Source organism: Kribbella sp. NPDC004536 (genome assembly GCF_042873835.1).
Lineage (GTDB): Bacteria > Actinomycetota > Actinomycetes > Propionibacteriales > Kribbellaceae > Kribbella.
In genome coordinates this window covers 1-57028 of record NZ_JBIALY010000003.1, presented here as the reverse complement: position 1 = coordinate 57028, position 57028 = coordinate 1, and the positions used below count along the sequence as shown (strand labels likewise).

General features: G+C 68.0%; 49 protein-coding genes (1 of these 49 cut by a window edge). 25 read left to right on the top strand and 24 right to left on the bottom strand.

Translation table 11 applies throughout. From position 1 onward, the window contains the following. Nucleotides 1-897 carry the 3' portion of an ABC transporter ATP-binding protein gene (locus ACFYRU_RS25415; protein ID WP_387663043.1) on the top strand. It extends 183 nt beyond the left edge of the window, so the window shows 897 of its 1080 coding nt (coding positions 184-1080); the start codon falls outside the window, past its left edge; it ends in the stop codon at nucleotides 895-897. 16 nt (nucleotides 898-913) lie between these two features. Here ACFYRU_RS25415 and ACFYRU_RS25410 read toward each other — a convergent pair whose 3' ends face one another. Continuing rightward, a complete protein-coding gene (locus ACFYRU_RS25410) occupies nucleotides 914-1894 on the bottom strand; it encodes a glycosyltransferase family 2 protein (protein WP_387663042.1) in 981 nt (326 codons plus the stop codon). Nucleotides 1895-1999: 105 nt separating this feature from the next. Between ACFYRU_RS25410 and ACFYRU_RS25405 the strand changes: the two genes are divergently transcribed. Next, on the top strand, nucleotides 2000-4504 hold the full coding sequence (locus ACFYRU_RS25405; RefSeq protein ID WP_387663040.1) for a YfhO family protein: 2505 nt from the start codon (nucleotides 2000-2002) through the stop codon (nucleotides 4502-4504). Here the strand turns inward: ACFYRU_RS25405 and ACFYRU_RS25400 are convergent. Together ACFYRU_RS25400 and ACFYRU_RS25395 are read right to left on the bottom strand one after the other, a co-directional pair. Then, nucleotides 4494-5483 carry an ABC transporter permease subunit gene (locus tag ACFYRU_RS25400; protein ID WP_387663038.1) on the bottom strand — a complete coding sequence of 330 codons (990 nt, stop codon included), beginning with the start codon at nucleotides 5481-5483 and terminating at the stop codon, nucleotides 4494-4496. The genes ACFYRU_RS25405 and ACFYRU_RS25400 overlap by 11 nt on opposite strands. After that, nucleotides 5480-6400 carry an ABC transporter ATP-binding protein gene (locus ACFYRU_RS25395; RefSeq protein WP_387663036.1) on the bottom strand — a complete coding sequence of 307 codons (921 nt, stop codon included), beginning with the start codon at nucleotides 6398-6400 and terminating at the stop codon, nucleotides 5480-5482. The genes ACFYRU_RS25400 and ACFYRU_RS25395 overlap by 4 nt, the downstream gene beginning before the upstream one ends. A gap of 240 nt (nucleotides 6401-6640) precedes the next feature. Here ACFYRU_RS25395 and ACFYRU_RS25390 point away from each other — a divergent pair, with 240 nt between their 5' ends. The 4 genes from ACFYRU_RS25390 to ACFYRU_RS25375 are packed head-to-tail and all read left to right on the top strand — an operon-like array spanning nucleotide 6641 to nucleotide 10371. Continuing rightward, a complete protein-coding gene (locus ACFYRU_RS25390) occupies nucleotides 6641-6937 on the top strand; it encodes a metal-sensitive transcriptional regulator (RefSeq protein ID WP_387663034.1) in 297 nt (98 codons plus the stop codon). Between the two features lie 41 nt (nucleotides 6938-6978). Beyond that, on the top strand, nucleotides 6979-7200 hold the full coding sequence (locus ACFYRU_RS25385; RefSeq protein ID WP_387663032.1) for a heavy-metal-associated domain-containing protein: 222 nt from the start codon (nucleotides 6979-6981) through the stop codon (nucleotides 7198-7200). Beyond that, nucleotides 7197-8174, top strand: a complete 978-nt coding sequence (locus ACFYRU_RS25380) for a hypothetical protein (RefSeq protein ID WP_387663030.1) — start codon at nucleotides 7197-7199, stop codon at nucleotides 8172-8174. Before ACFYRU_RS25385 ends, ACFYRU_RS25380 begins: the two co-directional genes overlap by 4 nt. Next, nucleotides 8158-10371, top strand: coding sequence for a heavy metal translocating P-type ATPase (locus tag ACFYRU_RS25375; RefSeq protein WP_387663029.1), 2214 nt, complete (start codon nucleotides 8158-8160; stop codon nucleotides 10369-10371). Before ACFYRU_RS25380 ends, ACFYRU_RS25375 begins: the two co-directional genes overlap by 17 nt. Here ACFYRU_RS25375 and ACFYRU_RS25370 read toward each other — a convergent pair. The 5 genes from ACFYRU_RS25370 to ACFYRU_RS25350 form a co-directional block, all read right to left on the bottom strand. Continuing rightward, complete coding sequence (locus ACFYRU_RS25370; protein ID WP_387663027.1) at nucleotides 10364-11905, bottom strand: glycoside hydrolase family 13 protein; 1542 nt, start codon at nucleotides 11903-11905, stop codon at nucleotides 10364-10366. The two genes, ACFYRU_RS25375 and ACFYRU_RS25370, sit on opposite strands and share 8 nt — an antisense overlap. A 9-nt stretch (nucleotides 11906-11914) precedes the next feature. Further along, nucleotides 11915-12784, bottom strand: coding sequence for a carbohydrate ABC transporter permease (locus ACFYRU_RS25365; RefSeq protein ID WP_387663025.1), 870 nt, complete (start codon nucleotides 12782-12784; stop codon nucleotides 11915-11917). Continuing rightward, the gene (locus tag ACFYRU_RS25360; RefSeq protein ID WP_387663024.1) at nucleotides 12781-13566 is read right to left on the bottom strand and encodes a carbohydrate ABC transporter permease; all 786 of its coding nucleotides are present in this window, start codon (nucleotides 13564-13566) and stop codon (nucleotides 12781-12783) included. Before ACFYRU_RS25360 ends, ACFYRU_RS25365 begins: the two co-directional genes overlap by 4 nt. 167 nt (nucleotides 13567-13733) lie before the next feature. Beyond that, complete coding sequence (locus ACFYRU_RS25355) at nucleotides 13734-15098, bottom strand: ABC transporter substrate-binding protein (RefSeq protein WP_387663022.1); 1365 nt, start codon at nucleotides 15096-15098, stop codon at nucleotides 13734-13736. A gap of 167 nt (nucleotides 15099-15265) precedes the next feature. Then, nucleotides 15266-16258 carry a LacI family DNA-binding transcriptional regulator gene (locus tag ACFYRU_RS25350; RefSeq protein ID WP_387663020.1) on the bottom strand — a complete coding sequence of 331 codons (993 nt, stop codon included), beginning with the start codon at nucleotides 16256-16258 and terminating at the stop codon, nucleotides 15266-15268. Nucleotides 16259-16326: 68 nt separating this feature from the next. Here ACFYRU_RS25350 and ACFYRU_RS25345 point away from each other — a divergent pair, with 68 nt between their 5' ends. The 3 genes from ACFYRU_RS25345 to ACFYRU_RS25335 are packed head-to-tail and all read left to right on the top strand — an operon-like array spanning nucleotide 16327 to nucleotide 19102. Next, entirely contained in the window at nucleotides 16327-17595 is a 1269-nt protein-coding gene (locus tag ACFYRU_RS25345) for a DUF4032 domain-containing protein (RefSeq protein ID WP_387666019.1), read from the top strand. 38 nt (nucleotides 17596-17633) lie between these two features. Next, entirely contained in the window at nucleotides 17634-18128 is a 495-nt protein-coding gene (locus tag ACFYRU_RS25340; protein ID WP_387663018.1) for a SigE family RNA polymerase sigma factor, read from the top strand. After that, a complete protein-coding gene (locus ACFYRU_RS25335) occupies nucleotides 18128-19102 on the top strand; it encodes a hypothetical protein (protein WP_387663017.1) in 975 nt (324 codons plus the stop codon). Before ACFYRU_RS25340 ends, ACFYRU_RS25335 begins: the two co-directional genes overlap by 1 nt. Here ACFYRU_RS25335 and ACFYRU_RS25330 read toward each other — a convergent pair. From ACFYRU_RS25330 to ACFYRU_RS25310, 5 genes are read right to left on the bottom strand one after another with little or no spacing between them, the layout of a single operon-like run. Then, nucleotides 19091-19930 (bottom strand): family 16 glycosylhydrolase, encoded by an 840-nt coding sequence (locus ACFYRU_RS25330; RefSeq protein ID WP_387663016.1) that lies wholly within the window; start codon nucleotides 19928-19930, stop codon nucleotides 19091-19093. The genes ACFYRU_RS25335 and ACFYRU_RS25330 overlap by 12 nt on opposite strands. Next, nucleotides 19930-20751 carry a carbohydrate ABC transporter permease gene (locus ACFYRU_RS25325; RefSeq protein WP_387663014.1) on the bottom strand — a complete coding sequence of 274 codons (822 nt, stop codon included), beginning with the start codon at nucleotides 20749-20751 and terminating at the stop codon, nucleotides 19930-19932. Before ACFYRU_RS25325 ends, ACFYRU_RS25330 begins: the two co-directional genes overlap by 1 nt. Then, entirely contained in the window at nucleotides 20748-21728 is a 981-nt protein-coding gene (locus ACFYRU_RS25320; protein ID WP_387663012.1) for a carbohydrate ABC transporter permease, read from the bottom strand. The genes ACFYRU_RS25325 and ACFYRU_RS25320 overlap by 4 nt, the downstream gene beginning before the upstream one ends. Beyond that, nucleotides 21725-23098, bottom strand: coding sequence for an extracellular solute-binding protein (locus ACFYRU_RS25315; RefSeq protein WP_387663011.1), 1374 nt, complete (start codon nucleotides 23096-23098; stop codon nucleotides 21725-21727). The genes ACFYRU_RS25320 and ACFYRU_RS25315 overlap by 4 nt, the downstream gene beginning before the upstream one ends. 10 nt (nucleotides 23099-23108) lie before the next feature. Continuing rightward, on the bottom strand, nucleotides 23109-23900 hold the full coding sequence (locus ACFYRU_RS25310) for an NAD-dependent epimerase/dehydratase family protein (protein ID WP_387663010.1): 792 nt from the start codon (nucleotides 23898-23900) through the stop codon (nucleotides 23109-23111). A 136-nt stretch (nucleotides 23901-24036) separates the two neighbouring features. On the opposite strand from ACFYRU_RS25310, the gene ACFYRU_RS25305 reads away from it, so the two are divergent. Genes ACFYRU_RS25305 through ACFYRU_RS25295 form a run of 3 tightly spaced genes read left to right on the top strand, consistent with a single transcriptional unit; the run spans nucleotide 24037 to nucleotide 27658 of the window. Beyond that, complete coding sequence (locus ACFYRU_RS25305; protein WP_387663008.1) at nucleotides 24037-25284, top strand: ROK family protein; 1248 nt, start codon at nucleotides 24037-24039, stop codon at nucleotides 25282-25284. Further along, entirely contained in the window at nucleotides 25281-26426 is a 1146-nt protein-coding gene (dgoD, locus tag ACFYRU_RS25300; RefSeq protein WP_387663007.1) for a galactonate dehydratase, read from the top strand. The genes ACFYRU_RS25305 and dgoD overlap by 4 nt, the downstream gene beginning before the upstream one ends. Continuing rightward, on the top strand, nucleotides 26420-27658 hold the full coding sequence (locus ACFYRU_RS25295) for a glycoside hydrolase family 27 protein (protein WP_387663005.1): 1239 nt from the start codon (nucleotides 26420-26422) through the stop codon (nucleotides 27656-27658). Before dgoD ends, ACFYRU_RS25295 begins: the two co-directional genes overlap by 7 nt. Nucleotide 27659: 1 nt before the next feature. Here the strand turns inward: ACFYRU_RS25295 and ACFYRU_RS25290 are convergent, their stop codons facing one another. Genes ACFYRU_RS25290 through ACFYRU_RS25280 form a run of 3 tightly spaced genes read right to left on the bottom strand, consistent with a single transcriptional unit; the run spans nucleotide 27660 to nucleotide 30027 of the window. Continuing rightward, nucleotides 27660-28112 (bottom strand): NUDIX domain-containing protein, encoded by a 453-nt coding sequence (locus tag ACFYRU_RS25290; RefSeq protein ID WP_387663004.1) that lies wholly within the window; start codon nucleotides 28110-28112, stop codon nucleotides 27660-27662. Beyond that, the gene (locus ACFYRU_RS25285) at nucleotides 28112-28879 is read right to left on the bottom strand and encodes an SDR family NAD(P)-dependent oxidoreductase (RefSeq protein WP_387663002.1); all 768 of its coding nucleotides are present in this window, start codon (nucleotides 28877-28879) and stop codon (nucleotides 28112-28114) included. Before ACFYRU_RS25285 ends, ACFYRU_RS25290 begins: the two co-directional genes overlap by 1 nt. Continuing rightward, nucleotides 28879-30027: an acyl-CoA dehydrogenase family protein gene (locus tag ACFYRU_RS25280; protein ID WP_387663001.1), complete on the bottom strand. Its 1149-nt coding sequence runs from the start codon at nucleotides 30025-30027 to the stop codon at nucleotides 28879-28881. The genes ACFYRU_RS25285 and ACFYRU_RS25280 overlap by 1 nt, the downstream gene beginning before the upstream one ends. Before the next feature lie 86 nt (nucleotides 30028-30113). On the opposite strand from ACFYRU_RS25280, the gene ACFYRU_RS25275 reads away from it, so the two are divergent. From ACFYRU_RS25275 to ACFYRU_RS25260, 4 genes are all read left to right on the top strand, one after another. Beyond that, on the top strand, nucleotides 30114-30698 hold the full coding sequence (locus ACFYRU_RS25275) for a TetR/AcrR family transcriptional regulator (protein WP_209697595.1): 585 nt from the start codon (nucleotides 30114-30116) through the stop codon (nucleotides 30696-30698). Nucleotides 30699-30786: 88 nt separating this feature from the next. Continuing rightward, entirely contained in the window at nucleotides 30787-31185 is a 399-nt protein-coding gene (locus ACFYRU_RS25270; RefSeq protein ID WP_387663000.1) for a hypothetical protein, read from the top strand. A gap of 184 nt (nucleotides 31186-31369) precedes the next feature. Then, nucleotides 31370-32248 carry a S1 family peptidase gene (locus tag ACFYRU_RS25265; protein ID WP_387662998.1) on the top strand — a complete coding sequence of 293 codons (879 nt, stop codon included), beginning with the start codon at nucleotides 31370-31372 and terminating at the stop codon, nucleotides 32246-32248. A gap of 136 nt (nucleotides 32249-32384) precedes the next feature. After that, complete coding sequence (locus ACFYRU_RS25260; protein WP_387662996.1) at nucleotides 32385-33269, top strand: S1 family peptidase; 885 nt, start codon at nucleotides 32385-32387, stop codon at nucleotides 33267-33269. A gap of 49 nt (nucleotides 33270-33318) precedes the next feature. On the opposite strand, the gene ACFYRU_RS25255 is transcribed toward ACFYRU_RS25260, so the two are convergent. The 5 genes from ACFYRU_RS25255 to cysS are packed head-to-tail and all read right to left on the bottom strand — an operon-like array spanning nucleotide 33319 to nucleotide 37227. Beyond that, nucleotides 33319-33723 carry a type II toxin-antitoxin system VapC family toxin gene (locus ACFYRU_RS25255; RefSeq protein ID WP_387662994.1) on the bottom strand — a complete coding sequence of 135 codons (405 nt, stop codon included), beginning with the start codon at nucleotides 33721-33723 and terminating at the stop codon, nucleotides 33319-33321. Beyond that, nucleotides 33720-34001 (bottom strand): type II toxin-antitoxin system Phd/YefM family antitoxin, encoded by a 282-nt coding sequence (locus tag ACFYRU_RS25250; RefSeq protein WP_387662992.1) that lies wholly within the window; start codon nucleotides 33999-34001, stop codon nucleotides 33720-33722. The genes ACFYRU_RS25255 and ACFYRU_RS25250 overlap by 4 nt, the downstream gene beginning before the upstream one ends. Nucleotides 34002-34032: 31 nt before the next feature. After that, entirely contained in the window at nucleotides 34033-34791 is a 759-nt protein-coding gene (locus tag ACFYRU_RS25245) for a DinB family protein (RefSeq protein WP_387662990.1), read from the bottom strand. A 47-nt stretch (nucleotides 34792-34838) separates the two neighbouring features. Further along, entirely contained in the window at nucleotides 34839-35801 is a 963-nt protein-coding gene (gene rlmB, locus ACFYRU_RS25240) for a 23S rRNA (guanosine(2251)-2'-O)-methyltransferase RlmB (protein ID WP_387662988.1), read from the bottom strand. A gap of 1 nt (nucleotide 35802) precedes the next feature. Beyond that, on the bottom strand, nucleotides 35803-37227 hold the full coding sequence (gene cysS / locus ACFYRU_RS25235) for a cysteine--tRNA ligase (protein ID WP_387662986.1): 1425 nt from the start codon (nucleotides 37225-37227) through the stop codon (nucleotides 35803-35805). Between the two features lie 74 nt (nucleotides 37228-37301). Between cysS and ACFYRU_RS25230 the strand changes: the two genes are divergently transcribed. The 4 genes from ACFYRU_RS25230 (at nucleotide 37302) to ACFYRU_RS25215 (ending at nucleotide 41391) form a co-directional block, all read left to right on the top strand. After that, the gene (locus tag ACFYRU_RS25230; RefSeq protein ID WP_387662984.1) at nucleotides 37302-38519 is read left to right on the top strand and encodes a neutral zinc metallopeptidase; all 1218 of its coding nucleotides are present in this window, start codon (nucleotides 37302-37304) and stop codon (nucleotides 38517-38519) included. A gap of 103 nt (nucleotides 38520-38622) precedes the next feature. Further along, nucleotides 38623-39447 (top strand): lysozyme, encoded by an 825-nt coding sequence (locus tag ACFYRU_RS25225; RefSeq protein WP_387662983.1) that lies wholly within the window; start codon nucleotides 38623-38625, stop codon nucleotides 39445-39447. Nucleotides 39448-39478: 31 nt separating this feature from the next. Then, entirely contained in the window at nucleotides 39479-40036 is a 558-nt protein-coding gene (locus ACFYRU_RS25220) for a GNAT family N-acetyltransferase (protein ID WP_387662981.1), read from the top strand. A gap of 62 nt (nucleotides 40037-40098) precedes the next feature. Continuing rightward, nucleotides 40099-41391, top strand: coding sequence for a peptidase C39 family protein (locus ACFYRU_RS25215; protein ID WP_387662980.1), 1293 nt, complete (start codon nucleotides 40099-40101; stop codon nucleotides 41389-41391). Between the two features lie 64 nt (nucleotides 41392-41455). On the opposite strand, the gene ACFYRU_RS25210 is transcribed toward ACFYRU_RS25215, so the two are convergent. Continuing rightward, a complete protein-coding gene (locus ACFYRU_RS25210) occupies nucleotides 41456-43141 on the bottom strand; it encodes a DUF2207 domain-containing protein (RefSeq protein WP_387662978.1) in 1686 nt (561 codons plus the stop codon). A 119-nt stretch (nucleotides 43142-43260) separates the two neighbouring features. Here ACFYRU_RS25210 and ACFYRU_RS25205 point away from each other — a divergent pair, with 119 nt between their 5' ends. Together ACFYRU_RS25205 and ACFYRU_RS25200 are read left to right on the top strand one after the other, a co-directional pair. Then, a complete protein-coding gene (locus tag ACFYRU_RS25205) occupies nucleotides 43261-44529 on the top strand; it encodes a neutral zinc metallopeptidase (protein WP_387662976.1) in 1269 nt (422 codons plus the stop codon). Nucleotides 44530-46035: 1506 nt separating this feature from the next. Further along, on the top strand, nucleotides 46036-47034 hold the full coding sequence (locus ACFYRU_RS25200; RefSeq protein ID WP_387662974.1) for a neutral zinc metallopeptidase: 999 nt from the start codon (nucleotides 46036-46038) through the stop codon (nucleotides 47032-47034). 49 nt (nucleotides 47035-47083) lie between these two features. Here the strand turns inward: ACFYRU_RS25200 and ACFYRU_RS25195 are convergent, their stop codons facing one another. Continuing rightward, nucleotides 47084-48793, bottom strand: coding sequence for a DUF2207 domain-containing protein (locus ACFYRU_RS25195; protein ID WP_387662973.1), 1710 nt, complete (start codon nucleotides 48791-48793; stop codon nucleotides 47084-47086). 66 nt (nucleotides 48794-48859) lie between these two features. Between ACFYRU_RS25195 and ACFYRU_RS25190 the strand changes: the two genes are divergently transcribed. From ACFYRU_RS25190 to ACFYRU_RS25180, 3 genes are read left to right on the top strand one after another with little or no spacing between them, the layout of a single operon-like run. After that, the gene (locus ACFYRU_RS25190; RefSeq protein WP_387662971.1) at nucleotides 48860-49954 is read left to right on the top strand and encodes a neutral zinc metallopeptidase; all 1095 of its coding nucleotides are present in this window, start codon (nucleotides 48860-48862) and stop codon (nucleotides 49952-49954) included. Then, nucleotides 49951-51729 carry a protein kinase gene (locus ACFYRU_RS25185; RefSeq protein ID WP_387662969.1) on the top strand — a complete coding sequence of 593 codons (1779 nt, stop codon included), beginning with the start codon at nucleotides 49951-49953 and terminating at the stop codon, nucleotides 51727-51729. The genes ACFYRU_RS25190 and ACFYRU_RS25185 overlap by 4 nt, the downstream gene beginning before the upstream one ends. Before the next feature lies 1 nt (nucleotide 51730). Continuing rightward, a complete protein-coding gene (locus tag ACFYRU_RS25180) occupies nucleotides 51731-52495 on the top strand; it encodes a hypothetical protein (RefSeq protein ID WP_387662967.1) in 765 nt (254 codons plus the stop codon). A 198-nt stretch (nucleotides 52496-52693) separates the two neighbouring features. Here the strand turns inward: ACFYRU_RS25180 and ACFYRU_RS25175 are convergent, their stop codons facing one another. Beyond that, nucleotides 52694-56905 carry an RHS repeat domain-containing protein gene (locus tag ACFYRU_RS25175; RefSeq protein WP_387662965.1) on the bottom strand — a complete coding sequence of 1404 codons (4212 nt, stop codon included), beginning with the start codon at nucleotides 56903-56905 and terminating at the stop codon, nucleotides 52694-52696. Nucleotides 56906-57028: the final 123 nt, after the last annotated feature.

Below are 57028 nucleotides of genomic sequence, written 5' to 3'. Positions count from 1 at the left end.
ATCTACATCGGCGACCGCGACGTCACGCACCGTCCGCCGAAGGAGCGGGACATCGCGATGGTGTTCCAGAACTACGCGCTCTACCCGCACATGTCGGTCGCCGACAACATGGGCTTCGCGCTGAAGATGCAGGGCGTCTCCAAGGAGGACCGGGCGAAGCGGGTCGGCGAAGCCGCCAAGCTGCTCGGCCTGGAGGAGTACCTGGACCGCAAGCCGAAGGCGCTGTCCGGTGGTCAGCGGCAGCGGGTCGCCATGGGCCGCGCGATCGTCCGTAACCCGCAGGTCTTCCTGATGGACGAGCCGCTGTCGAACCTCGACGCCAAGCTGCGGGTGCAGACCCGTACGCAGATCGCCGAACTGCAGCAGCGCCTCGGTGTCACGACCGTGTACGTCACGCACGACCAGGTCGAGGCCATGACGATGGGTGACCGGGTCGCGGTCCTCAAGGACGGTCTGCTCCAGCAGGTCGACACCCCGCTGAACCTGTACGACAACCCGAAGAACAAGTTCGTCGCGGGCTTCATCGGCTCGCCGGCGATGAACCTGCTGACCGCCGACATCGCCGAAGGCGGCGCCAAGTTCGGCGACTACGTGATCCCGATCGGCCGCGACATTCTCGCCAAGGCCGGCAGCGACAAGACCCTGACCGTGGGCGTTCGTCCGGAGGCCTTCAAGGTCGCCGACGAAGGCGTGCCGGTGAAGGTCGCCGTGGTCGAGGAGCTCGGCGCGGACGCGTACCTGTACGGCACCGCCGACCACGACGGCGAGTCGCAGCAGATCGTCGCCCGCATCGACGCCCGCATGCAGGTCGAGAAGGGCTCCACGGTCCGCCTGGCGGCGGTGCCGGAGAAGCTGCACCTGTTCTCGACCTCCACCGAGGAGCGGCTCACCGCCTGATCCTCAGCAGTACTCCCTACCGGCCTCGGGTGGCTTGTCCATCCGGGGCCGGTGGCTTGTGCAGCCGGTCCGCCGGGTCCATGTTGGTCTGCTTCAGCAGGTAGTGCGGGCGCTTCTTGGTCTCGTAGTAGATCCGGCCGATGTACTCGCCGATCAGCCCGAGCATCACCATCTGCAGCCCGCCGAGGCCGGTGATCGCGGCGATCAGCGTGACGTACCCGGGCATGTCGACGCCGTGCAGGATCGCGGCCACGAGCACCCAGACGGCGTACCCGGCCGCGACCGCGGTGAGCAGCAGGCCGATGTAGATCGCGGCCCGCAGCGGCTTGTTGTTGAACGACAGCAGCCCGTCCAGCCCGTACTCGAACAGCCGCCGGAACGTCCACCGGCTCTTCCGGTCCGCCGGCGCCTTCACGTTGTCGTACTCGAACAGGATCGACTCGAACCCGATCCAGGCGAACAGGCCCTTGGAGAACCGGTTGTACTCGTCCAGCTCGAGCAGGCCGTCGACCGCGCGCCGCGACAGCAGCCGGAAGTCGCCGACGCCGTCCATCAGCTCCACGTCGGCCCACTTGTTGATCAGCCAGTAGTACGCCCGGGAGAACAGCGTCCGGGTGGCCGGGTCGCCGGTCCGGTTCCGCCGCGCGATCACCTGGTCGAAGCCCCGCTCGTACTCCTCGAGCATCCGGCCGATCAGCTCCGGCGGGTGCTGCAGGTCGGCGTCCATGATCACGACCGCGTCGCCGGTCGCGTACCGCAGGCCGGCCAGCATCGCGGCTTCCTTGCCGAAGTTCCGGCTGAACGAGAGGTATCTCACCGACTCGTCGGTGGCTGCCAACCCGACGAGCGCGTCGAGCGTCCCATCAGAACTACCGTCGTCGACGTAGACGACCTCGTACGGACGTCCGGTCCCGGCGAGCTCCCGGCTCAGTGCCTGATGGAACCGGGAGATCACCTCGACCTCGTTGTAACACGGCACCACCAGACTCAACCGCATCGTTGTCCCCATCCGCCCCGTACGTCGATCATGATGCGATTCTTGTCCAGACCAGAACTACCCGCTAGCTTTGGCGGCCGAACGATCGGAACGAAGGGGCGGCCAATGGTTTCCGAGGACGCTGTCGAAGGACAGAGCGGGCGGGGGCGCTCGGCCCTGCTGCCCGCCGGCGTCGCCGCTGTCGTCGTGGCGGCGGTGTTCGTCGCCTCCGGAGTCATCCGCGGTACCTATCCCTTCGGTTCGCTGTCCCGCAGTACCAACGATCTTGGCACGCAGTACATCCCGTTCTTCGCCCACCTCTGGGACGTCCTGCACGGCCAGGGCCAGGGCGACCTGCTGTTCAACTGGCAGAGCGCCTTCGGAGTCGGCTTCCTCGCCGACCTCGGCGTCGACCTCGGCAGCCCGCTGTCCCTGCTGGTCGGCCTGTTCCCCCGGGACAAGGTCGACCTCGCCGTCTTCGTCATCACCACTCTCAAGCTCAGCCTGGCCGCGGCCGCGATGACGGCCGCACTACTCAAGATGCGTCCCGGCCCCCGTTGGGTTGCAGCCATCCTGGGTGTCTCGTACGGCGTCTGCGGCTGGGCGCTCGACGACGGATCCTACGTGCCGATGTGGCTGGACGGTCTGACCGCCCTGCCGATGTTCTTCCTGGTCGCGGAGTGGTCACTGCGCCGGACCAACCGGCTGCTCAGTGTGCTGGTGGTCGCCGTCTTCTGGCTGTCCAACTTCTACACCGCCTACATGGCAACGTTCGCGGGTGGCATCTACCTGCTCGCCCGGGTGCTGAGCAGCAGCGACCTGAGCTGGTCGTGGCGGCTCCGGTCGCTCGTGCGGCACGGGGTCTCGTTCGCGCTCGGCATGGCCCTGGTGGCGCCCATCCTGCTACCGATCATCCTCGCGAACCGCGCCGCAACGCCGTCCCCGTCCGGGATCTTCCACCCCTCCGCGATCGACCTGTTCCTGTCCCGGCTGCTGCCGATCACCGAGGGCGTCGGCAAGACCGCGAGCCTGTACGTCGGCACGATCGCGCTGCTGCTGGCGCTGACGATGCCGTTCAACAGGTTCGTCCCGTGGCGCCCGAAGGTGGTCTGGGTGATCACGATCGTGGGCGTCGCCTGGTCGTTCCGGTGGGCACCGACCCAGGAGTTCTGGCACGCGTTCGACACCCCGAACGGCAGCCAGTACCGCGAGGCGTTCGTGCTCTGCGGTCTGCTCGTGGCAGTCGCGTGGGTCGCGGTCGCGCACAAGCTGCCCGGTCCGCTCGCGTTGCTCGGCGGCGGCGCGCTGCTCGCACTGATCGCCGTACTGTCCGACGGCAGCCCGTTGCTGAAGGAGCACTGGAAGCCGGTCCTGATCGCTTCCGGAGCGACGACTTCGGTTGCGTTCGGCACCATTTGGCTGCTGCGCCGCAAGCCCGGTCCGCGGCGGTTGCCGGTGGCGGCGGCGTTCGCCGTACTGCTGGCCGTTGTCGCGCTCGAGACCACGTGGACCGCTGTCGTCACGGACGAGTACCGCAGCAAGGTGCTCAGCACGTCGGCGGACCCGTGGAACGCCGCGCGGACGAAGCAGTACGACGCGGTGCGCGCGGCTCAGGACTGGCCGAAGTACCGGACCGATCCGGGGACGTCGGTGACGCCGAACGACCCGATGCTGCTCGGCGGGCAGGGCGCTGGCCTGTACAGCAGCCTGCTGCCGTACTCGGTGAACCAGATGATGACCACGCTCGGATTCGGCTGGTCCGGGTACGGGCGCGCGTCGCGGACGCTGGACAACCCGGTGACCGACGCGATCTTCTCGGTCGGCGCCCGGATGCGGTTGGTCGGCAACGGGATACCGCAGATCTCTCACAAGACCGTGCCGCCGCTGGTCACGGTCCGGCGGCGGCTCGACCCGGCGACGCCGGCCGACACGAACACCCCGAACCCGTACGTCGCGCAGGAGCGGCTGCTCGGCTCGACGGTGTACGAGGTCCCGGACTACAAGGGCACCCGATTCGCGACCGGTGACGTCAAGCTGGTCGCGAAATGCGCACCGACGAGCATCGCGTACCTGTACATGCCGCGCGTCGGCGGCCGCGCCCGGCTGGACGGCGGCGACTGGCACGAGCTGAGCTCGACCCGCCGGCCCGGCATCAACACCAGCAGCGCGATGATCGAGCTGGGCGCCGTACCGAGCACCGGGATCGTACTGATCGAGGTGAACTTCGGCGCGGACCCGCAGGGCATCCCGGCGCACAACGCGATCGGCTGCCTGAGCCCGGCGGCCCTCGACAAGGCGGTGCACGGCCTGATCGCGACCGGTGCGACCGACGTGAAGGCCGGCGGTCACTCGATCCACGCGACGCTGCCCGCGGACAGCAAGGGCTGGGCGATCGTGTCGGTACCGAAGATCGACGGCTGGACCTGCCGGGCCAACGGCGGCAAGGCCCAGGTCCCGAGCGACTTCGGCGGCCTGATGGCCGTTTCCCTGAACGGTACGGCGAGCCGCGTCGACTGTACGTTCGTCCCGCCGGGGCTGCGGCGCGGGCTCGCGATCGCGGCGGCGGCCGCCGTACTCGCGCTCGGGATCGCGGGGATCGGCGCGGTACGGCGGCGACGTCCTACGAGTTGATGTCGCGGCGGTAGAAGACCCAGCCGCCGGCAGCCACGACGACTGCCGTCAGGATCGCCAGGTACCAGGCGCCGTGCTCGAACGAGAGTGACCGCTGCACGTAGTCGCAGGTGTAGCTGCCGTCGCTGCCCGTCTTGCAGTCGTTGACGTAGTACCTGGTGCCGTGCAGGACGAACGCGTCGAAGTTGACCTTCACCAGCCACGGCTGGGCCTTGTCGAGGAACGCTGCGAACACACCCTCGACGAGCACCAGGTACCCCATCACGACCCCGATCGCGGCGGCAGTGTGCCGTAGCAGCAGCCCGACGACGCCGCCGAGCGCGGCCGCGAGTGCGGTCGTCACCGCGGCCCGTCCACCGGTCGCGACGAGATGGCCCCAGACCTTGGCCGTCGTACTCGCGTCGCCCAAATGCTTGACGATCAGGAAGGTGCCGAGCAGCAGGATCGCCAGTATCACCGCGGCGATCGGCAGGAACGCGAGCGCGGCCGCGGACAGTTTGCTGCCGTACACCCGGAGCCGGCGCGGTTCGAACGTCAACCAGTTGCCGATGGCACCGGAACTGAACTCGGCGCCGACGAAGCTCGCCCCGATCAGGAACGCGGCGAAGGCCAGGAAGTACGACGTACCCTGGAAATGTTCCGGCATGATCTGCGCGAACACCGTCCGCGGCTTGCCGAAGTCCTCCAGCCGCGGCTCCGGATAGGAGCACATGTCCTCGAGCGACGGCTTCGGGTCGGGTTGCGTCTTCCAGTCCTCCGCGCACTGCTTCCGCATGTCGTCCCCGTGCTCGACCCAGTCCTTGTGGGCGAGCTCGTACTGCTGCCGCGCTTGCTCCTGCTCGGTCGGGGACTGGGGCCGCGCGTTGAACCAGGTGGCGGTCAACAGCAGCACCGTGAGCAGGAACAGCCCGACCAGGCCGATGACGGTCAGGCGGCGGGCGATCAGCCGATGCAACTCGACCTTGGTCAGGCGGATCATGCCAGTCCCTCGCCTTCGGTGAGCTCAAGGAAGACGGATTCCAGGTCGGCGCGGACGGGGACCAGCTCGGACACGTACAACCCCTCGTTCGCAAGGGTGCGGGTCACCCCGGCCGGGTCCTGCGTCTCCACCAGCAGGTAGTTGCCGTCGGCCCGTACCGCCAGACCTGCTGTCGTCAGCACGTTTGCCGCCTTGTCATGGTTGTCGACAGCAACCTTCACCTTGGCCGCCGCGCCGCCGCCGATCACCTCCGCGACCGTACCGGACGCCAGCAGCCGCCCGTGCCCGATGATCGACACCGTGTCCGCGACCTGCTCGACCTCGGCCAGGATGTGGCTGCTGACCAGCACCGTCTTCCCCTGCTCACCCAGCCCGCGCATGGTCTCGCGGATCTCCCGGATCCCCGCCGGGTCGAGCCCGTTCGTCGGCTCGTCGAAGATCAGCAGGTCCGGGTCCTTCAGCAACGTCGCCGCAATCGCCAGCCGCTGCTTCATCCCCAGCGAGTACGTCCGGAACCGGTCGTCGCCCCGCTCGCCCAGGGACGTCTGCTCCAGCACCTCCCCGACCCTCGCGCGTGGCGCCCCGATCGCCTCGGCCAGCAGTTCGAGGTTCTTCCGCCCGCTGAACGCCGGGAAGAACTTCGGCGACTCGACGATCGCCCCCACCCGGCCGACCACCGCCGGCAACCCGTCCGGCACCGGCGTCCCGAACACTGTCATCGTCCCCGCGTCAGCCCGCACCAGCCCGAGCAACATCCGGATCGACGTCGTCTTCCCCGACCCGTTCGGCCCCAGGAACCCGTGCACCCCACCCGCCGGCACCTCCAGATCAAGCCCCTGAACCGCCACCACCTTCCGCCCCCGCCGCGTCCGATAAGTCTTCCGCAACCCCCGCGTACTGACCGCCACGCCCGTCATCCACACCCCTCTCGTCCCTCAGCAGACGCACAGCCTGACACCTTTGTTCGCCCACCGCATGCAACGACTGCACGGCGAGCTGATCGAACTCGGTCGCCGGACCGCCGGCACTCACCAACCTCGTGCGCAAGGTACCCCCAGGTGGTATCCGGTCGGAACTTGCTTTAGATACCCGGAGGGGGTAACTTCTTCGTCGTGGAGATACCCCCGAGGGGTAGCTGACGAGAAGGGGGTCGGGAAATGGCCGGCGAACACGTGCATGGATACACCGCCAAGAAGGACAGCCATCTGAAGCGGTTGCGGCGGATCGAGGGGCAGGTTCGCGGGTTGCAGCGGATGGTCGAGGAGGACAAGTACTGCATCGACATCCTGACCCAGGTGTCGGCAGCCACGAAGGCGCTGCAGTCGTTCTCGCTCGAGCTGCTCGACGAGCACCTCTCGCACTGTGTGGTCGAAGCCGCGCAGAAGGGCGGCCCCGAGGCCGACGAGAAGGTCCGGGAAGCGTCCGACGCCATCGCCCGCCTCGTCCGCAGCTGAGCATCTCCACAATCCAACCAATTCGAGCAAGGAGCACTCATATGAGCACCACTACGACCTACTCCGTGGCCGGTATGACCTGTGGGCACTGCACTTCGGCGGTGACCGAGGAGATCAGCAAGCTCGTCGGTGTGCAGGAGGTCAAGATCGACCTCGTCGCGGGCGGCACGTCCGCCGTGCACGTGACGAGTGAGTCCGCGCTCGACGAGGCCGCCGTACGTGAGGCTGTCGACGAGGCGGGCTACGAACTGGCGGCGTCGTGAACCGGGCCGCTGCGCTCCGGCTCGGCGCGTTCGCCGGTGCGGTCGCGCTGGCCTTCGGGGCGGCGTTCGGCATCGGGTCCGCGATCGAACCGATCGCGGCGGCCGGCGACACCTCCGCGGCCGCGGGCACGCAGCCCCACGGAGAGGAGATGGGTGGCATGCAAGGACACGAGGCGGGTGGGCAACTGCCCGGGCTGGCGGTGTCTGACTCGGGGTACACGTTCGCGCCGGCGAACACCTTGTTCACGAGCGGGACGAAGACCCAACTGAGATTCATGATCAAGGGACCGGACGGCAAACCGGTCACGCAGTACACGAAGACCCACGAGAAGGACCTGCACCTGATCGTGGTCCGGCGGGACCTGTCCGGGTTCAAGCACGTGCACCCGACGATGGCCGCGGACGGTACGTGGAGCATCCCGTTCACGTTCACCGCCGGCGGGACCTGGCGGCTGTACGCCGACTTCCAGCCGGCCGGGCACGACGGCACGATCACCCTCGGTACGGACGTCAACGTCTCCGGGATGTACGTACCGGTCCCGGTTGCCGACCCGGCGAGCGTCTACAGCTTCGACGGGTACGACGTGACGCTGCAGGGCACTCCGGTCGCGGGCAAGGAGTCCGAGCTGACGTTCGAGGTCAGCAAGGACGGCAAGCCGGTCACCGATCTGCAGCCGTACCTCGGCGCCTTCGGGCACCTGGTCTCGCTGCGCGGCGGCGACCTGGCGTACCTGCACAACCACCCGGCCGAGCACGCCGACCCGGGGTCGAAGGGCGGTCCGGAGATCACGTTCGGGACGACCTTCCCGACCGCGGGGACGTACAGCCTGTTCCTGGACTTCCAGCACGCGGGCGCCGTCCACACCGCCGAGTTCACGGTGAAGGTCGACTCGACCGGCACGGCGATCGTTCCACCAGCAGCACTACCGACACACGACGAGAAGGAGGCACACGACCATGAGCCAGTCCGTTGAGCTCATCATCGGCGGGATGACGTGCGCCTCCTGCGCCGCCCGCGTCGAGAAGAAGCTGAACCGGATGGACGGCGTCACCGCGACCGTGAACTACGCCACTGAGAAGGCGAAGGTGACGTTCCCGGAGGGTGTCTCGACCGACGACCTGGTCGCCACCGTCGAGCAGACTGGCTACACCGCAGCCCTGCCGACGCCGGCGGTCTCCACGGAGGCCGAGGAGCCGGACGAGCTGAAACCGCTGCGTCAGCGGCTGATCGCGAGCATCACGCTCGCGGTGCCGGTGATCGCGTTCGGGATGATCCCGGCGCTGCAGTTCGACTCGTGGCAGTGGGCGTCGCTGACGCTGGCGTTCCCGGTGGTGACGTGGGCGGCCTGGCCGTTCCACAAGGCCGCCTGGACGAACCTGCGGCACGGCGCCGCGACGATGGACACGCTGATCTCACTCGGTGTGGTGAGCGCGTTCCTCTGGTCGGTGTACGCGTTGTTCGTCGGCGGCGCCGGCGCGCCCGGGATGAAGATGCCGTTCACGCTGATCCCGTCCCGGGGCGGCGGTGCGGAGGAGATCTACCTCGAGGTCGCGGCCGGCGTCACCACGTTCATCCTCGCCGGCCGGTACTTCGAGGCGCGGGCCAAGCGCCGCTCGGGCGCCGCGCTCAAAGCACTGCTCGAGCTCGGCGCGAAGGACGTCGCCGTACTGCGGAACGGCACCGAGACACGGATCCCGGCCGATCAGCTCGTCGTGGGTGACGAGTTCGTCGTACGGCCTGGTGAGAAGATCGCCACCGACGGCGTGATCGTCACCGGCAGCAGCGCCGTCGACGCGTCCATGCTGACCGGTGAGTCCGTACCGGTCGAGGTGTCTCCTGGCGACGCGGTCGTTGGTGCGACCGTCAATGCCGGCGGCCGGCTGGTCGTCCGGGCGAGCAGGGTCGGCGCGGACACCCAGCTGGCGCAGATGGCGCGACTGGTCGAGGACGCGCAGAACGGGAAGGCCGCCGTACAGCGGCTGGCCGACAAGGTCTCGGGGATCTTCGTCCCGATCGTAATCGGCCTGGCGCTGGCAACGCTCGGGTTCTGGCTCGGCAACGGTTCGCCGGTCGAGGTCGCGTTCACGGCAGCGGTCGCCGTACTGATCATCGCCTGCCCGTGTGCGCTGGGCCTGGCCACGCCGACCGCGTTGATGGTCGGTACGGGTCGGGGCGCGCAGCTGGGCATCCTGATCAAGGGGCCGGAGGTGCTGGAGTCCACGCGGCGGGTCGATACCGTCGTACTCGACAAGACAGGCACTGTCACCACGGGCCGGATGGAGCTGGTCGACGTACTGCTGGCGCCTGGTCAGGAGCGTTCCGAGGTGCTGCGGTTGGCGGGCGCGCTCGAGCACTCGAGTGAGCACCCGATCGCGCAAGCCGTGGCACGGGCCGCGGCGGCCGAGGGCAGGCTGCCCGACGTCGAGGACTTCGGGAACGTCGAAGGCCTTGGTGTGCAGGGGATCGTCGACGGGCACGCCGTACTCGTCGGGCGGACGCGGTTGCTGGAGGAGTGGAGCCAGCACCTGCCTGCGGAACTGGCGCACGCGAAGGAACACGCCGAGGCCGAGGGCAGTACGGCGGTCGCGGTCGGCTGGGACGGCGAGGCACGGGCCGTACTGGTCGTCGCGGACACCGTGAAGCCGACGTCCGTCGAGGCGATCCGGCAACTTCGCGAGCTCGGGTTGCGGCCCGTACTGCTGACCGGCGACAACGAGGCCGTTGCGACGAAGGTCGGTGCCGAGGTCGGCATCGACGACGTGATCGCCGAGGTACTGCCGGCCGGCAAGGTCGACGCGATCAAGCAACTGCAGGACCAGGGCCGGGTGGTCGCGATGGTCGGCGACGGCGTGAACGACGCGGCCGCGCTCGCCCAGGCCGATCTCGGCCTGAGCATGGGGACCGGTACGGACGTCGCGATCGAGGCGAGCGACCTCACCCTGGTACGCGGTGACCTGCGCGCGGCTGCGGACGCCATCCGGCTCTCCCGCAGCACGCTCCGCACGATCAAGGGCAACCTGTTCTGGGCCTTCGCCTACAACGTGGCCGCCCTACCGCTCGCCGCCGCCGGCCTCCTCAACCCGATGCTCGCCGGCGCCGCGATGGCCTTCAGCTCGGTCTTCGTAGTGTCGAACAGCCTCCGCCTACGCCGCTTCAAGCCGCTCACCTGATCCACGCGGTCGCATCACTGGGAAGCCTGCCGTCGTCGAGGGGGATGCTGGAGATCAGTACCTCCTCGTGCGACGGCAGGTCGACCGCGGCACTGTTCAGGTTGGCCACACACGTCAACCGCTCCCGCCGGAACACCAGCACATTCGGCCCGGACTCCAGCCACGCCAACGCACCATCACCCAGCAGCTCCCGGCGCAGCTTCAAACCGGTGCGGTACAGGGTCAGCATCGAGTTCTGGTCGTCGAGCTGGGATTCGACCGTCAGGTTCTTCCAATCGGCCGGTTGTGGGAGCCACGGTGCTCCGGTGCCGAACCCGAACGGCGGCTCCTGCCCCGACCACGGTAGGGGCACCCGGCAACCATCTCGCCCGCGATCGGCGCCCTTCGAGCGCGCGAAGATCGGGTCCTGCAAGACCTCGTCCGGCAGGTCCTCGACCTCAGGCAGTCCCAGCTCCTCGCCCTGATAGACGTACAGACCACCGGGCAGCGCCATCGCCAGCAACGCCGCGGCGCGGGCCCGCCGCTCCCCCAGCACCAGATCGGTCGGCATCCCGTGCTTACGGTCCTGATGCGAGAACGACGTGTCCGCCCGCCCGTACTTCGTCACCGGCCGCGTCACGTCGTGGTTCGAGAGGACCCAGGTCGGTGGGGCGCCGATCGGGACGTGGGTGGAGAGCGTGAGGTCGATCGAGGCGCGCATCTCGGCCGCCTCCCACGGGCGCGACAGGAAGTCGAAGTTGAACGCGGTCTGCAGCTCGTCCGGGCGCAGGTACAGCGCGAACCGTTCCTGGTCGGGCATCCACATCTCGCCGACGAAGAACCGCCCGTCGTACTGGTCCGAGATCCGCCGCCACCCGCGGTACACCTCGTGCACCTCGTCGTGATCGGTGTACGACTCCTCGACGCTGTCGAGGTCCTTGAACAGTACGGCGGCGCTGTCGATCCGGATGCCGTCGACGCCGCGGTCCAGCCAGAACCTGAGGATGTCGTGGAACTCCTCCACCACCTCGGGGTTGCGCCAGTTGAAGTCGGGCTGCTCCGGCGCGAACAGGTGCAGGTACCACTCGCCGTCCTCGACCTGGGTCCAGGCCGGCCCGTTGAAGATCGACTGCCATTCGTTGGGCGGACCATCGTTTCGGCCGGGGCGGAACAGGAAGCGTTCGCGCTCGGGTGATCCCGGTCCGGCCTGCAGCGCCTGGAGGAACCAGTCCTGTTGGTCGGAACCGTGGTTGGGGACGATGTCGATGATCGTCCGGATGCCGAGCGCGTGCGCCTCCGCGATGTACGCCTCCGCCTCGGCCAGCGTCCCGAACGCCGGGTCGATCGCGCGGTAGTCGGCCACGTCGTACCCACCGTCGGCCATCGGCGACGGGTACCAGGGGTTCAGCCAGATCGCGTCGATCCCCAACTCGGCCAGGTACGGCAACTTCCGCCGCAGCCCGGCCAGATCCCCGACCCCGTCCCCGTTCCCATCCGCGAAACTCCGCAGATAGACCTGATAAATAGCAGCTCCCCGCCACCATTCGTCCGCCATCAAACCTCCTCAACCTTTCAGACTTCCGGCGGTCAGGCCGGCCATGATGCTTCTCTGGAACACGAAGAAGACAAGGATTGTGGGCAGGCTGGCGATCACCAAGGAAGCAATGAGTACGTTCTGCGGCAGCTGCGCGGAAAGCGACGCGATGCCCACGCTGATCGACATCTTCTCGGTTTCCGGCAGTACGAGCAGCGGCCAGACGAAGTCCTTCCAGACCGTCACCACCGACAGGATCGACACCACCCCGATGATCGGTCGGGAAACCGGCAGCACGATCGACCACAGGATCCGCAGCGGCGACGCGCCGTCGATTTCCGCGGCTTCCAGCAGTTCCTTCGGGATCGAGTCGAAGAAACGCTTCAGCAGGAAGACGAAGAACCCGTTGGCCGCCGCCGGCAACCAGATCGCCCACGGGGTGTTCAGCAGGTCGGCGTGCAGAATTGGCAGATCCTTCGCGACCAGGTACGTCGGCAGCAGCAACACCATCGGCGGGATCATCAACGTCGCCAGCATCGCGCCCAACACGAGCTTGCCGAGTACCGGTCGCAGCTTCGACAGCGCGTACGCCGCCGTGACGTCGACCGCGAGCGTGAACAACCACGCGCCCCCGGCGTACAGCACCGTGTTCTTCAGGAACACCCCGAGCTGCAGCTGTTCCCATGCGTCGGCGTACACCCGGAAGTGGACCGATTTCGGGAAGAACCTCGGCGGGATCTGCGCGAGCTCGTCCGGTGACTTCAGCGCGCCCGTCACCATCCAGTACAGCGGGAACACGAACGCCCCGGTGAAGCCGATCACCGTGAGCGTGAGGATCGTCCAGTAGACGATCCGGCCGCGCGGGGTGCGCAACGCCAGCGGCGACACGAGGGTTCTCATCGTTCGGCCTCCTCGCGCGAGATCCGCAGGTAGACGGCGGAGAACACGAGCAGCACGACCATCAGCATCAGCCCGAGCGCGGATCCGCCGCCGAAGTCGCCGAAGTTGAACGCGTACTGGTACATCAGGTACGCGACCGTGACGGTGGCGTTCTCCGGCCCGCCGCCGGTCAGCAGGTACGGCTCGACGAAGACCTGCATGGTGGCGACGACCTGCAACAGCAGCATCACCAGCAGGATCAGCTTGGTCTGCGGGATCGTCACATGCCAGACCCGCTTCAGCAGGCCGGCGCCGTCGAGTTCCGCGGACTCGTACAGGTCACCCGGGATGCTCTGCAGCGCGGCGAGGTAGATCAGCGTGCCGGTGCCGAGGTTCATCCAGGTCGACACGATCACCAGGCTGATCAGGGCGGTGTTCGTGGAGTCGAGCCAGCTGAGCGGCGGGAGGTGTACGACGTCGAGCGCCTGGTTGAACAGGCCTGACCCCGGGTCGTAGAACCACTTGAAGAGGAGTACGGCAACCGCCGGCGGGAGCATCACCGGCAGGTAGACCACGAACCGCAGGTACGCCTTCGCGTGCTTCAGTTCGTTGAGTACGACGGCCAGGACGAACGGCACGGCGTACCCGATCACCAACGCCAGCCCGCTGAACGCCGCCGTGTTCAACCACGCGGCCCCGAACGCCGGATCCGCGAACACCGTCCTGAAGTTGTCGAACCCGACCCACTTCCCCGGATCCACAAAGTTGTTCTGCTGAAAACTCAGCACAACCTCCCGAACCATCGGATACCAGGAGAACAAGGCAAAACAGATCAACGCCCCACACAGAAAGCCGTATGCCGTCAGATTCCGCCCAACCGCCCGCCGGAGGGCGCCGTGGTCAGCTCCTGATCGCGGGTCCGTCGCCCCCTGAGCCTGGGGGCGACGGACCTGTTCCTCGGTCACCGTCATTACGTGTTCTTCGCGAGGATCTTGTTGGCCTTGGATTCTGCGTCCGACAGGAGCTTGTTGATGTCGGCGTCCTTGCGGGTGAGGACGGCGGACATGGCTACGTCGAGGACGGCGTACAGTTCCTGCGCCTTCGGAGGTTCGAGTTTGTTGGTGATGGTGCCCTGGGCGGCGACGTACGGCGCGAAGTTGTCCACCGGCACAGTCGCGTACTGCTTCCGCAGCGCGCTGATCTGGTTGCCAGGGGCACTGTTCCCGTACAGGTCCGGGATCGGCAGCCCGACCGGCCGCCCCTGCTCCTTCGACCGCGCGTAGTTGAACTGCCCCTGCCCCGGCGTCAGCTCGTGGAACTGCAACCAAAGCAGTCCCGCCTTGATCTTCTCCGGCGACGCCTTCGGGTTGAACATGTACCCGTCGCCACCACTCAGCGACGACTGCCCGCTCGACTCCGGTACGGCGGTCACGCCGTAGTCCTCGAACTTGCCCTTGAAGTCGTTGTTCACCGACTGCACGACATCGGGCGCCCCGACCATCATGCCGAGCTTGCCGCCGCCCATCATGCGCATCAGGTCCGCCCACTGCAGCAACTGCTTGCTGCCCATGGAGTTGTCGTCCCAGCGCATCTTCTTCAGGTTCTCCAGTACGGCCTTGCCCTGGTCGCTGTTGAACGCCGCGGTCTTCCCGTCGTCACTCACCATCGACCCGCCACGCGCGTACAACTCCGCAGCGAAGTGCCAGCCGCCGGTGTTCCCGGCCGAGTACTCGCCGTACCCGACGTACCCCGGCCCGAGCGCGGCGATCTTCTTCGCGGCCGCCCGTACGTCGTCCCACGTCTTCGGCGGGTTCGCCGGATCGAGACCGGCCTGCGTGAACAGCTTCCGGTTGTAGACCAGCCCCATGTTGTAGTTGTTCCGCGGCAACCCGTACGTCTTGTCGCCGTCCTTGAACACGCCCATCACGTCCGGCCGCAGGTCCTTCACCGCACCGACGCTGCCCATGTACTGGCTGATGTCGGCGGCCTGCTTCTTCTCGATGATCTTCCGTACGTCGGTGTAGTAGACGTAGAAGACGTCCTCCTGCGTCCCGCCGGCCAGCTTGGCCTGGAACGTGTCGGGGTTGATGCAGGGGAAGGCGTCCTTGCCCTGGACCGTGATGTTCGGATGCAGCTTCTGGAACGCGGTGACGTCCGCCTCCCAGGCCTCGCGCTCCTTCGGGTTGCTCTTCGGCGGCTCGCAGCCGACCGTGATCGTGACCGGACCGCCGGCCGTGTCCCCCGCCGGCTTCTTGTCGTCCGTCCCGCAGGACGCGGCCATCAGACCGAGTCCCGTCACCAGCAGCAGGCTGAGCCCGCGGCGCGCTGTGGTCATGTCCACCCTCTCCCTTTCCTGGTGCCGACACCGTAGGGAACTGGACCCATGAACGCAATACTTCGATTTGAGATTGCAAAAACGTGACTTCTCATGGGAGATTGCCAGCCGAAGGGCACACGACAACAGCCGCTGACCGGGTCGGTCAGCGGCTGCTCGGGGGTGGCTTAGATGCGGGCGCGCGCGGTGGAGGCGCGGACGACGAGCTCGGGCTCGAACAGCAGCTCGTCGGCCGGTACGGAGGCACGCTCGATCAGCGCGACCAGCATGTCGACGGCGGCCCGGCCCATCGCGTCGATCGGCTGCCGCACGGTGGTCAGCGGCGGGTCGGTGCAGTTCATCATCGCGGAGTCGTCGTACCCGATCACCGACACCTCGTCGGGCACACTCCGGCCGGCCCGGCGGACCGCGCGGATCGCACCGAGGGCGAGGATGTCGCTGGCGCAGACGATGCCGGTGACGCCGCGGTTCACGAGTTTGGTGGCGGCCGCGTGCCCGCCCTCGAGCGAGAACATCGCGTGCTCGACGAGCTCCGGGTCCGCCTCCTCGGCGGCCAGGAACGCGTCGAGCTTCCGCCGCGACGGGATGTGGTCGCGCGGCCCGAGAACCATGCCGATCCGGCGGTGCCCGAGCGCCCGCAGGTGCCCGATCGCCATCTCCGCGGCGACGTAGTCGTCCGACGAGACCTGCGGGAACCCGAGGTGATCGACCGCGGCGTTCACCAGTACGGCCGGCAGCTTCCGCTCCTGGATCAGCTCGTAGTGCTGGTGCGGCGCGTCCGCCTGCGCGTAGAACCCGCCGGCGAACACCACGCCCGACACCTGCTGCTGCAGGAGCAGGTCGACGTAGTCGGCCTCGGACACGCCGCCGAGGGTCCGGGTGCACAGCAACGAGGTGAAACCTTGCTGCGCGAGCGCACCGCCGACGACCTCGGCGAACGCCGGGAAGATCGGGTTCTGCAACTCCGGCAGCACCAGACCGACCAGCCGGGCCCGGTCGCCGCGCAGCTGGGTCGGCCGCTCGTACCCGAGCACGTCGAGCGCGGTGAGTACGGCTTCGCGGGTCGCCTCGGAGACTCCGGGCTTCCCGTTCAGCACCCGGCTGACGGTGGCTTCACTGACGCCGACCTTCTTGGCCACCTCTGCAAGTCGTCGTGTCATGGCGCAAATCCTACGCCCGATCGCGCAAATTCTTGCACCCACTTGCGTCGGGTCGTTTCGCGGTGCGGATGGACTGCCTGCGAGGTCAGCTTGCTGACAGACTGGTACCCGTGCCTCGATTCGTCGCCACCCGCCCGGACACCGGACTGCTGTCGCTCCCGTGGGACGTCCCGCTGGAGGACTGGCCCGAAGACCAGCTGGTCGCGCTGCCGCGCGGTATCTCGCGGCACGTGGTCCGCTTCGTCCGGGTCAACGGCAGCGTGTACGCGATCAAGGAGGTACTCGAGCACCTGGCGATGCACGAGTACCGCCTGCTCCGCGACCTCGAACGCCTGGAGGCGCCGTCGGTCGAACCTGTCGGCGTGATCACCGACCGGGTGGACCGCGACGGCGAGCCGATCGACTCCATCCTGATCACCCGGCACCTGCAGTTCTCGCTGCCGTACCGGGCGCTGTTCTCCAGCACGTTGCGCCCGGACACGGTCAACCGGCTGATCGACGCACTCGTCGCGCTGATCGTCCGGCTGCACCTGCTCGGGTTCTTCTGGGGCGACTGCTCGCTGTCGAACACGCTGTTCCGGCGCGACGCCGGCGCGTTCGCGGCGTACCTCGTGGACGCCGAGACCGGTGAGCTGCACCAGGACATCTCCGACGGTCAGCGCGCGCACGACCTGTACACGGCGGAGATCAACCTGTTCGGCGAGCTCCTCGACCTGCAGGAAGGCGGGCTGCTCGACGAGTCGATCGACCCGCAGGAGACGGTCGAGTCGATCCAGAAGCGGTACGAGGCGCTGTGGGCCGAGCTGACCGCGCCGGAAGAGTTCGGCGGGGACGAGATGCACCGGCTGGACTCGCGGATCCGGCGGTTGAACGACCTCGGCTTCGACGTCGCCGAGATCGACATCATCACCGACTGGGACGGCAGCCAGGTCCGGATCCAGCCGAAGGTCGTGGACGCCGGCCACCACTCGCGGCGGCTGCTGCGGCTCACCGGACTGGACGTCGAGGAGAACCAGGCGCGCCGGCTGCTCAACGACCTGGACTCGTTCGCCGCGGCCACCGACCAGCAGAACGAGGACGAGGAGATCGTCGCCCACCAGTGGCTGACCGACGTCTTCGAACCCGTCGTCCGCTCGGTCCCGCGGAACCTCAGCCGCAAGCTCGAGCCGGCGGAGATCTTCCACGAGGTCCTCGAACACCGCTGGTTCCTGTCCGAGCAGGCCGGCCACGAGGTCGACACGATGGAGGCGGCCCGCTCATACGTGACCGACGTGCTCGCCGCCAAGCCGGACGAGAAGCTGGCGCTGCCGACCGAACCGCTGCCCGAACTTGACTGACCCTGCAACGTTCCACCCCTCACCGGCGTGATCTGAGTGTGGAAACACCCGACTTCGACGACTGGGTCACCCAACGGGGTGCGGCGTTGCTGCGGTTCGCGTACCTCGTCACGCGCGACCACAGCCGCGCGGAGGAGGCGGTCCAGGACGCGCTGATCGCGGCGTACTCCCGGTGGACGCGGATCTGCCGCACCCACGACCCAGAGGCGTACGTACGCCGCTCGATCGTCAACGCCGACATCTCCCGCTGGCGGCGCTTCTTCCGCCGCGAGACCCCGGCGGCCGACACCGCTCCGGTCGACCCGGCGCCGGATCCCGCCGTCGCGCAGGCGGAACACGACGCCGTATGGGCGCTGTGCGCGACGCTGCCCGCGAAACAACGGGCAGCCGTCGTACTGCGGTACTACGAGGATCTCCCGGACGCGGAGATCGCTGTGATCCTGGAGTGTTCGCCGGCGACGGTCCGGTCGCAGATTCACCGTGCGCTGGCGTCGCTGCGCACCACCCTCGGGACCGAGGAGGTCAAGGGCTGATGGAACGACTCCTCGCCGACAGTCTGGCGAAACACGCGGCGGATGCTCCGACGGACGCTCAGCTCCTGGAACGGGTCCACTCACGGCTGCGCCGGCGGCGGACTCATCGCACGATCGGCGCCGTCGTGGTCGCGGCCGCAGTCATCGCAACGGCGTTCACCGCATCCCATGGGCTCACGTCTCGTCCTCCGGTCTCCCAAGCTCCCGCTCCCGGCTGGCGATGGGAGTCCTTCAAAACAGTGCAGGTGCAGGTCCCGTCCAGTTGGACCCAGTACATCTCCGGTCCGGCGCCTTGTACGACGTTCGCGAACTCGGCCGTGCCCACGATCGGCCGGCTCAACGGGTGGTCGGTCAGCCGCGAGTACACCTGCACGACACCGGTGATCCCGTTGACCCGACGACAGCCGTACCTGTGGTTCGACGACGTCCAAGCGCCGGGGATCAAGCAGTACGACGGCGGCTGGACCGAGGAGACCCGCGTGGTCGGCGGCGTGAAGCTGAGCGTGCTGACCAAGGACGACGCCCTCCGTCGGAAGATCCTCGACTCCGCGCAGCCGATCAACGACACCGACCCCTACGGCTGCACGCCGAAGCAACCCGCACCACAGCCGGCCAGCACGCCGACAGCCCAGATCACCTCCGCCTCCATCTGCGAGTACTGGCAAGGCTCGCTGATCGCCGGCTCGAGCGTCCCGAGCGACAAGGTGCCCGCGCTGTCCGGCCAACTGCTCGCCCCGCCCCAGGTGCGCTCGGGGCCTGGACCCCTGCCGGCCGGGTGCCAGGACCCGGCCGCCCGCACGTACGTCGTCATCCTCCGTGCAGGCGACAGGACCTGGCCGTTCACCGTCTCCTACACGACCTGCGCCCGCCCCTTGCCGCCCGTCCTCCCCCTCATCCAGCTCGGTCCGCACAAACAGTTCCAGCCCGCCGACATGTTCGACCCGGTCAAACGCATCACCCCGTTAGCCCGCTGAGTAGACGCGGACGTAGTCGACGTCGAACGAGTTCGGGAACGGGGTGGTCGCGTCCGGCGGTCCGCCGCGGTCGGAGTTCGCCCAGGTGCCGCTGTTCAGGACGACGTACATCGGCTTGTCCGGCACCTGGGCACCGGTGATGGTCGAGGTCGGTACGCCGTCGACAGTCAACGTGATGTGGCCCGGCTGCCACAGGAGTCCGTACCGATGCCATCCGGTCGTCGGCGCCAGGCCGGTCGCCCAGTGGCTGTCCCATCGGACGTCCGGCCAACTCCCCGACGCCAGCCCGCTGTGCATGCTCTCGATCGAACCGAACCACTCGGCGACGTCGATCTCCGGCGGCCAGCTCCGGTCCTGCGGGATCAGCCAGAACGCCGGCCACAACCCCTTCCCGGCCGGGAACTTCGCGCAGATCTCCCAGTACCCATACCGCTGGAAGAACTTGTCGTGCGAGGAGACGAACCCTTCGGTGTACTGGTACGTCCCGACCGGATCTGTCCCGGTCACCGGCTTGTTGTCGGTCACCAGCCGCAACTTGCCGCCTGAGAGCACCACGTTGTCGTCGACGGCATAACTCCCGTACGACGTGTTGTGGTAATGCCCGCCGGCGCGCCCGGGAAAGTCCATCACCGTGCTCCACGACCGCCGATCCAGCGTGCGCCCACCGAACTCGTCGTGCCAGGCGAGCCGCATCCCGGCCGGCCGTTGCTGACCACCAGCGGCGCACGTCGCTTCGTTTGCCTGCGGCAACTGTCTGTCCGCGGCCTGGGCCGTGCCGGTGAGACAGGTGGCCACGAGCAGGACTGCCATTCCGAGCTTGAGCTTCATCATTTGATCCCGGAGGTGGAGAAGCCGCTGACGAAGCGGCGTTGCATGAACAGGAACAGGACCAGCACGGGGAGCACGTACATGACGGCACCGGCCGCGACGAGGTTGTTCATCGGGAGACCCTTCTCGTTCACGTAGCCGCTGGCCATCGCGACCGCGAGCGTCGTGCTGTCCTGGCTGAGGAACATCGCCGGGCCGACGAAGTCGCCCCACGCGTGTGTGAACGACAGGATGACGCTGGCCGCGATCACCGGCCAGGACTGTGGCAGGAAGATCCGCCAGAAGATCGTGACGTACCCGCAGCCGTCGAGGATCGCCGCCTCTTCCATCTCCCGCGGGATCCCGGCGAAGAACTGCCGGAACAGGAAGATCAGGAACGCACTACCTCCCAGGCCCCACGCGACCCAGGGCCAGTACGTGTTGACCATGTGCACCTTGGCGAAGATCAGGTACGTCGGAACCAGCGTCACGATCCCGGGCAGCATCATCGTCGCCAGCAGCACCACGAACAACTGCTTCTTCCCGGGCGCCGTCAGCCGCGCGAACCCGAACCCGACCCACGCCGAACTCAGCGTCGTCAACGTCGTGCTGATGAAGGCGATGGTCAACGAGTTCTGCGTGGCGCCGATGAAGTTCACCTGCCTGATCGCGTCGGTGTAGTTCGCGAACCGCGGCGCGGACGGCCACCAACTGGGCGGGAACGACGCCATCTCCGCCGGTGACTTCAGCGACGTCGAGACCAGCCAGACGATCGGGCTCAGCATCACCAGGACGACGGCCAGCAGCACGATGTACAGCGCCCACCGGTAGGTCCGTGTCATTTCTTGTCCTCCGGCTCGACGGTGTAGAACACGGTCCGGGCACTCACCTTGATGATCACCAGGGTCACCAGCAGGATCACCGCGAACAGCATCCACAACATCGCCGAGGCGTACCCGAACCGGGAGGCACTGAAGTACTGCGCGAAGACGTGGATCATGTAGAGGTAGTTGCCTTGCGGTACGGTCCCCGCGCCGCTCAGCGAACCGGACGACAGCAGCAACGGCGCGAACGACTGCAACGAGCCGATCATCCCGGTGATGACCTGGAAGAGGATCACCGGCGACAGCAGCGGAACGGTGATCCGCGTGAACGACTGCCAGTACGACGCCCCGTCCACCTGCGCCGCCTCGAGCAGCTCCCGGGGAATGTCCTGCAGGCCGGCGAGCGAGATGATCATCGACCCACCGCAACCCCACAACACGAGTGCGTACAGCACGTAGCGAGCGTTCGGATCGACGAGCCAGGTGATCGGATTGGCGCCGAGCTTGTCGAGGATGCCGTTGGCAGCACCGGCGTCGCGGTCGAAGATCAGCCGGAACGTCAATGCGGCCCCCACCGGCGGAACCACGGCCGGCAGATAGATCAGGCCGCGCAGCAGACCACGGCCCTTGAGCGGCTGGTTCAGCATCACGGCGAGCAGCAGCCCGGCGAGAATCGACAACGGGACGGTCACCAGCGCGAACAGCCCGGTCTTGCCGAGCGAGCTCAACGTCAGCGGATCCTTGAAGATCTCGAGGTAGTTGTCGAACCCGACGAAGTGTGTCCGCGGCGACAGCCCGTCGGAATCGGTCAGGCTCAACCAGAACGCGTACCCCAGCGGGAACACCGTCAGCGCGACGAACCCGATCACCCAGGGCGCGACGAACAGGTAGAAGGTACGCGCGCGCTTCAGGCTGGGCGGCTTCTTCTTCCGGTCCGCCTGCGCCGCGGCGCTCGGCGCCGCCCGGCGCCGTACCTCGGTCAGCGCGGAGCTCACCGCAACCGCTTCTTTCCGTCCGCGAGCTGCGCGTTGATCTGCGAGTTCAGCGTGTCGCCGAACTGCCCGGCGGTCGCCGTGCCCTTGATTGCCTTCGGCAACTCACGGGAGATGATCGCGTTGATCGCGTCCTGCCGCACGTACGGGGTGTACGAGGTGACCGAGAAGTGCTCCTTCTCCGCCATCTGCACGTCGTAGGCCTGCTTCTGGTATGGCAGCTTCTGTGGCATCAGCTTCTGCAGCGACTTGAGCGGTGGAATGCCCCAGCCGCCGGCCGCGCGCGCCTTGGCCGGGTCGCCGGCCAGGTACCACTCCATCACCTTCCAGGCGGCGTCCTTGTTCTTCCCGGCCTTGGGCATCCACAGCCCGGTCGCGCCGAAGCACGGGCTGACCCGGCGAGCGGTGTCGAACTGCGGCGCCGGCGCGAACCCGGCCACCTTCGCGGACTTCGGGTCGCCGGCGAACAGACCGCCGAGCCAGTAGCCGCTCAACGTGGCCGCCATCCGGCCGGCCTGGAAGGTCGGACCGTCCCAGCCGTTCGGGTCAGGGTTCAGCACTGTCGGGCCGATCCCCGCCTTCGCGTAGTCCAGGTACCAGGTCAGGGCGCGCTGTGCCTCCGGGCTGCTGAAGTCGACGGAAGCGAGATCGTCCGACGTCAGCTTGCCGCCGGCCAGGTCGGTCAGCCAGGTCAGCTGCCCGAACAGGCCGAGCCCGTTCGGGTTGAGGCCGTAGACGCTCACCTTGGCGCCCTGCCGTTTCACCAGCCGCTTGCCGTCGTCGAGCAGTTCGTCAAGCAGCAGCGGCGTCGTCGCGCTCGGGTGGGCCACCTTCGACGCGTCGAACAGGGCGCTGTTGTACCAGATCGTGCAGTCCTGCGAGTAGTCCTTCGCGAAGCCGTACCGTGGCCCGCTGCCCTGCTTCGTACCGTCGTAGCGCCAGACGTCGTTCACCGGGTCGATGTCGTCGGCCTTGATCAGCGTGCTGGTCGCGAAGTACGGATCGAGGTTCTCGGCGACCTGCCGGGCGACCAGGTACGGCGTCTCGGTCGCGCCCATGCCGCGGACCACGTCCGGCGGGTTGCCGCTGGCAAGCATCGCGGTCAGCTTGGTGAGGTCGTACTCGACCGTCTTCACGGTCAGGCCGAGCGCCTGGGACGCGGCCTTCGCCTCCTTCGGGCCGAACTCGCCCGACTGGGACATCACCGTGACGACGCCCTTGGCCGACGACCCGGTGCCGGTGGCGGCCGGGGTGTTCGTGGAGGACGCGGGCGAGCAGCCGGCCGCGAGCGCACCGCTCGCCGCGCTGCCGGCAACGGCACCGCCGAGCGCGAGGAACCGGCGGCGGGAGAACCCTGGCTTCGTTGTGGTCATTGCCAACCTCTCAGTCTGAACTCTGTGGGTCGAAGAGCCGGCAGACCGGACCGGAGGAGGGACCGGCCCGGTCTGCGAGCGCTTCGCTGTCGTCTTCGGGGTGGTAGCCCAGCTCGTGCCGGCCGGAGGTGATGTCCCAGTAGTTGCGGGTGTTCGCGGACACGCCGAAGTGCACGCCGAACCGTTCGCGGGCCTGTAGCGCCGCGAGCATCAGGCGGCCCGCGTCGTCGTCGGACAGCCACTGCGCCAGGTAGCGCCGTTCGCTCGGCGCCCAGCCGGTCAGGCCGAAGCGCAGGCAGGTGACAGAGGCCCCAGTGCGGTCGGCATGCGTCCGGCCGAGCGCCTCCAGCACAACCTTGCCCAGACCGTACGGACAGCAGGGACGCGGGTCGAGCCGTGGATCGACCGGCCGGTACTGCGGGCGGTTGTACTCCCCCGAGACGTGCAGGGAACTCGCCAGCACGATCTTCGGCACGGCGTGTGCCGCCGCGGCCTCGAGCACGACCTGGGTCGGCCACACGTTCGCGGCGTAAACGCTGTCCCAGCTCTGCCACGGGCTGCTGTTACCGGCCAGGTGCACCAGCGCGTGCGCACCCGACAGCACTTCGTGGGCCGCCTCGGGATCACCCACGTCCGCCTGGACAAGTTCGTCGACGCCGTCGTGCGGCACTGCTCGATCCACCAGGCGGACGCGGTACTGCTTACGCAGCCAGGGCAGCACCACCGTCGCGACGCGGCCCAGCCCGCCGGTCACCACCACCAGCGGTCTGCTGCCCTGCTGCGCACCGTCCATGTCGGTCATCCGGTCGCCGGGCCCGAGGCGATCCCCGGGGCTGTGACCGGAATTGTTCGAGCAGTTCGGCGTTTGTGTCAAGTCTTCGTACACAGAGTGTCAGTTGAATTGACTCCACTGGGCCGGATCGCGGATACTCGAACACGTGACTGCGAAGGACACCGGATCCCTGCGAGCGCTACGGCGCACCAACTCCGAACGGTTGCTGTCCGCGCTGATGGAGCACGGCGCGCTGCACCGGGCGGAGCTGGCGCGGATCTGTGGCGTCTCGCGGACGACGGTGTCGACGATCGCCGCCGACCTGATCATGGGAAACGTCGTGATCGAGGTGATCGGCGATCAGGTCGCCCGGGCCGGCATCGACGCGTCCGAGGTGGACGGCCGGGCCCGCGGGTTCCTGCAGGCCAACCCGAGCGCCGGCGCCGCGGCGGGCCTCGACTTCACCCTCGAACGCGTCTGGTGCCACGTCACCGACCTGGCCGGCGCGACGCTGGCCAGCGACGGCACGCAGGCTCCTTCCGACACGCCGTGGCAGGAGCGGCTCACGGCCGGGCTCACGCTGCTCGACCGGCTGCTCGACGAAGCCGGTCTCGGCCGCGGCAGCCTGGTCGGCGTCGCGATCGGCGTGCCGGGCCCGATCGACCTGCAGACCGGCGTGGTCGGGCCGTCGTTACCGGGGCAGGCGTGGGCCGGGGTCAACGTCGCGGCCGAGTTCGGCCGGCACCTCGACGTGCCGGTGCTGGTGGAGAACAACACCCGCCTGGAGGCGGTCGCGGAGTTCACCTGGGGCGCGGGACGGGACATCGCGGACGTGCTCTATCTCGGGTTGTCGACCGGGATCGGGTCCGGACTGCTTGTCGACGGCAACCTTCATCACGGCGGCGCGCGCGGTGGCGGCGGCGAGATCGGGCACCTGTCCGCCGATTCGTCCGGCGACCCGTGCCCGTGCGGCAATCGCGGCTGCCTGGTGCAGTACGCATCGCTCCAGGCCGTGCTGGCGAAGCTCGAGCCGGTGCTCGGCGCGGACGCCGGGCTCGACGAGCTGCTCGCGTCCGCGGCCGCCGAGGAGCCCCAGACCTTGCGGGTGCTGCGCGAAGCCGGCGAGCAGACCGGGCGGGTGCTGGCGAACATCTGCAACCTGCTCAACCCGGCCCGGATCATCGTCGGCGGCGAGCTCGCCCGGGCCGGCGACCTGATCCTCGAGCCGATCCGCGCCACCCTCCGCCGGACCGCGATGTCGCTGACCCGGGACGCCGACGTGGTCGCCGCCGAGCTGGACCTCGGCGCCCGCGCCGGGGCGTCCGGCGCCGCCGCGCTGGTCCTCCGCCAGACCGACCAGCTGGTCACCGCCCTGCTCACCTCGTCCGATTCCAAGCCAAGTGAGGCCGTGTGAAGATCGTCGGTTACGAAACGTTCTTGGTGGCGCCGCGGTGGCAGTTCCTGCGGATCGACACCGACGAAGGGATCAGCGGGTGGGGTGAGCCGATCGTCGAAGGGCGAGCGGAGGCCGTGCACGGCGCGCTGACCGCGCTGATGGAGTATCTGGTCGGCCAGGATCCGTTGCGGATCGAGGAGCACTGGCAGGTGATGGCCAAGGGCGGCTTCTACCGTGGCGGTCCGGTGCTCTCCAGCGCGCTGGCCGGGATCGATCAGGCGCTGTGGGACATCAAGGGACGGTTCCACGACGTGCCCGTGCACGAGTTGCTCGGTGGGCCGGTGCGCGACAAGGCTCGGGTCTACACCTGGGTGCACGGCCGGGACAACGCGGAGCTCGTCGACGAGGCACAGGCCAAGGTGGCCAGCGGTTTCACCGCGGTGAAGCTCAACCTGTCCGAGGCGCTGCCGCCGATCCCGTCGCCCGCTCAGCTGCGGGCCGCGGTCAGCCGGGTCGAGGCGCTCCGGGAGGCACTCGGCGACGGGATCGACATCGCCCTGGACTTCCACGGCCGGTTCAGCACGGCAGCCACCCGGCAGATCCTGCCGTTGCTCGAGCCGCTGCTGCCGATGTTCGTCGAGGAACCCGTCACCCCGGAGTACTCCCGCGACCTGCGCCGGATCACCGAGTCGACGAGCATCCCGATCGCGATCGGCGAGCGGCTGTTCTCCCGCTGGGACTTCCGGGACGTACTGCCGACCGGCATCGGCGTCGCGCAGCCGGACATCTCGCACGCGGGCGGCGTCTCAGAGGTGCGCCGGATCGCCGCGCTGGCCGAGACGTACGACGTGAACGTGGCGCCGCACTGCCCACTCGGGCCGATCACGCTGGCCGCCAGCCTGCAGATCGATTTCGCGATCCCGAACTTCCTGATCCAGGAACAGAGCCTCGGCATCGAGTACGGCGGCGGCAACGCGCTGCTCGACTACCTGGTGGACCCGCGGGTGTTCGCCTTCACCGACGGACACGTGCAGCGGCCGACCGGTCCTGGCCTCGGCATCGAGGTCGACGAGGACGCCGTCCGGGCCGCCGCCGCGGACCCGCACCGGTGGCGGTCACCCGTGCTCCGGCACGACGACGGATCGTTCGCCGAATGGTGAACCCGCCGATGGGCTGGAACAGCTGGGACTGTTTCGGCACGACCGTCACCGAGGCCGAGGTGCTGGCCAACGCCCAAGTGATGCACGACCAACTGCTGCCGTACGGGTGGGACACGGTCGTTGTGGACATCGCCTGGTACGACCCGACCGCGCGATCGCACGGCTACAACGAGAACGCCCCAGTCGTGCTGGACGAGTACGGCCGTCAGCTGCCGGCGCCGTCGCGGTTCCCCTCAGCCGACGGCGGCGCCGGCTTCGGCCCGCTGGCCGCGCGGGTGCACGACCTCGGGCTCAAGTTCGGACTGCACATCATGCGCGGGATCCCGCGCCGGGCGGTCGAGCTCGACCTGCCCGTCTTCGGCACCGAGTGGAGGGCGCGCGACGTCGCCGATCCGGACCACGTCTGCGCGTGGAACCCGGACAACCTCGGGCTGAACCACGACCACCCCGGTGCGCAGGCCTACTACGACTCCCAGGTGGCGCAGTTCGCTGCGTGGGGGGTGGATTTCGTCAAGGCCGACGACATGCTCGCGCCGTACCACGACCGTGAGATCGCGGCGTACGCGCGGGCGATCGAGCGCAGCGGGCGCGACATCGTGCTGTCACTGTCGCCGGGCACTCACCTGTCCACACATCACCTGGACCACCTGCGGGCGAACGCCCAGCTGTGGCGGATCTCCGACGATCTGTGGGACCGCTGGGAGGACGTGCACGCACAGTTCGCGCGGCTGGCGCGGTGGGCGTCGTTCCAGCAGGCCGGCGGGTGGGCGGACGCGGACATGCTCCCGCTCGGCCACATCGGCATCCGCGCCGAACGCGGCGACGATCGGGACAGCCGGCTCACTCCTGACGAGCAGAAGACCCTGCTCACGTTGTGGGCGATGGGCCGCTCACCGCTGATGATGGGCGGCGACCTGCCGACCACCTCGCCGCAAACCCTTGCCCTGTTGCAGAATCCGGCCCTGGCCGAGCTGCTCAACACGTCGTACGACGGCCGGGAAATCGTTCGTGAGCCACTCGACGACGGCGAGCTGATCGTCTGGACCGCCCAGGGCGACAACTGCTCGTACGCGGCGCTCTTCTGGACCGGCGCGACGCCGCGCGCGGTGACACTGCCCGCCGAGCTTCCCGCCCCTGCTCGCGACCTGTGGACAGGCAAACCCACAACGGAGCGAACGGACAACGTGCCCGCCCACGGCGTCCGCTGGCTCGAACTCAGCGCACCGATCTGACCTAGTCGGCGAGGGCCGAGAGCAACCACTTCGAGATCGGGGAATCGCCTAGTTCTTGGAGGCTGTTCACCCAGCGGGCTTCGGCGAGCTCCGGTGAGAGTCTCAGCGCGTCGGTGGAGGCGAAGGCGGTGAGGATCGTGAGGGTGTCGTGTTTGCCTTCCAAGGTGGTGATGGTGGTGCGGACGATTTGGAAGGTGTCAGGTGGTACAGCGAGGCCTAGTTCTTCCCGCACTTCGCGGGTGGCCGCTTCGGCGGGGGTTTCGCGGGACGGTTTGTAGCCGCCGCCGGGGAGGGACCAGCGGTGGGTGTCGGCGTAGGAGTGCCGGACGACCAGGAAGCGGCCGTCCGGTAGCCGGAGCAGGGCTTTGACGCCGAAGGTGGTGGGTCTGCGGATCCGCCACCACAGCTGCAGGAACGGCGAACCCGCGCGGAGCAGGACCGCGGCGGGGCGCATCAGCGCGGCGGCATCCGGAGGGCGCCGTCGAGGCGGATCACCTCGCCATTGAGGAGCTGGTTGTCGAGGATGTGGCGGACGAGTGCGGCGTACTCCGACGGCCTGCCCAGCCGGGACGGGTGCGGGACCTGCTGCTCGAGCACGGTCCGGGTTTCCTCCGGCAGGCCGGCGAGCATCGGCGTCTCCATCGTGCCCGGCGCGATCGTCATCACCCGGATACCCTTGTCGGCAAGGTCGCGCGCGGCGGTCAGTGTCAGCGCGACGATGCCACCTTTGCTGGACGCGTACGCCGCCTGCCCGACCTGGCCGTCGTACGCCGCGATCGACGCGGTCATCACCACGACGCCACGGTCGCCGTCCGCGGAGGGCTCGGACGCGATCATCCGCTCGGCGGCGAGCCGCAGTACGTTGAACGTACCGATCAGGTTGATCTCGATCACCTGCCGGAACGTTGCCAGCGGCAACGGACCCTTCCGCCCGACGACCCGGCCGGGCGTCGCGACGCCCGCACAGTTCACCGCGACCCGCAACGTCCCGAGCTCCGCGGCTGCGTCGAGAGCGGCCGTCACGGCGGCCTCGTCGGTCACGTCGGTGGGTGCGAACACCACCCGGTCGCCGAGTTCGTCTGCGATCGCCTTGCCCGCCGACGACGGCAGGTCGACGATCACCACGCCGAGCCCGTCCGCCGCCAACCTCCGTACGGTCGCCTCGCCGAGCCCGGAACCGCCACCGGTGACGAGAGCGACATCGGACGGGCTGAACTTCATCACACGCTCCTGAGGAGATCGCGGCTGATGACCAGCCGCTGGATCTGGTTCGTACCTTCGAAGATCTGGGTCACCTTGGCCTCGCGCATGTACCGCTCGGCCGGGAACTCGCGGGTGTAACCGTACCCACCGAGCACCTGCACCGCGTCGGTGGTGACCTTCATCGCCGCGTCGGTGCAGACCAGCTTCGCGATCGCGGCCTCCCGGACGAACGTCCGGCCGAGATCGCGCCGGCGCGCGGCGTGCAGGTACGTCGCCCGGCCGGACTCGACCGCCGCGGCCATGTCGGCAAGCAGGAACTGCACGCCCTGGAAGTCTGCGATCGACTGCCCGAACTGCTGCCGTTCCTTCGCGTACGACGTCGCGAGGTCGAGGGCCGCCTGCGCCAGACCGATCGCGCACGCCGCGATCCCGAGCCGGCCGGAGTCCAGCGCGGACAGCGCGATCCGCATCCCGTCGCCCTCCGCGCCGATCAGGTTGGCGGCCGGGATCCGGACGTCGTCGTAGTTCACGAGCGTGGTCGTCGAGCCGGTCAGCCCCATCTTCCGCTCCGGCGCCCCGAAGCTCAGGCCGTCGACGCCCGCGGGCACGTGGAACGCGGAGATCCCGTGCTTGCGGTCGTCCGACGTCCGGGCGAAGGTCGTGAAGAAGTCGGCGTGCGGACCGTGGCTGATCCAGGCCTTCGTACCGTTCAGCACGTACGAGTCGCCGTCGCGGGCCGCGCGGGTGGTCATCGAGCTGATGTCGGACCCGGCCTGCGGCTCGGACAGCGCGTACGCACCTAGCAGCTCGCCGCCCACCATGTCCGGAAGCAGCCGCGCCTTCTGCTCGTCGCTGCCGAAGGTGGCCAGCCCGTACGACGTCATCGTGTGCACGGAGACACCGACACCGACCGACATCCAGGCGGACGCGATCTCCTCGAGCATCTGCAGGTACACCTCGTACGGCTGCTCGGCGCCGCCGTACTGCTCCGGGTAGGGCAGGCCGAGCAGGCCGGCCTTGCCGAGGGTCCGGAACGCGTCCCGCGGGAACGTCTCGGTCTCCTCCGCGTGCGCGGCGTGCGGCGCGAGCTCGTGCTCGCACAGGTCCCGCACCAGGCTCAGCAGGTCCTCGGATTCGTCAGTCGGCAGGAGCCGGTCGACAGCCATCAGGAACCCCCTCTCAACGGCTGCCCAAATGATACTCCGAACGATACTGCCGCACCTAACGCAGTATCGTTCTATGCTGTCTCGATATGACAACAGTCGTTCCGGGGCGACGTACCCGCCGGCAGTCCGAGCTGCTCGACCGGCTCCTGTCCCTGTTCCTCGAGCAGGGGTTCAGCCGGTTCACCCTGGACGACCTGGCCGCCGAGCTGCGCTGCAGCAAGACGACCCTGTACGCGCTGGCGCCGAGCAAGGAGCAGCTCGCCGTCGAGGTGGTCAAGCACTACTTCAAGAATGCCACCGCCCAGGTGGAGTCCGCGGTGGTCCGGCAGACCCGGCACGACCGGCGGATCGCCGCGTACCTCGGCGCGGTCGCGGACGCGCTCCGGCCGGCCAGCCGGACGTTCCTCGACGACGTGGCGACGTTCGCGCCGGCCCGCTCGGTGTACGAGCGGAACACCCGGATCGCCGCCGAGCGGGTCCGGCAGCTGATCGAGGACGGCATCAACCACAAGACCTTCCGGCAGGTCGACATCGCCTTCGCAGCCGAGATGATCGCGCACACCATGCAGGCGATCCAGCGCGGCGACATCGCCCGCCGTACCGGCCTCAACGACGCCGAGGCCTACCGCGAACTCGCATCCTTCGTCCTGCACTCCCTGCGGCTCGACTGAGACTTGGGGCTTCAGGCGGAACTCAGGCTCGTTCTAGGCAAGCAACCAATAGTCGTGGGCGCTCAAGCAATCCACCGAAAGGAAGCCCATGACCTTCATGAAGCCGCGTCTCCACAAGCTTGGCCTCGTCGCCGTTGCCGCCGCGATCGGAGCAGCCGCTCTTGGTGCGGTGAACGTCGAGCCCGCGTTGGCCTCCAGCTGCACTCTGGGCATCGGCCCGAAGACTCCCGAAGGTAACTACGAGGTCGGCGTCAACTGCGGTACCAACATCACCATTACGGGATTTTCTCTCTATGGCTCTGACCCGGCATTCGATGACTACCGGGGCACCTGGACAGGAGCCGGCGCCACCGTTTCGCGCGCCGTGTTGAACGAGGACGACAGCTGGCTTGATGACACCGATGAGATCTATGCGCGTGTGTCCGGCCGCGATCAGTTCGGCAACAGCTTCAGCGGGACGACGCAGATCATCACGCGCAAATTCTGAGGAACAGTCCTTGAGGTGTGGGAGACGCGGCGACCACCACGCCCGTCTCCCACACCCGCAGTTGTCCGGGGCCCGGCCACAGAAGGTGACCGGGCTGGCGCTTAGACTCGCGGAACCAAACGCTTGACGTCCTGAAGCTGCCACAACGCGCATCAGAGCCGTACGCCCCGGAAGGCTGATGACTATGAAAACTCTGCGACGATCCGCGGCCGTGGTGGCTGCCGCCGCGCTCGCCCTCGGTGCCGCCGTGCCGGCCGGGGCGGATCCGGTGAAGCCACCACGACTGTCCGCGAAGGCGATCACCGAAACGCTGAACGACCAGATCCACACTCCGGGTACGGCATGGATGACCAAGCCGGACGGCACCGTCGTCGTCTCGTACGACTCGACCGTCACCGGCACGAAGCTGACCAAGCTGACCGGCCTGACCAAGCAGCTCGGTAGCAACATCACGATGGAGAAGCTGCCCGGCAAGCTGCAGAAGTACATCAGCGGCGGGATGGCGACGTACGGCGGCGACTACAAGTGCTCCGTGGGCTTCAACGTGCAGCGGCGCGGGAAGTACTACTTCCTCACCGCCGGCCACTGTGGCGTCGACGCAGCCCGCTGGTACCAGGACCAGAACCACGCGGTCTACACCGGCGCCGTCTGGAACGCCACGTACCCGTACCACGACTACGCGCTGGTCGTGTACCGGACCGACATCAAGACCAAGCCGCCGGGCGGCAGCGTGTACCTGTACAACGGTCACTCGCAGGACATCACCCGTGCGCGGAACCCAGGTCTCAACCAGCTGGTGTACCGCTCCGGTGCGACCAGTGGGCTGCACAGCGGCCGGGTGACCGGGCTGAACGCCACCGTGAACTACGGCGACGGCCGCGTGGTCGGTCTGATCCGGACGAGCGTGTGCGCCGAGCCGGGCGACTCAGGCGGCCCGCTGTTCTACCGGCAGTACGCGTTCGGTCTGACCTCCGGCGGCTCCGGCGACTGCAAGACGGGCGGCGTCACGTACTTCCAGCCGATCGTGCAGGCGCTGAACGCGTACGGGGTCTACATCTACTGACCCGCTCGAGGCGGAGGTTTCCCCTACGCTCCGAGATTGACTGAATACTCAGGGAGATAGTGGGTAGGACAGGCTCACGGTTGAAGTCAAGGACGCCCCGCCCCGAAGGCGTCCTCATCGTGAGGAGGCTGAAACCATGAACCTGTCCCCAATCCGCCGTACCACCGCACTCCTGGCCGCGGCCGGGCTTGCCGCCGCCGGACTGCTGGCGACGCAAGCCTCGGCCGCACCGGTCAACCCGTCCACCCTCTCTGCCGCCGCGATCACGTCCACCCTGGCCGAGAACGCGACGATTCCGGGTACCGCGTGGGAGACCGACCCGAACGGCCGGATCATCGTGTCGTACGACAGCACCGTCACCGGCGCGAAGCTCGCGCAGCTGACCGGTGTGACCAAGCAGTTCGGCGACCGGATCAAGCTCGAGAAGATGTCCGGCAAGCTGACGAAGTACATCGCCGGCGGCGACGCCATCTACGGCGGGCAGTACCGCTGCTCGCTCGGCTTCAACGTGCGCAGCGGCAGCACGTACTACTTCCTGACCGCAGGACACTGCGGGAACATCGCATCCAGCTGGTACTCGAACTCCAGCAAGACCACGCTGCTCGGGACGACCTACGGGTCGAGCTTCCCCGGCAACGACTACGCGATCGTGCAGTACAGCTCGTCGTACACGAACCACCCCGGGACCGTGGATCTGTACAACGGTTCCTCGCAGGACATCACGTCCGCCGGCAACGCGACCGTTGGCCAGTCGGTCAAGCGCAGCGGTAGCACCACCGGCGTCCACAGCGGCACCGTCACGGCGGTCAACGCGACCGTCAACTACGCCGAAGGCACTGTCACCGGCCTGATCAAGACCACCGTCTGCGCCGAAGGCGGCGACTCCGGCGGCGCCCTGTTCGCCGGCTCGGTGGCCCTCGGCCTGACCTCCGGCGGCTCCGGCAACTGCTCCTCCGGCGGCACCACCTACTTCCAACCCGTAACCGAAGCCCTCTCCCGCTACGGCGTCAGCGTCTACTGACCCAACCCCACCTGCGCCCCGGACCCAACCTGGTCCGGGGCGCAGTGCGTCAGCTGGGCGACAGGACCGGAAAACCAAGCTCCTCAGCCGCGGCGCCCAACTCTTTGTCGTAGGTCACGAACTCCGTCAGCTCCGGCCGGAAGGGCTCAGCACTCGCCAGGTGAATCGCGTCGAGCGAGCCCAGTTTGGCCGTCCGATACGCCATCGCACGTCCGAGCACCGTCGAGGTCAGATCGGCCAGGTAAACGCCACGAACCGCCTGGCCGGCGAAGTACGGCACCTGCTGGTGATCGACACCGGCGCGGAGAAGGGTACGGGTGATCTCCAGGCTTGCCAGCTCGCTGGTGACCAGTTCGGTGTCCTCGGGCAACGCCGTACGCCAGGCACGCAGCGCGGCGGACTCGGCCTCGGGCTTGATGAACTTGAGCAGCGCGCAGGAGTCCAGGTAGATCACCTGCGCCGCTCCTTGTCGCGATCCTCGATCAGCAGATCCGACAGGCTGTCCACACCTGGCGCCAGCTCCAGCATCAAGTCCGGCATGCCAAGTTCGGCCGGCGGACTTACCTCCCCCGCGTCCAGGAGGTGCTGAAGTACACCTGGGCGTGCGTCTTCTGGCACCAGCCGAAGCACCGGACGACCTCGATCAGTCACGACGATCGTCTCGCCCGCGCGCACTCGGGCTACCGCCTTCGAGGGGTTCTGGTTGAGCTCCCGCAGCCCGATCGTTCTCATACCCCCAATGTAACTACATCTTGTAGCTACATCAAGAGCGGGATTGGAGTGTTGTGAGGTCTCGGGTGGCGTAGTGGTGGTGTTCGAGTTCTTCGTCGAGGATGACGTGGAGGCAGGCGAGGGTGGTCAGGGGTTCGTCGGCCCAGGGTGGGCCTTGGCGGGGTTCGGCGAGGAGGGCTGGGGTCGCGTCGGTGAGGAACGACTGGACGGCGGCGGCGCGGTCCGCGCGGAGCTTCAGGACTTCGGCGTACTGCGGGGCGGCGGCAGGGTCCAGGCCCAACGACGCGGCGTCGGTGAATTCGGTGAAGGCGAGACCCCACGGGTGGTAGCTCGTGGACTGTCGCGCGGCGCCCAACCAGGCGTCCGTCGCGAAGACGAGGTGGCGGAGCGTTTCGGTGAACGTCCATTCCTCGTCGACCGAGATGTCGGTCGTACCTTCGGGAAGGGCGGCCACGTCGTCGTAGGTCTGCTGCCAGGCGTCCTGGATCAGCGTCCACGCCCGGCACAGGTCGGCGGGGTCGGTAGCGTGGCGAAGGGCCCGGGCCGGTTGCCGGCGCACCAGTTCGGCCTCGACGAGCGGGGCTACCTCGACGCCGTCGATGGTCAGGCCGCGTACGTCGGCGCCGTCGATCGAGACGCCGGTCAGCCGGACCTCGCGGAAGACGGCTCCGGACAGGTCGACCAGCCGGAAGCGCGCGCCGTTCAGATACACCTGATGGAAGCGTGCGTCGTTGAGGCCCACCTGATGGAAGCGCGCCCCGGTCAGATCTGCCTGCTCGAAGTTGTCCATGACCGGGACGCTAGAGCATGTTCCGGACGGTCTACGTCCGGAACCGCTCAGCCGCGGCGACGGGAGATCTCGTACAGCGTGACGCCGGCGGCGATCCCCGCGTTCAGCGACTCGGTGACGCTGGTCATCGGGATCGAGACGATCAGGTCGCAGTTCTCCCGGACCAGCCGCGCGAGCCCCTTGCCCTCGGAGCCGACGACCAGCACCAGCGGCTCGGTCGCGGCCTCGAACTCGGGCAGCTCGACCGCGCCGTTCATGTCCAGGCCGATCACCAGCAGGCCGGCGTCCTTGTAGGACTTGAGGGCCCGGTTCAGGTTGGTCGCCCGGGCGACCGGGATCCGCGCCGCGGCACCCGCCGACGTCTTCCAGGCCGACGCGGACATCGACGCCGTACGGCGTTCCGGTACGACGACACCGTGCGCGCCGAACGCGGCCGCCGACCGGGTGATCGCGCCCAGGTTCCGCGGGTCGGTGACACCGTCGAGTGCGACGATCAGCGGCACCTCGCCGGCGTCGTAGGCCCGCTGCAGCAGGTCGTCGGGGTGGGCGTACTCGTACGGCGGGATCTGCAGCGCGACGCCCTGGTGCGCGCCGCCCGCGGTGACCCGGTCCAGCTCGGAGCGGGGCACCTCGAGCACCGAGACGCCGGTCTCGACCGCGACCAGCAGCGCCTCGCGCAGCCGGGCGTCCCGCTCGGTGCCCTCGGCAACATGCAGGGCGGACGCCGGTACGCCGGCCCGCAGCGCCTCGACGACCGGGTTGCGCCCGTACACCCACTCCACTGTCGAGTCGGCGTCCTTGCGCGCCGGACGGCGGCCGCGCTGCTCGCGTTCCTTGGCGCGCTCGGCCGCCTTCGCCCGCTTGTGCGCGGGGTGCTTGACCCGGTCCACCGCCTTCGGTGTCGGGCCCTTGCCCTCGAGACCGCGGCGGACCCGGCCGCCGGAACCGGCCGTCGGGTTGCCCCGCGGCTTCTTCCGGATCGCTCCCTTGCGCTGGCTACTGCCTGGCACGTCAATTTCCTTCGGTAGATACGAGAGACCATCGCGGTCCCTGAGGGGTGTCCTCGATGACGACGCCGAGCGCCTTCAGCTGGTCGCGGACGGCGTCCGCGGCGGCGTAGTCCTTGCGGAGGCGGGCGGCCTGGCGCTGCTCGAGCAGGGCCTTCACCAGCCCGTCGACGACCTCGGTCAGCTCCTCGCTGCCGCCGGTGCGCGACGCCCACGGCTCGGCCAGCGGGTCGAGCCCGAGCACGCCGAGCATCCCGCGGACCGACGCGAGCGCCTCCCGGAGTGCCTCGGAGTCACCGTCGGCGACCAGCTTGTTCCCGTCGCGGACGGTGTTGTGCAGCACCGCGACGGCGGCCGGCGTACCGAGGTCGTCGTCCATCGCGGCGGCGAAGTCCGACGGCAACTCGGCGGCCGGCTCGACCCCGCCGGTGACCTCGGTCGCCCGGTCGACGAACCCTTCGAGCCGCTGGAAGCTCTTCGCCGCCTCCTCGAGCGCCTCGAACGAGAACTCCACCACCGACCGGTAGTGCGACTGCACCAGGTAGTAGCGCAGCTCGATCGGACGCACCCGCTCGACCACGTTCCGGACGACGGCGCTGTTGCCCATCGACTTCGACATCTTCTCGCCGGCCGTGGTGACCAGGGCGTTGTGCATCCAGAACCGGGCGAACTTCTGCCCGACCGCGGTCGACTGGGCCAGCTCGTTCTCGTGGTGCGGGAAGCGCAGGTCCAGACCGCCGCCGTGGATGTCGAACTCCGCGCCGAGGTACTTGCCCGCCATCGCCGAGCACTCGATGTGCCAGCCCGGGCGGCCGCGTCCCCACGGCGCCGGCCAGGAGGCGGTCCGCGGCGTCGCCTCGGTCCAGCCCTTCCACAGCGCGAAGTCGCGGGGGTCCCGCTTGCCGCGCGGGTCCGCGTCCTCGGCGGCCTCCATGTCGTCGATCCGCTGGTGCGACAGGGAGCCGTACGTCGGCCAGGACTTCACGTCGAAGTACACGTCACCGGAGCCGTCCGGGGCGACGTACGCGTGCCCGTCCGCGATCAGCTGCTCGATCAGCTCGATCATCTCCGGGATGTGCCCGGTGGCGCGCGGCTCGTACGTCGGCGGGCGGCAGCCGAGCACGTCGTACGCCCAGTGCAGCTCGCGCTCGAACTCGTACGCGTGCGCCCACCACGGGACGCCCCGGTCGGCCGACTTGGCGAGGATCTTGTCCTCGATGTCGGTCACGTTCGCGATCACGGTGACCTCGTACCCGGAGCGCTCCAGCCAGCGGCGCAGGACGTCGAAGACCACTTCCTTGTAGATGTGCCCGACATGCGGGGCACCCTGCACCGTCAGCCCACAGTGGTAGATCCCGACCTTGCCCGGATGGACCGGTTCGAAATCTCGCACTGCTGCCGTTGCGGTGTCGTACAAGCGAAGTGTCACCGGTCAAGGGTAACGGGAAGTGGCACCGGTCCTTGACAAGATATCCACAGCACATCTTCGGGAGGACAGGTCAGTTGTCGAACCAAGGGCCGTACGGACCGCCGCCAGGGCAGTACCCGCCGCCGCAGCAGCAGTACCCGCAGCAGTTCCCCGGCCCGCCCCAGCAGCAGTACCCGGGCCCGCCGCAGCAGCAGTATGCCGGTCCCCAGCAGTACGGGCCGCCGAACTGGGGACCCCCGCAGGGGCCCGGTTTCGGCTTCGGCGGCAACGGCTACCCGCCGCCGCGCAAGAAGAAGGGCAGCAAGGCTGTCTTCATCGTCGTACCGATCGTGCTGCTCTTCGGCGCCGTCGGCCTGTTCGTGGTGAGCTCGATCCTGAAGCACAGCAGCGACGACACCTACACGGCGCCGCAACCCACTGCGACCGAGCAGCCCACCGAGCAGCCAACCGAGGAGCCCACTGGGCAGCCCACCGAGCCTGCGACGACGACCCGGCCGACGCAGCCGGCGAAGACCACCACGACGACCACCCAGCCGAGCGCGACGCAGACCACTCCGGCCGAGCCGTCGGACCTCGACATGGTTGCCAAGAACAAGATCTACAGGTCCGGGGTGATGTCCTCGGTCGGCTGCCGTGAGTCCGGCGCCCGCCCGAGCACGATCGCGAACGCCCGCAAGTACTACGCGAACCTGATCACCTGCCTGACCAGGGCCTGGCCGAAACAGGTGACGATGTCCGGCGGCCGGTTCGTCCCGCCGAAGCTGCTCGCCTTCTCCGGCGGCGCCACCAGCCCGTGCGGCGGCACCGCACCGAGCTCGTTCTACTGCAGTGCCAACCGCACCATCTACATGGACGCCGGCGGCGACGTGAAGCTCTACCAGCAGTACCGCAACGACAGCTTCGCGATGGCGTGGGTGCGGGCCGAGATGACCGACACCGTGGCGCACGAGTTCGGGCACCACGTGCAGAACATGGTCGGCATCCTGCAGGCCGACGACAACCTGCGCTACCAGTACTCCGGGGACAAGTCGCTGGAGATGAGCCGCCGGCTGGAAATCCAGGCGACCTGCTTCGGCAACGTGTTCATGGGGTCGAACAAGGGCAGCTACGGCATCTCCGGTGCATTCAAGAAGCAGCTCGACTACCTCCACTCGCACCAGGGCGACGAGTACGGCACCCAGCGCGACCACGGCAGCAGGGCGATCCTCCCGCGCTGGGCGAACGCCGGTTTCAGTACTCGCAGCCCCCGCGCGTGCAACACGTTCACGGCGTCACCGACGTACGTTCGGTAAATGATCACCAAACGCAGGGCGTAAAGGGTTGATTTCCTCCCAACCTGGGTAACAACTCCTCCGAGCGCTTTGTCCGCCCCTCATCTCGCTCTGGAGGAGAACCGTGAAGTCCGCCCTTTTCACGGGTGCCGCCGTGACGCTTGGCCTGCTCTTGGCCTCGGTCGGCTCCGCCCAAGCAACTCCCGCCCCGCAGCCCACCACGCAGGCGCGCCAGCACGGCATCACGAAGGCCGGCGACGCCTACATGGGCTGGACCCAGAACAAGACCACCACCAGTACCAACAGCACGGCATCGCCGATGAGCACCACGGCGGTTGTCGAAGGCATCGACGTCTCCAGCCACCAGGGCAACGTCGACTGGGCGTACTGGTGGGGTCAAGGCAAGCGGTTCGCGTACGTCAAGGCGACCGAAGGCACGTCCTACAAGAACCCGTACTTCGCCCAGCAGTACAACGGTTCGTACAACGTCGGCATGATCCGCGGTGCGTACCACTTCGCCACCCCGAACACCTCCAGCGGCGCCACCCAGGCGGGCTACTTCGCCAGTAGCGGTGGCGGCTGGTCCGGGGACGGCAAGACGTTGCCGGGTGCGCTCGACATCGAGTACAACCCGTACGGCGCCACCTGCTACGGACTCAGCCAGTCCTCGATGGTGAGCTGGATCCGGGACTTCCTCAACACCTACAAGTCACGGACCGGACGCGACGCGGTGATCTACACCAACTACGACTGGTGGAGCACCTGCACCGGTAACAGCACCGCGTTCAACTCGACCAACCCGCTCTGGGTCGCGCGCTACGCCTCCTCGGTGGGCACGCTGCCGGGCGGCTGGCCGTTCTACACCTTCTGGCAGTGGACCTCGTCGCCGCTCGACCAGAGCCACTTCAACGGCGACTACAGCCGGCTGCAGGCACTCGCCAACGGCTAATGGGGTTGCGGCGGTCACATAGTCTCGATCGGTGACCTACTCGCTGCCGATCGAGACCGACCGTCTGATCCTTCGACGCTACGTCGAGAACGACTACGACGACCTGCTCAAGCTGCAGTCCAACCCGGACGTCACCCGCTTCCTGCTGTACGACGTACGGACGCCCGAGCAGGTCCGGGAGGCTCTCAACGGCCGACTGGCCGATGTCCCCCTGGACAGCGACGGTCAAGCGCTCACCGTCGCAGTGATCCTGCGGGACACCGGCCAGCACCTCGGTGAGGTCACGCTGTTCCTGACCAGCACCGAGCAGCGCACGGGCGAGCTCGGGTACGTCTTCCACCCGGAGTCGCACGGTCACGGGTACGCCGCCGAGGCCTCGGTCGAACTGCTGCGTCTCGGGTTCGAGGAGCTCGGCCTGCACCGGATCATCGCCCGGCTGGACGCCCGCAACGACGGTTCGGTGAAGCTGCTGAACCGCCTCGGCCTGCGCCAGGAGGCGCACTTCGTGAAGAACGAGTACCTGAAGGGCGAATGGACCGACGAACTGGTCTTCGCGATGCTCTTCGACGAATGGAACAAGCGCTCGTAAGTTTTTTGCCGACGACGCGCCATCCGATGACAGCAACTGCCGCTGGGGATACCGTCAGGGTTATGACCTCCGCCCGTTCTGTCACCGCCCTGGTCCTCGGGGTGGTCGTGCTCAGCGCCGGCACTGTGCCGAGCGAAGCCGTGAAGGTCGCGTCCGCGCGGCAGATCGCCTACCGGACCTGGACGTCGAGCGCGGACTTCCTGGCCGGCGAACAGCACGGTACGATCGTTGCCGACGGCGCCCTCACGTTCGGTACGTCCACCGGCACCACGTCGTACGTCGACCCGTTCGGCGACGGCACCGCGAAGTCGTACGACCAGACCAGCTGGATCTCGCCGCACGTCAGTACCGGGTTCGGACTGACCGAGCTGGTCGCGTCCTGGAACGCGACCACCCCGCCCGGTACCTGGGTCGAGGTGTCGATGGCCGGGACCACGAACCTCGGCACGGCCACCAAGTGGTACGTGCTCGGCCGCTGGTCCGGCGGCGACGACACAGCGGCCGGCGACATCCACCGGACCTCGGTGCCGAGCCAGGGCGACGCCGACGGATCCGTTGCCGTCGACACCTTCCAGGCCGCGACCGGCAAGTGGCTGGACCGCTGGCAGCTGAAGGTGACCTTGTACCGGCTGGCCGGTACGACCCAGTCCCCGACGGTCCGCTCCGTCGGCGCGATGGCGTCCCAGCTGCCGTCCGACAAAAAGGTTGCCGCAAGCCCCCTTGGCGGCGCGGAAGGCCTGGTCCTCGACGTACCGACGTACTCGCAGGAGACCCACATCGGCCAGTACCCGCAATGGGACGGCGGCGGCGAGGCCTGGTGCTCCGCGACGTCGACCGCGATGGTGCTGGACTACTGGGGCGCCGGGCCGACCGCGGCCGAGACCGCCTGGGTCGACCCGTCGTACACCGATCCACAGGTCGACCACTCGGCGCGGTCGGTGTTCGACTACTCGTACGACGGCGCGGGCAACTGGCCGTTCAACACGGCGTACGCCGGCTCTCGTGGCTTGGACGCGTTCGTGACTCGGCTTCGGTCGCTGACCGAGGCGGAGCAGTTCATCAAGGCAGGGATCCCGCTGGTGGCGTCGCTGTCGTTCAAGAAGGGCGACCTGCCTGGCGCGGGATACGGGACGAACGGGCACCTGATGGTGATCGTCGGCTTCGACCAGAACGGCAACGTGGTCGTCAACGACCCTGCGTCGCATCTGATCGCCAGCAACGACCAGGTACGCACGACGTACGACAGGGCCTCGTTCGAGAACGCCTGGGTGCCGCACTCGGGCGGGCTGGTCTACGTGATCCACCCGGAGGGCACTGCTTTGCCTGCGCCTTCCGACCCGCAGCACAACTGGTAGGGACTCCACGAATGACAGAGCCCGTCACGCCGGGGCGGCGTGACGGGCTCTGTTGCGTTGGACCTCAGCGGGCGAAGAGCGCACCCGTCAGGTTCGTGGTGAGGTTGCGCAGCGAGTCCGGCAGGTACTGCAGGTGCCAGCCGCTCGGGCCGCGGTACCAGGGGAAGCCCTCGTCCGCCTCGTCCGGCGTGGTGTCGGTGGCGACCAGTGCGTCGATCCACCGCTCCGAGCCGCCGAGAACAACGGCGTACGGCAGGGCGCGGGAGCAGAGCTCGGCGTGCTGGTCGGTCGGCAGTTCGCTGACGTCCATCTCCAGCAGCTCGCCGCGGATCGCCGCGACCTGGCCGAGCACCCGCCCGGCGGCCGGGGCCTTGGCCGGCATGTAGCGGCCGACCACGAGCAGGCCGACGCCGACCAAGGTGATCGCGATCCCGAGCAGACCCCACGTCGACAGCAGCGCCAGCAGGACGGTCGCGATGACACCGACCGCGGTGGTGGCGATACCGATCGTCGCCCACAGCGACCGGGTCCGGTCCGGACGCTCGGTGAACCAGCCGCGCTTCACGACACCGTCGTACAGCGCGTCCTGGACCTGGGTGAGGTTCTCCCGGACCTGCTTGCCGAGCTCGGAGACCAGCACCGAGTCGGCGTCCCCGAAGATCGCCCGGATCAGCACGTTCTCGTACCGCTGGAGCTCCTCGGCCGGTGCGTTCGAGACCCGGCGCAGCTCCCAGTCCGGCCGCGCGAACTCCGTGCTGTGATCCAGCTCGGTGATCGTCAGGTGGCCGCGGACCGCCAGGTCGATGATGGTGGCGGTCACGTCCACCGGGTCGATCCGCTCGTCGATCAGCGTGCCGACCTCACCCGGACGCAGGTCCGACGGCGGCGTGAAGTCGATCCGCGCGTCGGGGCCGAGGCTGAACAGCGACGCCGGCACCACCCGGCGCGGGTCGACCTGGTCGCGGCCGCGCAGCCGGTACAGCACACCGAGCGCGATCGCGCCGAGCAGCAGCACCAGCAGCGCGGTGATCAGCTGCGCCGCGTCGGTGGAGAACGCCCGCTTGAAGGTGTGCCGGTACTCGACGATCGAGTTCGCGGCGATCTGGTCCTTCGGGAAGCCGACGATCATCCGGATCGTGTTGCCCGGCGGCAGCTGGGTCTGCTCGAACGTCGGACCGGCGGTCTCGCCGATCTGCGCCAGCGAACACGGCACGTTGCTGTTCACCGGTCCGGCGAAGCAGGCCACGTGCGAGACGTCCGGGACGCTGAAGACCGTGTTCACGTTCTGGATCGGGATGCTGATCCCGGTCAGCGGCGCGAACTGCACCTCGGTGCCGTCCAGCGTCTTCGCGACCGCGCCCTTCACGGTGTACGTGAAGTCGAGCTGCGTCGTACTGCTGTCGACGTCCGGTACGGCGATCGACGTGACGTCGCCGTCCGTCTTCACGTCGACCTTCTTGTCCTGGCCACCGGCCTTGACCTGCAGGTCGCCGATCTCCTGCACGTGGTCGATGTCGTCCGGCAGGTGGTCGCGGGTCACGATGAACCGCGTGAAGGTCCCGTTCACGTTGCTCAGCTTCCAGGTCTCGGCGACCCGGAGCAGGCCGTCGCGTTCCACCCGGACCTGACTGTCGTAGTTCGTGACCACCGGATCGGCGGTCGCACTGCTTCCGGCCGCGCCCGCTGGGACCGCGGACAGGCCGAGCAGGCCGAGGGCACACAGGGAGAGCCCGAGGAGACGTAGACGCATCGCCCAATCACACCGTAGAGAGAGGGTCAGGTTGACACCGGGCACCCTAGCGTCTGGCGGGTGTCAGGCAACCAACGGGGCTGCCGAACTTGAGCCCGCGCTCCGGTAGCGTCACGGGCGTGTCAGGCAACCAGTGGGGACCACCGCCCGGTCAGCAGTACCCGCCGCAGCAGCCACCTCAGCAGTGGCAGCAGGGGCCCGGGTACGGCGCACCGCCGCCCGGCGGGCGTCCTCCGTACCAGGGACCGCCGCAGGGTCCGCCACCGGGACCGCCGCGGCCTCCCTTCCAGGGGCCGCCGCCTGGTTTCCCTGGGCAACCATTTCAGGGGCAGCCGCAGTTCGGCTGGGGCCCACAGCCGGGCGGACGGCCGCCCAAGAAGAAGAGCCGCGGCCCGCTGATCGCCGTACTGGTGCTGCTGTTCGTTCTTGTGGTCGGAGTCATTGCTCTCAAGGCGGTGTCGTCGGCGTTGAAGGAACACGACCCGACGTACGCCGAGCCGACCACCACGTCGTCGTACAGCCCGACCCAACCGACCGAGCCGACCGAAGCGCCTTCCACGGCGAACGTGCCGACCGCTCCGGCGACCACGGCGACGACGCAGCCGCCACGGCCTACCGCCAGCCGGACCACGACGACCAGTACGCCGACGACGAACCCAGGGCCGAGCGACGGCGACCTGGTGCTCAAGAACCGGCTGTACAAGGCCGGTGTGATGGCGTCTGTGCGCTGCAAGGAGTCGAAGGCGCGGCAGAGCACCGTTGCCGGCGCCAAGGCCAACTACAAGAACCTGCTGGGCTGTCTGAACAAGGCGTGGGCCCCGATCGTCACCAGGGCCGGCGGGCGGTTCCGCGCGCCGCACCTGATCGTGTTCAGCGGCTCGGTGTCGTCACCGTGCGGTACCCACCAGGACTCCGGCCCGCCGTTCATGTGCGGTGACAACGACACGATCTACATGAACCTCACCGAGGACATGGGCAACTACAACCGCTACCCGCAGAGCTACCAGAAGATCTGGGCGCGGATGTGGATGCTGCACCAGATCGCCCACGAGTACGGGCACCACGTGCAGTACAACATGGGCATCCTGCAGGCGTACGCGCGGATCCGGTACGAGCGGCCGAACTACGACATGGAACTACAGGACAGCCGCCGGCTCGAGCTGCAGGCGTCGTGCTTCTCCGACATCTTCATCGGGGCGAACCGGAACAGCTACCCGGTCACCGGGCAGGCGCAGTTCCAGTGGCGCTGGCTGATCGGCCACGTCACCGACCTGAACAACGACCACGGCGATCCCGGCAACCACCAGTACTGGGCGCTGCGCGGCTACAACGCGCGCGATCCGCGGGTCTGCAACACGTGGGCGGCGTCGGCGGCGAAGGTCCAGTAGCAGGTCACACCGGCCTCCGGCGAACCGACTGGCCGAAGTAACTAGCCTGGTGGGTCCGGATCGCGCAAAGTATGACGCGGCAGGATATGTCAGGGGGAGGCGGCTGAGGCACCCCACCAACGTGCTGCAGAGCTACACCCAGCAAGGTCGTGAGGAGCATCGATGTCGGACAACAGGAACCAGCCCCCCGCGGGCGAGCCGGCTGACCCCCAGCCGGACCGTCCCCAGGAGCCCCAGGGTGGGGCAGGTGGTGGGTGGTTCGGGTCCCGGGACAACGAAGCCGGGCCGCAGGCGCCGGGTGACCAGCCGGGGCCCGCGGACGGGCAGTCGTCCAGCTGGTGGACCGGCGACACCGACGCCAAGCGCGAGTTCCAGAACCCGGCCCAGTCCGAGAACCCCGCCAACAACTGGTTCGACGGCGGCTGGGACCCCAACCGCCGCGAACACCCCGACGAACCCCCCAACCCGAACCAACCCGCCCCGCCCCACCCCCGCCCCAACCAGCCCCGCTCCGCCCAACCGAACCCCGGCCAGCCAGGTCCAGGTCAGGCAGGTCCCGGCCAGGCAGGTCCGGGTCACGCAGGTCCCGGGGAGTCAAGGCCCCGGCAGGCAGGTCCGGGTCAGTCGGGTGCCGCGCAGCCCGGCTCTGGTCGGCCGGGTCCAAGTCAGCAGGGTCCTAGCCAGTTCGGTTCCGGTCAGTGGGGCTCGAACCAGCCCGGTCACGCCGGCCCGAGTCAGCCAGGCCCTGGCACAAGTCAGCCCGGCCCCGCCGCAAGCCAGCCCGGCGGCAATCAGCCCGGCCGGTCCGATCGGTCCGACCAGTCCGACCAGTCCGGCCTGTCCGGCGGCGGCACGGGTCGCCCCGGCCCAGGTCAGCCCGCCGGGAACCAGTTCGCCGGGAACCAGTTCGGCGGGGACCAGTCCGGTCCCGTCGGACCCGGCACCGGCGGACCCGGCCCAGGCCGCCCCGGCCCCAACCAGCCAGGTCCGAACCGCCCCGCTCCCAACCAGCCCGGCCCCAACCAGCAGAGCTCTTGGCAGTCGTCGCCCGGCCGGCCCAGTGGCTGGCAGCCGGGCAGCTCCACCGGCACACCGGCAGGCGGACCCCACGGCGGCCCCACCCAATCAGGTCCGTCAGCAGGTGGACCGTCGGTGGGGGGATCGTCGGCTGAGAGTGGGCAGCAGGGCGTGGGGGCTCAGGGTGGTGGGTCTTGGGGGAATCAGTCTTGGACTTTGCAGGCTGGGAACGACTCCTCGCGGGGGCGGGCGAACTGGTCGGCGGGTCAGCAGTCGGAGTCGAGTGCCTGGCAGGCCTCGCCGTCGCAGCAGGAACCGCGTCAGCAGACCGGACCCCACTCCGAAGGGTCTTACCTCTGGGGCCCGCAAGGCGGCCAGGAGCAGCAGCCGGCTTCGCCTTGGAGCAACGCACTGCCCAACCAGAACCAAGCCCAGCAGTCAGCGGGCCGGCACTCCGCGCCGCAAGGGAACTCCGGGCAGCTCGGCCCCATGGGCCAGCCGGTGCAGCAAGCGCCGACCTGGCAGTACCCGCCGATCCCGATCCCGCAGCCCCCTGGCGGCCGCCGGCGCAAGAAGAAGAAGCTGACCCGCCCGATCCTGATCGGCATCGTCGCGCTCGCCGTCCTGATCCTCGGCACCGGCATCACGCTGATCGTGCGCAGCATCGGCGGCGGTGACGCCGAGGCCAAGCAGAGCCCGACCGCACCAGTATCGGAGACCCCGTCCGAGACCCCGTCGTCCTCACCGACCCCGACGGCCCCGCGCGGCCCGACGGTGGACGAGGTCGTGAAGGGCAGCCGCCTGTACACGATCGGCCCGGTCGCCGCGTCGAAGTGTGCAGAGCCGCCGTTCGCGCCGGTCACGGTCCCGGCCGCACAGCAGTACTACGGCCGTCTCCTCCCGTGCCTGAACCGCACTTGGTGGCTGGCGATGAAGAAGGCGAACCTGCCGTTCCGCAACCCGAAGGCGGTCGTGTACGTCGGCAAGCTCTCGTCCCCGTGCGGCATGCAGCGCAGTGTCCGCGCCGCGTACTGCCCGGCGAACGAGACGATCTACCTGCCGTTCACGGTCGACAACCAGGCCTACACGCGGAACCCGGTGTACGCGCGGGCGATCATGCTGAACACGTTCGCGCACGAGTACGGCCACCACATCCAGAAGCTCAGCGGGATCCTCGCCTCGTCGATGACGCGGCAGAAGTCGATGTCGCCGAACGGGCAGCTGACCGAGAGTCGCCGGCGCGAGCTGCAGGCGACCTGTCTCGGCGCGGTGTACCTGGGCGCGAACGCGACGTTCATCCCGATGAGCGGCCCGCTGTTGGCGAACTGGAAGGTCCTGATCGCGCACATGGGCGACGACTACGCTCGCCCGCGGGTGCACGACCACGGCAACCGGGTGAGCAACTACCAGTGGTCGGTCACGGGCTACAACAACAAGAAGCCGGACTCCTGCAACACGTTCACCGCAGCCGACGTACGGGTCAACTAGAACAGACAAAAGCCCGGCCCACACCGTGGGCCGGGCTTTGTGCTGTCCGTCAGCCGAAGAGCCGGCGGGCCGTGGTCAGGGTGCCGCCGAAGGACGTCACGAAGTTGCTGAGCGACTCGCCGATGTCCGACAGGTGCCAGTTCTCCGGGCCGGAGTACCAGCCGATGCCGGCGTCCGGGTCGTCGTCGTCATCGGTGGCGGCGATCTCCAGAGCCCACTTCTCGGTCAGCCCGAGGACGGCGGCGTACGGCAGGCACCGGGACGCGAACTCGAGCCGGTGGCTCTCCGGCAGATCGGTCGAGGACTCGTTGGCCAGGTAGTGCTGCAGGCCGGCCACCCGACCCAGTACGGCGGCGCCGCGGGCAGTACGGGCCGGCGCCGCCTGGCCGACGAGCGCGAGCACCAGACCGGCCGCCATCACCGCGAACCCGACCAACGCGAACTTGCTGACAACGGCCAGCACGATCGTGAGTACGACGCCTGCGCCGAGCAGGACCACGCCCGCCGTCGTCCAGCGGTTCCGGACCGCGTCGGGCCTGCTGTTGAACCAGCCCTGGGTCACGACGTCGGCGTACAGCTGCTCGCGAACCAGGTTGAGCCGCGGCCGCAGCGACGGGCCGAGGGCGGAAACGAGGACCGTGTCGCCGTCGGCGAACACCGCGTCCAGCAAGGCCTTCTCGTACGCCAGCAGCTCCGGACCGCCCGGGTGCAGCCGCTGCAGTTCCCAGTCGAGCTTGCCGAAGTGCGTGTCGCGCGGCTGCTCGACGATGGTCAGGTAGTTGCGTACGGCAAGGTCCAGCAAGGTCGCGGTGATGTCGACGACGTCGGCCGACTCGTCCACCACGGTGCCGACCTGGCCCGGACGGATGCCGTCCGGTGCGGCGAACTGCGGGCCGTCGGAACCGTCGAGCACGGGGCGCTCCGGGGCGCCGTGGCCGACCTTGGCCGCGTCCCGCCCACGGAAGAACCACAGGCCGACCGAGCCGAGCAGCCCGATCCCGAACACGAGCACGGCCAGTCCGACGGTGGTGGAGTCGGCGGTGAAGGCCCGGCCGAGTGTCCAGCGGGTCGAGTACTTGGCGTTCGGCTGGACGTTCGCCTGGTCACTCAGCCCGGTCAGGAACGTGACGCGCCCGGCGGCCGGTACGCCGTTCTGCTGGATCTCCAGCTCGGCGGACTCGCCCAGCTGCGACGTCGTACACGGCATGCTCGAGCCGGTGCGGCCGGCGAAGCAGGTCACCCAGGTCGCGAACGGGACGCTGATGTTCAGCTTGGCCTCTGGGATCGCGACGCCGAAGCCCTGCACGACCGGCCAGCTCACCTCGCGGCCGTCGACGGAGTCCGAGACCACGTTGTCCACTGTGTAGCTGTAGACGATCTTGGACTGCCCGGACACGTTCAGCGTCAGCTTGCGGCCGTCGTCGACGCTCTGGTTCTGGAAGCCCTGCGCAGCCTGCCCGTTCACCGTCGCGGACACGTCGGTGATGTCGTACGTCCGGTCCCGCTCGGAGTCGGAGCGTACGCGGGTGGCCAGCGTCCGGCTGAACGTCGTGCCACCGGGAGTCAGGTCGACGGACTCCTTGACCTGCAGCTTGCCGTCCTTGGTCAGGGTCGCGTCCGCCGTGTAGGCCGTGATCTGGTCGTCCGCACGGACCGCCGCCTGCGCGGACACCGGGCTGAGGGCAACGAACAGGCCGGCGACCGGGGCGGTCAGGGAGATCAGCAGGGCAGCCGGGAGGAGGCGGCGCTTCGGTGACATGGGTCGAGGGTAGTCCCGTGCCGGTTCGTGCAGCGAACTCGACCGACCACTTGGAGGGCCAGAGCTGTGAGCAGCCCGTACGGCTACGGTGGCCAGCAGCAGGGCCAGCAGCAAGGCCCCCGGCCGCTGGGCCCGCCGCCTGGTGTCCTGCCGCCCCCGCAGGCCGCACAGTGGCCTCAACAACAGGGTCAGGGCCAGCAGTGGCCACAGTACGGCGGCCCGGGACACTTCAACGGCTTCCAGCCGCCGCCGCGACGCAACAGCTCGTTCCGGCTGGTTCTCCTCGGCTTTTCGTTGCTGGTGTTCATCGGTATCGCAGCCGCGATCATGGCTGTCGTCCTGTGGACAAGCGGCGGCACTACGACCGCCAGCGGCCCTGAAGAGCCCAAGGTGACCGGTCCGTCGATCGTGCCGTCTCCGACGACCAACCCGCAGAAGGGAACGGCCGAGGACTACCTGCTGAACGCGGAGGTCTACCACACCGGCCCCCTGCCCGAGCAGAACTGCCCTGCGGCCGACCTGGGCTCGGGCGGCCTCGCTGCGCAGAAGGTGTACTACCAGCGTCTCTTCAAGTGCCTGAACGACGCCTGGCGCCCGATCTTCCACCAGCTCGGCCAGGACAAGCCGGACCCGGGCCTGGTCGTGTTCGACAAGCCTGTGCAGACCGCGTGCGGCAACTTCGAGCCGCTGTCGGGACGGGTCCTCGCGTTCTACTGCTACGGCAACCAGATCATGTACGTCGACGTGAAGCAGATGGACCGTGCTTTCGGGCCGAAGGAAGACCTCGCGTACCTGATGACGATCGCGCACGAGTACGGCCATCACGTGCAAGGCGTGACCGGGCTGTTCTACGCGCGGGCCGTCTATCTGCAGGACCACCCGGACCAGAAGCTGGAGAGCTCCCGGCGCAACGAGCTGCAGGCGTCCTGCTTCGGCGGCGTGTTCAGCCGGGCGGTCGCGAAGTCGTACCCGTTGACCAACCGGATGGACGAGTTCAAGGAGCAGTCCAGCAACAGCTTCGGCGAGTCGCCGGACACCCCGGAGGACGAGCGGACGCACGGTCTGGCGACCAGCCAGGGCTTCTGGATCCAGAACGGCTTCAACGTCGGCGAGAACAAGGCATGTGACACCTTCGCCGTTCCGGCGGATCTGGTGAAGTGACCGGGCGCCTGATCGGGGGCCGCTACCTACTGGGGGAACCGCTCGGCTCGGGCGGTATGGGCTCGGTCTGGCGTGCCCACGACCAGCAGCTGGACCGGGTGGTGGCGCTGAAACGCGCACACCCGGGGGTGGACGACCCGGACGGCCGCCGGCTGCGCCGCGAGGCCCGGACCGGTGCGCGGCTGCACGATCCGCACGTGGTGACGATCTTCGACGTGGTGTCCGACGGCGACGAGCACTGGCTGGTCCTGGAGTACCTGCCGTCCCGCGGCCTCGACGAACTCGGCGCGCTGCCACCGGACCAGGTCAAGCGGATCGGCGCGCAGGTCGCATCCGCGCTGCAGGCGGTGCACGCGGCCGGCATCATCCACCGGGACCTGAAGCCGGCCAACGTCCTGGTGACGTCTGACGGTACGGCGAAGCTCGCGGACTTCGGCATCTCCCGCCCGCTGTGGGCCGAGGCGACGCTGACCGACAGCTCGAGCGTCGGTACGCCGACGCATCTCGCGCCGGAAGTAGCCAACGGCAACGAACCGACGGCGGCGTCCGACGTGTTCTCGCTGGGCGCTGTGCTCTACAGCGCACTGGAGGGCCACTCACCGTACGGCGACAACCCGAACCCGCTGGCAGTACTACGTCGCGCAGCACGCGGCGAACTGGAGCCACTGCGCCACGGTGGTGCCTTGACGCCCGTGGTCAACAGCATGCTCGCCGTAGACCCCGCAGACCGCCCCACCATCGACCAAGTAGTCCAAGCCCTCACAGACACACCCCCCACCCCGATAAACCGCCCCCGCAAACGCTGGGTAATCCCAGCAGCCGCCGCAGGCGTAGCTGTAGTAGCAGTACTAGGCGTGCTGATCGGTAAGACGGTCTCAGAGCCTTCGAAACCCTCAAGCGCACCACCAGCCACAACGACGAAGCCGATACTAGGAGACCCAGTAGGCAACCCGATGACGGTCGACCCGTGTGCGTTGATCGACGAAGCCTCCCTGGCCAAGTTCGGCGATCCGACGCTGGAGCCCGAGTACGGGAACTTCGACCGCTGCGACGTGGTCGTCACCGGTAAGGGCGACCAGGAGGTCGACGTACGGGCCGAGCTGAACCTGCCGGGCACCGACTCGCCGCGAGGGACCGTGCAGAAGTTCACCGGCAACCTGCGGACCGTGACGCGGGAGAAGTCGGGCGGCGACGACTGCGAACGGATCCTGGTGCTGTCCGACCGCACCCAGATCCAGGTGGTCGCAAAGCACACGCAGGGATCCGGGATGGACGTCTGCGCAATGGCAGAAGCCGTTACCCAGAAGGCGATCGGCGTACTCCAGGCCGGCCCGATCCCCCGGCGTACACAGCCGTTGCCGGCCAACTCGCTGGCACATGTCGACGCGTGCACGCTGCTCGACAAGAAGGCGCTCGCGGTGATTCCCGGTATCGACGCGGCCCGGCCGGACCGTTCGTTCGGCAACTGGACGTGCGGCTGGGAGGGTACGGCGAACGACCTGACGGTGGACCTGTACTTCGACCGGGACCAGCCGGGTGGGACCGACGGTCAGCCGATCACGGTGGGCAGCCGCTCCGGGGTCGTGTCGATCGAGAACGACGGTCCGCAGACCTGCGCGGTGGTGCTCGTCTTCCGCGAGTACGTCGACTCGAACGGGCAGGACCAGGACGAACTGGTGACCATGTCCGTCGCCGGCTCGGCGAAGCCGGCCACGCTGTGTGGACTGGCTACGAAGCTGACCCAAGCCGCGGCCCCGAAGCTCCCGAAGGCTTGAGATGGAGAGACTCCCCCAGAACCAGCCGAGCCTGGCCGGCGGCGTACCGGACGCGCAGCCGGGCACCATCTACGTACTGAGCGTCGAAGGTGGAGTCAGAGCAGACCCCGGAACGCACGGGACGATCCTGTTCGGGCGGAACCGGGACGAGGTACACGTCTCGATCGGTGAGGACGACCAGCGAGTCAGCCGGATGCACGGGTCCATCAGTTACCGCGGGAACCAGTGGCAGGTCGCAGTGACCGGCCGACTGCCCGTACGGTTCCCAGGCGAGCTCATGCTCTTCGCGGGCGAGGACCCGCTGCCCCTAGCTGCTGGTTACACGCCGCTGTTCGTACAGGGTTCCAGCGGGCGCGAGCACCTCTTGCAGGTGTACGTCGTGGGCGACAGCGGAAGCCGTCCCGCACTGCGGCCACGCGACCCCACGCAACCACCGCGTACCTGGAAGCTCTCACCGGACGAGCGGCTCGCCCTGACCGTGGTAGGTCAGCGCTACCTTCTCCACGACCTGCACCCGCTACCGCTGTCGTGGCGGCAGGCAGCGGACCAACTGGCGGAACTGCAACCCGCCGCGGGTTGGACCGCGAAGAAGGTCGAACACCTGGTCTCCAACCTGCGCAACCGGCTGTCGCGAGACGGCGTACCCGGTCTGACTCGGGAAGAGGTCGGCGAGCCTGTCGGGAACGCCCTGAACGACAACCTGTTCCGGGTGCTGCTGCTGACCACGACCCTGGTACCGAGGGACCTGAAGGCGCTCGACGACTGAGCTCGGGAGGGGTCCCCGGCAACCGCCTTTAGCTTCGCCGCATGCAGAAGCCATCGAGTCGCGACAATGAGATCAACGTCCCTGTATAGCAGGTCGTACTCTGGGCCACACGAGGCGTGTGGCCCAGAGCCGAGCAGCAGAGGGTTAGTCTCAATCGCGCGGCCAACCGCGATGGAAGATAGCCCCACGACTTCTACATCACCTGCAGCCTCCCCAGGCACACGCCATTCCGAAGTTCGCGGGAGAGCTCCCTCCTGCCGCTGCTTTTACCATCTTCTCCGGGTTTATCCCGCCGGGTCCCACCATCGGTCCTCCAAATGTCTGCATGACCTTGAAGTATGGAACTCCGAACTCGAATTGGGTCGCCGCATCGACTAGGGCAACACCTCGAGGGTTCGCTTCTGCACGAGACTCGTTATAGGCCGTCACAGCGCCAAAGATCGCAAGCACCAGAAGGGTTTTCCCAGCGGCACCCCCGCCACGAGCGACACTTCTACTCACATTCTCTCCGCTCGCTTTGATCGACGCCCACGCTTCCTGCGAAGTGGTTGAAACGACACCTCCAACCTCCCCCTCCTGCAACATTTCCGCACAAAACACAATGCAATCATTGTCTACTGGTGAATGGTTGCCAAATGTCCCATTATCGAGCGCTTCTCGCATACCTGATTGCATCGCTTCTACATCTGGCACCTCGAACGCATATGCCTCGTCATACCATCCACTCAGTCTCTCATCGAATGGGAGGACCACATTGGGATCGCCTTCTGCATTTGCCCGCACGTGCACCCTCACCGTTTCTCCTGTCACTGGGTTATAGGATTCAACCCATGTATGCGTGCCACCGTAATATTGCTTGACTACAGCAGTACCGGCCACAGCGGCTGCGACTGCTCCTGCAGCGGGGGCGGCTACAGATGAGGTTGTGGTGGTGTCGCCGTTTTCGGCGATGGTGGGGTTGCCGTTGGTGTCGGTGAGGCCGTTGTTGGAGGAGAACGCGATGCCGGTGTTGGGGTCGTAGCCGTGGGCTGCTGTGTTGCCGCTGGACGACGCTGAGGTGGTGTCGTCGGAGGCTCCCATGGGGCCGAGGGTTGGGAACAGGCCGCTGGGGTCGGTGTTCATGATGGGATTGGCGGCTGCGTAGGTGTAGGTGGCGAGGCTGGTGGTGTCGTGTGCGATGCCGGGGAGGGCTGGGTCGGTGGTGGTGAATTGGTTGGTGTGGGGGTCGTAGTAGCGGGCGTGGTCGTAGTAGAGGCCGGTTTGGGTGTCTTTTTCGAGGCTTGTGTATTGGGTGGGGATGGGTTGTGTGGGGTGTTCGTCGTTCCAGGTTTCGCCGCCGGGGATGTAGTTGATGTGTTCGGCGATCCCGCCCGTGGCGTCGGTGACGTATGAGGTGGAGCCTTGGTGGTCGGGGTGGTCCCAGTATTGGAGGTTTTCGGTCTGCTGGTCGGCCTCGACCTGCTGGGTGAGGAGTTTGGCGCCGTTGATGTAGATGTGCTTGAACTGTTTGCCGTCGGTGGTGGAGTAGTTCTGGTTGGGGTAGAGGTGGGTGTTGGCGTCGATTTTTTCGACGCGTTCGCCTCCGGGGTTGTAGAGGTAGCGGCTGGTGGTGGTGCCGCCGGCGTTGTCACACGAGGCCGGGGTTTGGGGCAGGGTCGTGGACTGGGTGTTTTCGTGGGTGCACTCGAGCCGGTTGTTCTCGTCCCAGATGGATTGCCGGCGCCCGTTCGGTGCGGTCGCGGAGATCTGGTTCCCGGCCGGGTCGTAGAGGTAGCTGGTGTTCCCGCCGGGGGCGAGCGCGGTGTTACCGATCGTGGTGACCGCGTGCGGCTGTGCCGTGGTCGGGCCGGCTGTCGGGTAGGTGTAGGTGTTGTTGTAGGTGAGGCCGCTGTCGGGGGTGGTGACGTTGTTGTTGGTGATGGAGCGGGTCTGGTTTTTGTTGGTGATGTCTGAGAGGGCGTTGTAGGTGGTGTCGAGGGTGTAGTGGTCGGTTTTGTTGGCGGTGGGGGTGTAGGTGCCGTCGGCGTGGGTGAGGCGGTAGAGGTCGTCGTAGCGGTAGTTCTCGGTCGTGGGTCCGCCGACCTGGGTGCCGACCACGGGGCCGGGGGGTGCGGTGATGTCGTTGGTTTGTTTGGTGATGTTGCCGGTGTTGTCGTAGGTGTAGTTGAGGTTCTGGAACACGTAGTTGCCGTGGTCACTGGACAGCTGGGATTTGAGGGTGTCGAGGCGCCGGGTGATCGGGTCGAACGCCCTGGTGGTGGTGGTGCCGTTGCCGGTGGTCTGCTGGATGGGGGCGCCGAACTTGTCGTAAGCCAACCCGGTCAGGTACGGATACGTGTGGCCGGTTTTGACGCCGGTGGCGGTGTCGACTTGGCCGCCGGCGTTGTAGTGGTAGGTCAGGACCTCGTTGTCGGGGTAGGTCAAGGTCAGGACGCGGTTGAAGGAGTCGTAGCTGTAGCTGGTGGTGAAGTGACCGGGGAAGGAGCCGTGGTTGGTGACGTCCCGGGTGTCCTTGGTGACCTCGCCGAGGGTGCCGTATTCGTAGTCTTGGGTGCCGGCGGCGTCGGCGACGTGGGCGATGCGGCTGGCGGTGTTGTGGGCCGCGCCGGGGGGACCGTAGGTGTAGGTGACGTTGTTGGCGGTGAAGACGGGGTAGCGGACGGCTTTGAGCCTTGTGTAGTCGTAGTCGTAGTTCACGACCTGGTTCGCGGCCAGTTTCGCGGTGTGCTGGGTGGTCATGTTCCCGGCCGGGTCATAGCCGGTGTCGGTCTCACCCGAATCCGGCGAGATGGTGCTGGTGACACGGCCCAACGTGTCGTAGCCGGTGGTGGTGACGTGGCCGGTGTTGTCGGTGATCGTGGTTTTCTCACCGAGGGGGTCGTAGCCGTAGCTGGTCCAGATCACCGCTTGGGCGGTTCCGCCGGCGGGGTTGAACTGTTTCACCGCGGTCGTCTGCCCCTTCACGTTGGTGTAGGAGCGGGCGGTCTTGCCGTTCGGGTCGGTGGTGATGGTCTCGAACTGGGAGTCACCGGCCCGGTCCTGACCGAACCCGTAGTCCACGCTGCTGGTGGTGTTGTCGGGCAGCACGGTCTTCGTGGCGCGGTCCATCACGTCGTAGGTCACGACCGTGGGTTGGACGTTGGCGTCGTCGGTGGCCGGGTTGAACGTGGTGTTCGCCGGCCCCTTCGCCTCGGTGAGCGGGAACGCGGTGGAGACTGCACGGCCGAACGCGTCGAACACGGTGTGGCCGGAGATGGTCATCACGTCGGCCGGTGTCGCGCCGGGCGTGGTGGCGACCGTGGCGTCGGCCTTGGTCTGGATCACGCGCCCGAGCCCGTCGGTGAACGTGATGGTGTCCATCGTGTCCGGCTTATAGGACCCGTCGGCCTGCCGGTCCGCGTGCTTGGCGACCGCATACGGGGTGGTGGCGTCGGGGTGGTACTCGAACGAGATGGTCGTCTTCCCCGCCGCCGCTTCCTGCGGGGCCGTGGTCGAGGTCATCCGGCCCAGGTTGTCGTAGGCCGAGGTGACGACCTGGTGGTTCACATCCGTGGAGGTGAGCACGACACCGAACCGGAAGTCATGAGTTGAGGTCGACACATAACCGAACTGGTCGGTCACCGACTCGGGGTAGATCCCCACGGTGGTGTCGTAGTCATACGTGGTGGTGGCGCGTTGCCCGTCCTTGTTGACCGGCCCGGTGACGGTCTTCAGCTGCCCGCCGCGCAGGACGTCGGTGTCGGGGTAGTAGGTGGCGTCCGTGGTCGGGGTGGTCGCGGGCGGGCTGTCAGCGCCGGTCGTGGGGTCGACCAGGTAGGCACGGGTCTGGGTGACCTCGCCGGTGGCGCAGTCCACATCCGAGTGCGTGTGCCGCTTGACGACCCCGGCCACCGAGGTTTTCGCATCGTTCGCGACCGTGACCCCCGAGGTCGGGCAGGACGTGTAACCGGTGGTCGTGGTGACATCGTCCGCGGTGCCGGCCTCCCCGGCGGCGAGAGCGGTGATCTGGTTGCCCTGGTCGTCGTAGTCCGCGGTCGAATAGGTCGACTTGCCCGCGGTGGCCTGGCCTTCGTAGAAGGACTGGTCGGTGCGCGAGGCGAATGGGAACAGGGTCGCGGTCGTGGACGCCAGATCGGTCGCGTCGACGACGTGGCCGGGGTTGTTCACGTCGCGGACCGTGTAAGACGTGTCGGTCTGGGTGAACTTGTGGCCGGCCGCGTCGGTGGTGACGGTCTGGGTGGGCAGGCCTTTGGTGTAGTAGGAGTCGGTGCGATACGTGGTGGTGGTGGACCGGTAGGCCGGTGAGCCCGCGGCCGCGGTGTTGTGTTGGGTGGCGGTGACGTGGCTGTAGCCGCGGAACTCGCGCTCGCGCCGGTCGTAGACCCCGCCGCTGTAGCTGTAGGTGGTCATGGTGGTGTCCGCGCCGTCACCGGCATGCCCATCATTCGTGGTGACCTTGGACAGGACCCATTTGGATTGGGGCTGGTCGGGGGTGTTCCCGTCGCGGGTGTAGTCGAAGCTGGTCGTGGCGCG

Bases quoted from the DNA above. Each gene is read 5' to 3' on its own strand.
- ACFYRU_RS25410 (WP_387663042.1), bottom strand. From the start codon at position 1,894: ATGCGGTTGAGTCTGGTGGTGCCGTGTTACAACGAGGTCGAGGTGATC.
- ACFYRU_RS25405 (WP_387663040.1), top strand. From the start codon at position 2,000: ATGGTTTCCGAGGACGCTGTCGAAGGACAGAGCGGGCGGGGGCGCTCG.
- ACFYRU_RS25400 (WP_387663038.1), bottom strand. From the start codon at position 5,483: ATGATCCGCCTGACCAAGGTCGAGTTGCATCGGCTGATCGCCCGCCGC.
- ACFYRU_RS25395 (WP_387663036.1), bottom strand. From the start codon at position 6,400: ATGACGGGCGTGGCGGTCAGTACGCGGGGGTTGCGGAAGACTTATCGG.
- ACFYRU_RS25390 (WP_387663034.1), top strand. From the start codon at position 6,641: ATGGCCGGCGAACACGTGCATGGATACACCGCCAAGAAGGACAGCCAT.
- ACFYRU_RS25385 (WP_387663032.1), top strand. From the start codon at position 6,979: ATGAGCACCACTACGACCTACTCCGTGGCCGGTATGACCTGTGGGCAC.
- ACFYRU_RS25375 (WP_387663029.1), top strand. From the start codon at position 8,158: ATGAGCCAGTCCGTTGAGCTCATCATCGGCGGGATGACGTGCGCCTCC.
- ACFYRU_RS25370 (WP_387663027.1), bottom strand. From the start codon at position 11,905: ATGGCGGACGAATGGTGGCGGGGAGCTGCTATTTATCAGGTCTATCTG.
- ACFYRU_RS25365 (WP_387663025.1), bottom strand. From the start codon at position 12,784: ATGAGAACCCTCGTGTCGCCGCTGGCGTTGCGCACCCCGCGCGGCCGG.
- ACFYRU_RS25360 (WP_387663024.1), bottom strand. From the start codon at position 13,566: ATGGTTCGGGAGGTTGTGCTGAGTTTTCAGCAGAACAACTTTGTGGAT.
- ACFYRU_RS25355 (WP_387663022.1), bottom strand. From the start codon at position 15,098: ATGACCACAGCGCGCCGCGGGCTCAGCCTGCTGCTGGTGACGGGACTC.
- ACFYRU_RS25350 (WP_387663020.1), bottom strand. From the start codon at position 16,258: ATGACACGACGACTTGCAGAGGTGGCCAAGAAGGTCGGCGTCAGTGAA.
- ACFYRU_RS25345 (WP_387666019.1), top strand. From the start codon at position 16,327: ATGGACTGCCTGCGAGGTCAGCTTGCTGACAGACTGGTACCCGTGCCT.
- ACFYRU_RS25335 (WP_387663017.1), top strand. From the start codon at position 18,128: ATGGAACGACTCCTCGCCGACAGTCTGGCGAAACACGCGGCGGATGCT.
- ACFYRU_RS25330 (WP_387663016.1), bottom strand. From the start codon at position 19,930: ATGAAGCTCAAGCTCGGAATGGCAGTCCTGCTCGTGGCCACCTGTCTC.
- ACFYRU_RS25325 (WP_387663014.1), bottom strand. From the start codon at position 20,751: ATGACACGGACCTACCGGTGGGCGCTGTACATCGTGCTGCTGGCCGTC.
- ACFYRU_RS25315 (WP_387663011.1), bottom strand. From the start codon at position 23,098: ATGACCACAACGAAGCCAGGGTTCTCCCGCCGCCGGTTCCTCGCGCTC.
- ACFYRU_RS25310 (WP_387663010.1), bottom strand. From the start codon at position 23,900: ATGACCGACATGGACGGTGCGCAGCAGGGCAGCAGACCGCTGGTGGTG.
- ACFYRU_RS25295 (WP_387663005.1), top strand. From the start codon at position 26,420: ATGGTGAACCCGCCGATGGGCTGGAACAGCTGGGACTGTTTCGGCACG.
- ACFYRU_RS25290 (WP_387663004.1), bottom strand. From the start codon at position 28,112: ATGCGCCCCGCCGCGGTCCTGCTCCGCGCGGGTTCGCCGTTCCTGCAG.
- ACFYRU_RS25285 (WP_387663002.1), bottom strand. From the start codon at position 28,879: ATGAAGTTCAGCCCGTCCGATGTCGCTCTCGTCACCGGTGGCGGTTCC.
- ACFYRU_RS25280 (WP_387663001.1), bottom strand. From the start codon at position 30,027: ATGGCTGTCGACCGGCTCCTGCCGACTGACGAATCCGAGGACCTGCTG.
- ACFYRU_RS25275 (WP_209697595.1), top strand. From the start codon at position 30,114: ATGACAACAGTCGTTCCGGGGCGACGTACCCGCCGGCAGTCCGAGCTG.
- ACFYRU_RS25270 (WP_387663000.1), top strand. From the start codon at position 30,787: ATGACCTTCATGAAGCCGCGTCTCCACAAGCTTGGCCTCGTCGCCGTT.
- ACFYRU_RS25265 (WP_387662998.1), top strand. From the start codon at position 31,370: ATGAAAACTCTGCGACGATCCGCGGCCGTGGTGGCTGCCGCCGCGCTC.
- ACFYRU_RS25260 (WP_387662996.1), top strand. From the start codon at position 32,385: ATGAACCTGTCCCCAATCCGCCGTACCACCGCACTCCTGGCCGCGGCC.
- ACFYRU_RS25250 (WP_387662992.1), bottom strand. From the start codon at position 34,001: ATGAGAACGATCGGGCTGCGGGAGCTCAACCAGAACCCCTCGAAGGCG.
- ACFYRU_RS25245 (WP_387662990.1), bottom strand. From the start codon at position 34,791: ATGGACAACTTCGAGCAGGCAGATCTGACCGGGGCGCGCTTCCATCAG.
- ACFYRU_RS25215 (WP_387662980.1), top strand. From the start codon at position 40,099: ATGACCTCCGCCCGTTCTGTCACCGCCCTGGTCCTCGGGGTGGTCGTG.
- ACFYRU_RS25210 (WP_387662978.1), bottom strand. From the start codon at position 43,141: ATGCGTCTACGTCTCCTCGGGCTCTCCCTGTGTGCCCTCGGCCTGCTC.
- ACFYRU_RS25200 (WP_387662974.1), top strand. From the start codon at position 46,036: ATGGGCCAGCCGGTGCAGCAAGCGCCGACCTGGCAGTACCCGCCGATC.
- ACFYRU_RS25195 (WP_387662973.1), bottom strand. From the start codon at position 48,793: ATGTCACCGAAGCGCCGCCTCCTCCCGGCTGCCCTGCTGATCTCCCTG.
- ACFYRU_RS25180 (WP_387662967.1), top strand. From the start codon at position 51,731: ATGGAGAGACTCCCCCAGAACCAGCCGAGCCTGGCCGGCGGCGTACCG.
- ACFYRU_RS25175 (WP_387662965.1), bottom strand. From the start codon at position 56,905: ATGACCACCTACAGCTACAGCGGCGGGGTCTACGACCGGCGCGAGCGC.